General features: G+C 59.5%; 50 protein-coding genes and 1 tRNA gene. 32 read left to right on the top strand and 19 right to left on the bottom strand.

The genetic code is table 11. From position 1 onward, the window contains the following. The coding region (locus B9N72_RS21005) for a hypothetical protein (protein ID WP_143477885.1) at positions 1-235 on the bottom strand (235 nt) is incomplete at its 3' end. 236 nt (positions 236-471) lie between these two features. Between B9N72_RS21005 and B9N72_RS19170 the strand changes: the two genes are divergently transcribed. The 13 genes from B9N72_RS19170 to B9N72_RS19120 all read left to right on the top strand — a co-directional run bounded on the left by B9N72_RS19170 (position 472) and on the right by B9N72_RS19120 (position 7,797). Continuing rightward, a complete protein-coding gene (locus B9N72_RS19170; protein WP_085277802.1) occupies positions 472-675 on the top strand; it encodes a helix-turn-helix domain-containing protein in 204 nt (67 codons plus the stop codon). Positions 676-711: 36 nt separating this feature from the next. Then, positions 712-2,124 carry a hypothetical protein gene (locus B9N72_RS19165; RefSeq protein ID WP_085277801.1) on the top strand — a complete coding sequence of 471 codons (1,413 nt, stop codon included), beginning with the start codon at positions 712-714 and terminating at the stop codon, positions 2,122-2,124. 352 nt (positions 2,125-2,476) lie between these two features. Then, on the top strand, positions 2,477-2,767 hold the full coding sequence (locus B9N72_RS19160) for a hypothetical protein (protein WP_085277800.1): 291 nt from the start codon (positions 2,477-2,479) through the stop codon (positions 2,765-2,767). Between the two features lie 195 nt (positions 2,768-2,962). Continuing rightward, on the top strand, positions 2,963-3,397 hold the full coding sequence (locus B9N72_RS19155) for a hypothetical protein (RefSeq protein ID WP_085277799.1): 435 nt from the start codon (positions 2,963-2,965) through the stop codon (positions 3,395-3,397). Between the two features lie 69 nt (positions 3,398-3,466). Beyond that, the gene (locus B9N72_RS21000) at positions 3,467-3,943 is read left to right on the top strand and encodes a hypothetical protein (protein ID WP_143477884.1); all 477 of its coding nucleotides are present in this window, start codon (positions 3,467-3,469) and stop codon (positions 3,941-3,943) included. 17 nt (positions 3,944-3,960) lie between these two features. Next, the gene (locus B9N72_RS19145) at positions 3,961-4,422 is read left to right on the top strand and encodes a hypothetical protein (RefSeq protein WP_143477883.1); all 462 of its coding nucleotides are present in this window, start codon (positions 3,961-3,963) and stop codon (positions 4,420-4,422) included. Then, positions 4,419-4,670, top strand: a complete 252-nt coding sequence (locus tag B9N72_RS19140; protein WP_085277796.1) for a hypothetical protein — start codon at positions 4,419-4,421, stop codon at positions 4,668-4,670. The genes B9N72_RS19145 and B9N72_RS19140 overlap by 4 nt, the downstream gene beginning before the upstream one ends. 4 nt (positions 4,671-4,674) lie before the next feature. After that, a complete protein-coding gene (locus B9N72_RS19135; protein WP_085277795.1) occupies positions 4,675-5,580 on the top strand; it encodes a hypothetical protein in 906 nt (301 codons plus the stop codon). Positions 5,581-5,583: 3 nt separating this feature from the next. Beyond that, the gene (locus B9N72_RS19130) at positions 5,584-5,907 is read left to right on the top strand and encodes a hypothetical protein (RefSeq protein WP_085277794.1); all 324 of its coding nucleotides are present in this window, start codon (positions 5,584-5,586) and stop codon (positions 5,905-5,907) included. Continuing rightward, positions 5,904-6,374: a hypothetical protein gene (locus B9N72_RS20995; RefSeq protein ID WP_143477882.1), complete on the top strand. Its 471-nt coding sequence runs from the start codon at positions 5,904-5,906 to the stop codon at positions 6,372-6,374. Before B9N72_RS19130 ends, B9N72_RS20995 begins: the two co-directional genes overlap by 4 nt. Further along, positions 6,374-6,613, top strand: coding sequence for a hypothetical protein (locus B9N72_RS20990; protein WP_143477881.1), 240 nt, complete (start codon positions 6,374-6,376; stop codon positions 6,611-6,613). Before B9N72_RS20995 ends, B9N72_RS20990 begins: the two co-directional genes overlap by 1 nt. Further along, positions 6,606-7,166 (top strand): hypothetical protein, encoded by a 561-nt coding sequence (locus B9N72_RS19125; RefSeq protein WP_143477880.1) that lies wholly within the window; start codon positions 6,606-6,608, stop codon positions 7,164-7,166. Before B9N72_RS20990 ends, B9N72_RS19125 begins: the two co-directional genes overlap by 8 nt. Positions 7,167-7,506: 340 nt before the next feature. Further along, the gene (locus tag B9N72_RS19120) at positions 7,507-7,797 is read left to right on the top strand and encodes a hypothetical protein (protein ID WP_143477879.1); all 291 of its coding nucleotides are present in this window, start codon (positions 7,507-7,509) and stop codon (positions 7,795-7,797) included. Between the two features lie 199 nt (positions 7,798-7,996). Here the strand turns inward: B9N72_RS19120 and B9N72_RS19115 are convergent, their stop codons facing one another. The 4 genes from B9N72_RS19115 to B9N72_RS19105 form a co-directional block, all read right to left on the bottom strand. Beyond that, positions 7,997-8,299 carry a hypothetical protein gene (locus tag B9N72_RS19115; protein ID WP_085277791.1) on the bottom strand — a complete coding sequence of 101 codons (303 nt, stop codon included), beginning with the start codon at positions 8,297-8,299 and terminating at the stop codon, positions 7,997-7,999. A 131-nt stretch (positions 8,300-8,430) separates the two neighbouring features. Continuing rightward, positions 8,431-9,507: an HIRAN domain-containing protein gene (locus B9N72_RS19110; protein WP_085277790.1), complete on the bottom strand. Its 1,077-nt coding sequence runs from the start codon at positions 9,505-9,507 to the stop codon at positions 8,431-8,433. Positions 9,508-9,790: 283 nt separating this feature from the next. After that, positions 9,791-9,949 (bottom strand): hypothetical protein, encoded by a 159-nt coding sequence (locus B9N72_RS21150; RefSeq protein WP_159453056.1) that lies wholly within the window; start codon positions 9,947-9,949, stop codon positions 9,791-9,793. Between the two features lie 322 nt (positions 9,950-10,271). Next, positions 10,272-10,356 (bottom strand) — tRNA-Tyr (locus tag B9N72_RS19105). Positions 10,357-10,828: 472 nt separating this feature from the next. Between B9N72_RS19105 and B9N72_RS19100 the strand changes: the two genes are divergently transcribed. From B9N72_RS19100 to B9N72_RS19080, 5 genes are all read left to right on the top strand, one after another. Beyond that, positions 10,829-11,422: a BPSL1445 family SYLF domain-containing lipoprotein gene (locus B9N72_RS19100; RefSeq protein ID WP_085277789.1), complete on the top strand. Its 594-nt coding sequence runs from the start codon at positions 10,829-10,831 to the stop codon at positions 11,420-11,422. A 280-nt stretch (positions 11,423-11,702) separates the two neighbouring features. Continuing rightward, positions 11,703-12,335: a LemA family protein gene (locus B9N72_RS19095; protein ID WP_085277788.1), complete on the top strand. Its 633-nt coding sequence runs from the start codon at positions 11,703-11,705 to the stop codon at positions 12,333-12,335. After that, the gene (locus B9N72_RS19090; RefSeq protein WP_085277787.1) at positions 12,335-13,198 is read left to right on the top strand and encodes a TPM domain-containing protein; all 864 of its coding nucleotides are present in this window, start codon (positions 12,335-12,337) and stop codon (positions 13,196-13,198) included. The genes B9N72_RS19095 and B9N72_RS19090 overlap by 1 nt, the downstream gene beginning before the upstream one ends. A 2-nt stretch (positions 13,199-13,200) precedes the next feature. Then, positions 13,201-13,698: a TPM domain-containing protein gene (locus B9N72_RS19085; protein ID WP_085277786.1), complete on the top strand. Its 498-nt coding sequence runs from the start codon at positions 13,201-13,203 to the stop codon at positions 13,696-13,698. Between the two features lie 212 nt (positions 13,699-13,910). Then, positions 13,911-15,299: a sodium-dependent transporter gene (locus tag B9N72_RS19080; RefSeq protein ID WP_085277785.1), complete on the top strand. Its 1,389-nt coding sequence runs from the start codon at positions 13,911-13,913 to the stop codon at positions 15,297-15,299. Between the two features lie 110 nt (positions 15,300-15,409). Here the strand turns inward: B9N72_RS19080 and B9N72_RS19075 are convergent, their stop codons facing one another. Then, positions 15,410-16,408: a L,D-transpeptidase family protein gene (locus tag B9N72_RS19075; RefSeq protein ID WP_234986057.1), complete on the bottom strand. Its 999-nt coding sequence runs from the start codon at positions 16,406-16,408 to the stop codon at positions 15,410-15,412. Between the two features lie 60 nt (positions 16,409-16,468). Between B9N72_RS19075 and B9N72_RS19070 the strand changes: the two genes are divergently transcribed. Further along, entirely contained in the window at positions 16,469-17,008 is a 540-nt protein-coding gene (locus B9N72_RS19070; protein WP_234986055.1) for a L,D-transpeptidase family protein, read from the top strand. Between the two features lie 128 nt (positions 17,009-17,136). On the opposite strand, the gene B9N72_RS19065 is transcribed toward B9N72_RS19070, so the two are convergent. Both B9N72_RS19065 and B9N72_RS19060 read right to left on the bottom strand, forming a co-directional pair. Next, positions 17,137-17,454, bottom strand: a complete 318-nt coding sequence (locus tag B9N72_RS19065) for an Lpp/OprI family alanine-zipper lipoprotein (RefSeq protein ID WP_085277783.1) — start codon at positions 17,452-17,454, stop codon at positions 17,137-17,139. 422 nt (positions 17,455-17,876) lie between these two features. Further along, positions 17,877-19,544 (bottom strand): alkaline phosphatase D family protein, encoded by a 1,668-nt coding sequence (locus B9N72_RS19060; RefSeq protein ID WP_085277804.1) that lies wholly within the window; start codon positions 19,542-19,544, stop codon positions 17,877-17,879. Between the two features lie 372 nt (positions 19,545-19,916). On the opposite strand from B9N72_RS19060, the gene B9N72_RS19055 reads away from it, so the two are divergent. Further along, on the top strand, positions 19,917-21,764 hold the full coding sequence (locus tag B9N72_RS19055) for a methyl-accepting chemotaxis protein (protein ID WP_085277782.1): 1,848 nt from the start codon (positions 19,917-19,919) through the stop codon (positions 21,762-21,764). Between the two features lie 25 nt (positions 21,765-21,789). On the opposite strand, the gene polX is transcribed toward B9N72_RS19055, so the two are convergent. The 6 genes from polX to B9N72_RS19020 form a co-directional block, all read right to left on the bottom strand. Beyond that, positions 21,790-23,511, bottom strand: a complete 1,722-nt coding sequence (polX, locus tag B9N72_RS19050) for a DNA polymerase/3'-5' exonuclease PolX (RefSeq protein WP_085277781.1) — start codon at positions 23,509-23,511, stop codon at positions 21,790-21,792. A gap of 14 nt (positions 23,512-23,525) precedes the next feature. Then, positions 23,526-24,071, bottom strand: coding sequence for an HPF/RaiA family ribosome-associated protein (locus B9N72_RS19045; RefSeq protein WP_085277780.1), 546 nt, complete (start codon positions 24,069-24,071; stop codon positions 23,526-23,528). A 46-nt stretch (positions 24,072-24,117) separates the two neighbouring features. Next, complete coding sequence (locus B9N72_RS19040; RefSeq protein ID WP_085277779.1) at positions 24,118-24,657, bottom strand: hypothetical protein; 540 nt, start codon at positions 24,655-24,657, stop codon at positions 24,118-24,120. 213 nt (positions 24,658-24,870) lie between these two features. Beyond that, the gene (locus B9N72_RS19035; protein WP_085277778.1) at positions 24,871-26,010 is read right to left on the bottom strand and encodes a sensor histidine kinase; all 1,140 of its coding nucleotides are present in this window, start codon (positions 26,008-26,010) and stop codon (positions 24,871-24,873) included. After that, on the bottom strand, positions 26,000-27,157 hold the full coding sequence (gene nosP / locus B9N72_RS19030) for a nitric oxide-sensing protein NosP (RefSeq protein WP_085277777.1): 1,158 nt from the start codon (positions 27,155-27,157) through the stop codon (positions 26,000-26,002). Before nosP ends, B9N72_RS19035 begins: the two co-directional genes overlap by 11 nt. A gap of 773 nt (positions 27,158-27,930) precedes the next feature. Next, entirely contained in the window at positions 27,931-28,284 is a 354-nt protein-coding gene (locus B9N72_RS19020; protein ID WP_085277776.1) for a helix-turn-helix domain-containing protein, read from the bottom strand. Between the two features lie 110 nt (positions 28,285-28,394). On the opposite strand from B9N72_RS19020, the gene B9N72_RS19015 reads away from it, so the two are divergent. From B9N72_RS19015 to B9N72_RS18970, 10 genes are all read left to right on the top strand, one after another. Continuing rightward, positions 28,395-28,607 carry a helix-turn-helix transcriptional regulator gene (locus B9N72_RS19015; RefSeq protein ID WP_085277775.1) on the top strand — a complete coding sequence of 71 codons (213 nt, stop codon included), beginning with the start codon at positions 28,395-28,397 and terminating at the stop codon, positions 28,605-28,607. A 332-nt stretch (positions 28,608-28,939) separates the two neighbouring features. Then, a complete protein-coding gene (locus tag B9N72_RS19010; RefSeq protein ID WP_085277774.1) occupies positions 28,940-29,479 on the top strand; it encodes a fimbrial protein in 540 nt (179 codons plus the stop codon). An 86-nt stretch (positions 29,480-29,565) separates the two neighbouring features. After that, positions 29,566-30,324: a fimbria/pilus periplasmic chaperone gene (locus B9N72_RS21650; RefSeq protein WP_085277773.1), complete on the top strand. Its 759-nt coding sequence runs from the start codon at positions 29,566-29,568 to the stop codon at positions 30,322-30,324. 94 nt (positions 30,325-30,418) lie between these two features. Next, positions 30,419-32,965: a fimbria/pilus outer membrane usher protein gene (locus tag B9N72_RS19000; RefSeq protein ID WP_200811060.1), complete on the top strand. Its 2,547-nt coding sequence runs from the start codon at positions 30,419-30,421 to the stop codon at positions 32,963-32,965. After that, positions 32,962-34,068 carry a fimbrial protein gene (locus B9N72_RS21270; protein ID WP_200811058.1) on the top strand — a complete coding sequence of 369 codons (1,107 nt, stop codon included), beginning with the start codon at positions 32,962-32,964 and terminating at the stop codon, positions 34,066-34,068. Before B9N72_RS19000 ends, B9N72_RS21270 begins: the two co-directional genes overlap by 4 nt. A 215-nt stretch (positions 34,069-34,283) precedes the next feature. Next, positions 34,284-34,550 (top strand): BapA/Bap/LapF family prefix-like domain-containing protein, encoded by a 267-nt coding sequence (locus B9N72_RS18990; RefSeq protein WP_143477878.1) that lies wholly within the window; start codon positions 34,284-34,286, stop codon positions 34,548-34,550. A gap of 327 nt (positions 34,551-34,877) precedes the next feature. After that, positions 34,878-35,222, top strand: a complete 345-nt coding sequence (locus tag B9N72_RS18985; protein WP_143477877.1) for a hypothetical protein — start codon at positions 34,878-34,880, stop codon at positions 35,220-35,222. Between the two features lie 256 nt (positions 35,223-35,478). Further along, the gene (locus B9N72_RS18980) at positions 35,479-36,258 is read left to right on the top strand and encodes a DUF5602 domain-containing protein (protein WP_085277769.1); all 780 of its coding nucleotides are present in this window, start codon (positions 35,479-35,481) and stop codon (positions 36,256-36,258) included. A gap of 193 nt (positions 36,259-36,451) precedes the next feature. Continuing rightward, a complete protein-coding gene (sbcD, locus tag B9N72_RS18975; protein ID WP_085277768.1) occupies positions 36,452-37,672 on the top strand; it encodes an exonuclease subunit SbcD in 1,221 nt (406 codons plus the stop codon). Continuing rightward, positions 37,669-41,091 carry an AAA family ATPase gene (locus B9N72_RS18970; RefSeq protein ID WP_085277767.1) on the top strand — a complete coding sequence of 1,141 codons (3,423 nt, stop codon included), beginning with the start codon at positions 37,669-37,671 and terminating at the stop codon, positions 41,089-41,091. The genes sbcD and B9N72_RS18970 overlap by 4 nt, the downstream gene beginning before the upstream one ends. A 112-nt stretch (positions 41,092-41,203) precedes the next feature. Here B9N72_RS18970 and B9N72_RS18965 read toward each other — a convergent pair whose 3' ends face one another. Beyond that, on the bottom strand, positions 41,204-42,268 hold the full coding sequence (locus B9N72_RS18965; protein ID WP_085277766.1) for an RNA methyltransferase: 1,065 nt from the start codon (positions 42,266-42,268) through the stop codon (positions 41,204-41,206). Positions 42,269-42,290: 22 nt separating this feature from the next. After that, positions 42,291-42,626, bottom strand: a complete 336-nt coding sequence (locus B9N72_RS18960; RefSeq protein ID WP_085277765.1) for a hypothetical protein — start codon at positions 42,624-42,626, stop codon at positions 42,291-42,293. Between the two features lie 110 nt (positions 42,627-42,736). On the opposite strand from B9N72_RS18960, the gene B9N72_RS18955 reads away from it, so the two are divergent. Next, positions 42,737-43,378, top strand: coding sequence for a DUF2846 domain-containing protein (locus tag B9N72_RS18955; protein ID WP_234986053.1), 642 nt, complete (start codon positions 42,737-42,739; stop codon positions 43,376-43,378). A 133-nt stretch (positions 43,379-43,511) separates the two neighbouring features. Here B9N72_RS18955 and B9N72_RS18950 read toward each other — a convergent pair whose 3' ends face one another. The 3 genes from B9N72_RS18950 to B9N72_RS21815 form a co-directional block, all read right to left on the bottom strand. Next, positions 43,512-43,733 (bottom strand): RebB family R body protein, encoded by a 222-nt coding sequence (locus tag B9N72_RS18950; RefSeq protein ID WP_085277763.1) that lies wholly within the window; start codon positions 43,731-43,733, stop codon positions 43,512-43,514. A gap of 148 nt (positions 43,734-43,881) precedes the next feature. Then, positions 43,882-44,466, bottom strand: coding sequence for a primase 1D-like protein (locus B9N72_RS20985; RefSeq protein WP_143477876.1), 585 nt, complete (start codon positions 44,464-44,466; stop codon positions 43,882-43,884). Continuing rightward, positions 44,463-44,756: a hypothetical protein gene (locus tag B9N72_RS21815; RefSeq protein ID WP_407681309.1), complete on the bottom strand. Its 294-nt coding sequence runs from the start codon at positions 44,754-44,756 to the stop codon at positions 44,463-44,465. Before B9N72_RS21815 ends, B9N72_RS20985 begins: the two co-directional genes overlap by 4 nt. A 19-nt stretch (positions 44,757-44,775) precedes the next feature. Between B9N72_RS21815 and B9N72_RS20980 the strand changes: the two genes are divergently transcribed. After that, positions 44,776-45,073 (top strand): helix-turn-helix domain-containing protein (locus tag B9N72_RS20980; protein WP_159453054.1); only part of this gene is annotated, 298 nt, incomplete at its 3' end.

Below are 45,073 nucleotides of genomic sequence, written 5' to 3'. Positions count from 1 at the left end.
CCCAGTTGTGAATCCATGTTCTGATGCTCTCGCCGCTGATTCGCAACACGGCGGCAACGGTGGCAATGTCCTGACCTTGGTTGACAGCAATCAACGCCTTGCCGCGCAAGCGGAAATATTCCTTGGGGTGTGCTTTGGCTAATTGTTCAAGAGTGCAGACTTCAGCTTCATTCAAGGTCAATGTGAGTTTACGCATCGTCGAACCGGCATCAGGGAGATACGCAAACAGAAGCAAAAATCATTCCAACTTAGTTGTGCGGCACTACTTACATACCCCGTAAACCTTATCCCAATTACCTTCAAGACAATGGGCTGGTGTTTTCACCAGCCCATTTTGTTTTGTTCCGAATTTAGAAATTGGGTTTAAAAAACCGTGGCAAGCGGAATTTGCTTTGCGCCGTTTTGCGGGAGTAGCTTTAGGCCCATATCACGTGCCGGCGCATTCACCGGAATTGCTAGAGGTGTATCACCATGGCCATCGCTAAAGTAGATTCCGCATTCGAACGTCTCAGCAATCCCGAGGCAGCGCAATATCTCGGCGTGAGTGTGCACACGCTGGATAGTTGGAGGTGCATCAAAAAGCCATTTATTCCGTATCTAAAAGTCGGGGCGCGAGTGTTCTACCGGAAAGCCGACCTTGATGCGTTTCTGGCGGCGAATACCGTGGAAGGCTGAGATGGGCGGCTAATAGTACAAAGAGGGGGGCTGATTATGGAGTCTGTAAAAGGAAACGCGCCAAGGGAAGGGAGAGCCCGGCGCGCTAAGGGTACTGATGCTGAATCCGAGGATATCACATTCCGGCGCGAACTGAAAAAAGTCCGTCAGCACCTGAAGTCCACCGACGACGACCCTGCTTTGCGGTGGCTCTACTGCCACGCGCCGCCGGGCATTAAGCATTACATGAATTTTTTCATGGACAATTCACTTTGCCCGCATCCGGCCTACGCCATGATTAGCGCGCTTTTCCTCATGCAGTCGCTGTTCGGTCGCCAAGTCGTCGGCCCGCACCAGAACAGAATGAATCTGTGGCTGCTGTTTCTCGCGCCGACCGAATCGGGCAAAGGCGACATTTTCAAGCTGGCCAAATACGCGCTCAAGGAAATCGGTGCAATGCGGACCGACAATAGGGTTCCGCTTAGCCCATCCATCCCCCACGCCGAAAGGCGATTCGGTTCGGCGGAAGGTCTGTGGTGGCTGCTGGCAGAAAAAAAGCAGGTTATATGGGCCGATCCGGAATTCGGCCAGACCCTCGGCAGACTGATAGCCGCGCAGAATGGCACGCATGACTCGCATATCAAGGGGGCCATTATCGACGCCTATGACGGGGCGGAAGAGGAAACGATCCAGCCGACGCATTATTCACAGCGGAATAAGAACGCCGAGAAAATGCCGCCGCTGCATTTTCCGTTTTTTTCCATCGTCGGCACGGGGGTGCCGGAGAACCTGAAGAAAATTACTGCCGACGCTTCGGAAGAGGGTCTGTTGAACCGGTTTCTAGTTGTCGCGGTAGAGGAAGCGCCAGACGGCGACGGCGCGCTAGGCGATTACGCCCCCCTGCCAGACAGGTTTTTGAAATGGCTTCAGCGCGAGCATGTTGTAAAAGCGCTCACCCGCTTTTTTCAGGGCGAACTTGTCGGCGGGGATTTTTACCAGCCCATCACTCTGCCGTGTTACGACGGAATAAACGAAGACTGGCAGGAAAACCGGCGCTACGGTGCCGCCATGGCGAGGAAAAACCCCGGCGTCTGGGGACGCTTCGCCCAGAAGATTCTGAAGCTGGCGACGATATACGCCATGGCCGACAACGGGTGCATTACGCGGGAAGGGTTCATGTGGGCACGGAATTTCGTCCTGTGGACGATACGGGATTTCGAGCGTCAGTTTCAGGCGCAGGGCGGCGGGGCGGAAAACGAGATGGACGCGCTGGGGAGAGCTTTCCTGTCCGTGTTCGACGCACCCAGCCTGAAAGGGAGGGAACCGCTGCCCATGAAGGTTTTTTCGCAGTACAGCCGCAAATGGGCCGCGTGCAAGGACAGGTCCACCCGCTGGCGAGTGCTCGAAGCGCTGATGGATGACGGTCTCATTAAGGAAGAAAACGGCGGCTTCCGCAGGCTTCGGGATTAATAGCTGGCGGGGGATATCAAGACTCCACCCAAGGCCAGTATAGGTAGACAGGTAGACACCAAGGTAGACCTCACCGTCTACCGCTGAAATCCTTGCTGTATAAGGGTTTTAGACTTTAGGTAGACAAGTAGACAGACAGATATATAACACCATTTTTTTATTTTCCCGATGGTGAAAGTAATTTTTGATTTCGTTTTTTCATTTTCTTGATGTCTACCGTCTACCTGTCTACCTGAAAGGCTGAAAGCCTTGTAGTTATTGGCTTTAAGCTATTGGCATGTGTCTACTTGGGCGTCTACCGAAGGTGTTTGGTAGACAAGGCCGTGGGTGGCGGGTGAATTCGGAGGGCAAAATGAAAGAAATCAAGTTGGCGCACCCGTCGCACTTTCGGACGGTGATGACCACTCAGGAGGCCGAACGGTTGCTGGCTGCCGGCTGGCGACTGTGGACCGACACCCAAGCAGTAAATGCGAACGCCTTGAAGCAGCGGCGCGTGCGGCGGAAGCGGAAAGAGGCCGGCCAGAAACGTGTTACCGCCTACCTGTCAGCTGACACGTTCGCGGCCCTGATGGCGTTGAAGCAGCCGGGTGAGACTAACGCAGAACTGTTCGCCAGAATGGTCAAGATACTGCACCTATTGTGATAACAGCCTTGTATCGGGCATACAGTTTTCAAATTCCGCAGAGCGGAACAGCAGTCAGGCCGCCCAGCCGAAAATCATTGTTTTTCGGACGATTAGTCCGCACAACGACGAATCAGGAACCCTTGCTGCGTTTGGGTTTCGCGGGTGAAACATGCGCCGGGGTTACAGTCGGGGCCACACTGAGGGGTTTACGCCATGAACTTGCCCAAAATCCGCCGCCTGATCGCCAAGGTTCAAGCCGGCGACAAGAGAGCCTTGGCCACCCTGGTTGAGTGGGGCCAGGAGGCTGCTGTGGGCGTTATTCTCGCGTCGAACGACCCTGTGCCTACATGGGCACGCTGGCACCTGCTACAGGAGCACCAGTGTCGCCATACCCCGAAGCCCGGCAGGGTGACCGCTGCCATTGAGCGTAACAAGGCGGAAGGTCAGGAGTACCGCGACAAGGTAAAGGACAAGGCCTGGGTGATTCCCTTCACCAGCATCAAGCCACACAAGCGTGTTAAGGCGTTGGAAGATTTCATGATAGAAAACGGTGCCGGCTACTTCGGCCTGGTTCGGATACCCGACCGCAAAACTTTGGCCCGGATAGTTGATGAACTGGTTGTAGCCGAGCAAAAAGGACGCCAGTAACCGGCGTCCCGCAGATAACTGTACGGCCATGGTCATAGCTTCGTGAACCCTCTCATGGAGACAGCAACCATGGCAAACGCACCAGCCACCACCGAAAATGACCACTCCCTCCCCGCTAGTACCCCTGCATTGCGTCGGGACGCCTGCAAGCTGGCCGAATACTGCAACAGCACATGGCGGGTCGTAGCGCCCCGCAATACGCCAAGAAAGCGACTCACACAGCCCGATTGGCTCAGCGTGGTGGCAGACCAATTCCAGGCATATGACGTGATCCGCGTGGTCTGTGAGGATCGCTCGTTCTTCGCAGAGCTGTTGGTGCTGGAGGCGGGCAAGGGCTACTGCCAAGTCATCGAACTGGCCTTCCACCAGTTGCCGGTGCTGTTGGTTTCGGGCGATGCCCTCCCCGCAAACCATACGATTGAGCATGCTGGGCCGGAAAAACTCTATATCGTTCGTCGCCTCTCCGATGGCATTGTGTTGGGCGAAGGTTTTGCAAGTCGCGATGAAGCTGTCGAATTTCTGATCAGCCATGCCACGCTGCGGTGATGCCCATGGACCCGGAAATGCAGCTGAAAGTCTACGCGCATGTGCAGGCCGTGGCCCGGCAATTTCTGGCGTGGCGTGGCTCGCTCGAAAGCTTAATTGTTTTTATCGTCTACAGCATGGGGGAAGCCGCACCGCCACCCGACCGCCTGGATAATTTCCTCCGCCGTGAATCTACACAGACGACTCTTGCGGGTCGCTATGAAACGGCTTTATTCCGTGCCGCCGATAAAACCTTCCGATTGATTTGTCTGGCGACCACCACCGATCCGAACACCGCCCGAAAACGATTGGCCCACCTTCCCGTCAGCCGAAGTACACAGTGTGCCCATTGCCTTATTGACGAAAAAGGTTTTGCCAATATCGACCTGGTGCAGGAATTGGATGTGTATAAGCTTCCGACCGGTCGCTATCTCCATAAATGCTGCCAAAAACCCTATGCCAGAATCCGCAGCCTCGCTGAACGGGAGAATTCCGCATGAAAACTGTTTCTTTTTGGAGTGCCCTCGACTTGATCCGGCAAGCCGCTGAAAAAGGCCCATGGACGGGCGACATTGATGCACTTCTGGGGTTAATTGTCGGTAAGTCAAAAATTTCAGCTAGTTACCGCCAGTGGCTCAAAGAGGAATTGCAGACAGAAGAAACTGTGCACGCCTTGAAACGGCGCGGGGTGGATTTCCGCGCGACCGGCGGTGAAATCCGGTTTGGCTTATTTCAAAATGGGGGGTGATTAAATGAGCGACTATGATTTGGTGCCGAATGACGACTTCGGCGATATCCAGCCATATAGCCAACCCAACACACCGCTTGCGCCAATCGAAAATGAATCTTGGGCTATTCCCGCGCCGGATTTCATCGACGATCACCAAAGCTTTTCCAATACCTCGCCGCAAATTTTTGGTTCTGCTTTTCCCGGCTCCATGCAGCAGGCGGAACAAGCAGTCAGCCAAATAGCTAATGTTTTCAGGGCCGACGCCGCTAAAATGAGGCTGGATAGTGCCCTTGTGGATGCTGCAATTACATGGTTCAAGACCAACGCGCTGTTGCCGGTGGGGCATGTGGAAAAGCGCCACCGATACGATTTAACCGGCTACTCGATCCCGAGGTCTGATCGTGACGCTGTGACCAGCTTTTTAAATTTCATGGATCGGCACGGTGCGCCGCAAAGATTCGTCACCACAACTCTTTGGTGGCTTTCCGAGTTATTCAAACAATCCCAGCCACAACAACAATCCGCATCGCAAGATTCCATCACCGACGCTGAATGGGATTATATTGAAAAACGCGCCCCTGCCGATCAGGCGAATTGCGAGGCTATTCTCAGAAATCATTGGGGGAACCAATTCCCCATCAATTTACGGCTGGCCAAAAATTACTTGGCGACTTTGCCAGTCGAAGAACGGGATAAACTGACGCAAACCGTTTGCAAAGGGGGGATTCTCTCGGGAAACACGCCCGAAGTGGTGCTGGCCCTGTATAAAGCCGCGATTGGCGGTGATCGCATGCCGAAAAATGGGCCGGCCATCGCTGCTGAAATTGCCAGCATTGAAAATTTGATGAAAACGAATCGCAAGGCGTATTTAGCTGACGAAAATTTGCAAGCAAGGCTGCGTGAACTTTATACACTGAGGGGGTATTGAGTCATGTCTTACAATCCGTCTGGATTAAGGAAGATCGCCGATTTAGGCTTCGCCTCTACCGGCAGCGCCAACGTTTGGGTTTACAGTTCGAGCGATGCCCATGCCACGGTGGAAGGCGCCAATTACTTTTTTGGGTGCGCCTTCGGCTCAGCCAGTTCAAATGCTGTAGGCATGCAAATCGGCGACATTGTGATTGTGCGGAACATCAGCACAGCCGGAACCAGCGCATGCACCCTGCATGCTGTTTCCAGCATCAGCACCAGCACATCGTCGCCGCCCAGCTACCATCCGGTGCTGCACGCCACCATTTCGGCAGCATCGTCATGAGCACCCTTGCCCGGCTGGCTCGCAAGTCCAGCCTGACCGACGCCGATATCGAGCGAATAGCGGCTGCCGTCGCCGGCCATGCCCCTACTCCGTCCGAACCGCCGCCAGCGGGGCCACAATCGCCCCGGATGCGTGCCTTGATGCGGCAGATGCATTCCCCTGCGCCTGTCAGCCAACGCCCGTCAGCGCCCGCTGCGACCGCTCATCGCAACGAAGCCGCCGTCGCCCCGCGCCCGACGATGCGCCCGATTCCAGCCGGTGAAATCCCCGTCATCGTTCGTAACGATAATTTTGGGCGGATGAACGCGGTGCAAATCGGCGGCCAGGATTTTCACATTACGCGTGACAGTAATGGTTTTATTAAAGCGCTGGTGAATGCCGACGGTGCCGGCGTTCTCATAACTCGACGTGATGCAAATGGGAACATTGCCGGCTTGTTAGCGACACCACCGAGGTGGGCTTGCTAATGGACAAATTATTTTCTGGAAGCCTAAAAGAACTGGCCGATTTTCAACAATTGTTGGCCGAAGCGGCGGCCCTGCATTATTTTTTGCAAAAACCTGCGGTAGCGGAAGCGCTGGCCAACCCCTGTGAAATCGGCACGACAGAAATCGAGTTGGTCATTTTAGATAGAATATTGCTCGTTCGGCTTGAATGGCACCCGGGCGGCGTTTCAATTTCACTTAGCGAGAAAAAAGATGGCTAATTCCGTTGGAAGGCCAAAAGGACTCCCAAAGGCACTTAATTCCGGCAGGAAGAAAGGCACCCGCAATAGCAAACCGCGTACGCCCGATGAAGTGCGGGAAAGAATCCGACTCGACATTATTGCGGCCTACGAATCCGAGGGTGGGGTGGAATGGCTGAAGAAAATTATCCGGGATCACCCTTTGGCTTTTCTTTCTCAAGCCTTCAGCCGGATAGCACCCGTGGCACCGAAACCTGATGAGGCCATCCCCAGCAATACCACGGTGAATGTGAACCAGCTTAATACACTTGATCTGGCCAAATACATTGCCTTCGCGCTGAATTCGGCACTGCACGAAAACCCTGCTAGGGTAATCGATCACCAGCCGGGGCCGGCTAAGCCCTACACACCCGAAGCCGCTGCGCCTGTCCACGTATCCACGGATAGCTTGGAAGAGCAAGCCAGACAGGCGGCGGCGCGTGATCTGGTGGCAAACACGATTGAGCAAGACGTGACGACGTACCACGGTTCGAGCCGTGAACAGGGCATTGTGAAAAAGCGCAATTTGATATGAATACTTTCTCTAGCACCTCACTCTCAACATTGCCCACCGTCGCCCTCGCCGCGCTGGCGATGCACGCCGCCGCCACGCCGCCGGTCGCACCCGATTTCAGTGCGACCTCTTCGACGGCGTACCGCGTCAAAACGATTTTGGGCGGCGACAGGGAAAGATGGGGTGGCTGAGCGGCGCTATTTGATATGCCCCATGGTGGAAAAGACCAAATAAACAACAGAATCGTATAAGCGCCACTAAAAAACAGATAGGTGCAACACTTCTTTCTGGAATTTCCTTATTGCTCCATGAAAATGAAGGAAGTAGCCTGATAGCACCTCAACAACATTTGGTGGGCACCATGAAAACCGCTGATGAGCTGACTTACATTTTGAAAAAAGATGCCGAATTAACAAGGACGGCGATTGCTCTCATTAATGAAGCTGGCCTTGCAGGTCTAAACATCCCGCACGATGTCCTTCTAACTACCGAAGAAGACCCATCTATCGAGAAAAAAGCTAAGTGCTGGCGAGAAAGAGAAGACGGTGATCTGTTGGTCGTCGAGGTCGAGCCTGGAGTTCCGAGCAGCCGTTTCTACTCGCTCTTTTTGATTCATTTTGCTGATAAGAAGAAAAAATTTGCATGCCGATAGCTCTTCACAACTTCAAATTTTCCGTACTGGCGTGGAGTTGATTGAGGCACGGCAGCATGGCTTGCGGACAATTTAAGTTGTATCGGCGTCGGCTCGGGCGGTGACAGCATGCTGTGTGCAGGATGTTGTCGGCCGCCAAGTCGCCAACCCTGGCGGCCGGCCGCATACGCCCCATGCTTATTGTTATCAAAGGCCAGAATCAGCCTTGCTGTTCATGAAGTAGTTCCCCATACAGGCGCCACCCCGACAGCGTTTCTTGAAGGGCGCAATTGACACTATCGAGGGACTCGGTTGTGCGAACGCGCAGATGAACTTCCTTTTGACCTTCTTGCGGCTCAGATGCCTTGGTGTCCGCGTCCGGGTCTTGCAGACGATGCGCCAGCTCATTTCGAAATTCGCGGAGCGCGCAGATGATTTCTTTCGGGGACTTCTCGCTTGCCATCGGGTCGGAATGGCTAGGGCCATCCCATCGGTAGAAAATACGGTATTCAAATGTGTTCATGTTGGTCTCCTTATGGAGTTGTTAGACTACATCCAGCCTCGCCAATAACTCCAGCTTCTTAAGGCAGGTGCAGCCGCCGACGTGCCAAATGCAAGCGATGCTCTTATGGCACGTCTGTGTGGAGTGCAATGTTAAAGGCCCCGCATTTTATTATGTTCATTGTCGATTGCTCTCAACTTCTCATCACGCTGCTTAGTCAAATTTTGGTATTCGGCTGATTGTTTTGCCTTCCCTTGAAAATAGCCACTTACGAATGGCGAGACCACAAATGCCAATATAAATGAAAAAACAAATAACCTGCCCTCACTTATTTTTGGAATCATGATGGCCAACGCAATAAATATGCCAACAAAAGCAGCTGCAAAGTAAACCCAGAAATTAGTTTTCGGGAGCGTCGCCGTGAATTTCGGAGCGTAGTCATCAATTACCGCTTTTCTTTTTTTAGAGAAGATTTCATCAATTTCCCGTTGCTCTTCTTCAGCGCGCTGCCTCGCAAGTCGGTCTGATATAGGTTCAGTATAGCCGCGACCACTACGTCCTTTTCCCTGCCCATCGTCTGTCAGGTTGTACAAAGCAGCTCCAGAATTTAGCAATGACGAAATTCGCTGGGCCTCCGCCATAGCCAATTTTGACGGAGGAACAACCCTTTCCAGTATCTTGGCTTCGAAGTGCTCTGCTCCAAGACGAGTAAAATCGGATTGAAGAGCGTGATTTGCGTGACATCCAAGTGTCAGGTCCCTCATATGAGCACGGATACGATCTTTAATATTGGTCGATGAGCCAATATATTGCCTACCGGAGTCAATGTTCCAAATTGTGTAGACCCCAGCTTCCGCCGGCATGACTAAAGCAGATTGCCATAGCCTCGAGGCGTGCCTTTGTGCTAATTGTTCATCCGACTGCTCATACACTACTCGAATATCAATGTTTATGTATTTCCCATTTTTTTCGGCATTAGCAATGCCTGCCTCTATAATTTTATTACCATTAATTAGGGCGGCATATTTTGGAGCCAATTCCCGCGATACATGTCCAAGCATTGTGCCAGTTCTCATGATCTTCACGGCAACTGCATTCTTATCATGAAGATTGTCGGGTTGATGCTCTAAGCGAATTGCTGTACCTGTCGATAAAGCGCCTCGCTGCAACAGTTCTGCAGCCTTGTAATATTTAGTTCCTTTGACTGAAATGTTGGCTGATATTCGCATTCGGACCTCTATCTGTTACTCAGATGAAAAACTGTTGTCTTATTCGCTACCACACGGACAATAGCCTCTGTCTGCTTTCGAGCCGCTTACTCAACCTGCGCTTATTGGCAGGCAGTTGACGGTGGTCAGGCACATCGTCATCTAGAGAGACGAACTGACAACAGAGCCGCCGATGGCGCTGCTTGTGCAGCGGCTGTTCTCAGCCTACTAAACACGATATAGACGCGAAACCCCACTACCACAAAACAAAAGGCCCTACGCATTTCGCGTAGAGCCTTTTGTTTTATCCGTGGTGCCAGGCGACGTTGAGCAGGTTGTCGGCGGTGTTGGCGCTGATGGTGACTACGAGGATGGCGTGGTGCGCTGGGCTTTCTTCTTCTTGGAACAGTTCTAGTTGCTGGGGGGCGAACAGGTCGCCCTGTTCGGGGATGGCGGTATCCATGGCGGGGGTTTCCTTAGCGAAATTTTTTTCGCGCCTGCAAAGAAGAAATCAGCGCGTGGTTCAAGTATAGCCTGTGCTGTCCGTCACCCGTCACGTCAAGGCTGGCCCGGCCATGGGCTAGAAAAAGGAACTTGAACGTGTGATTCGAGTCGTAAAAGAGCAACAGTGTGTTGTTTCTGGCTCTTCGTTGTAACCCCCGTGTAGCCCCGGACCTAAAAACAAAAGGGCCTCGCATCGCTGCAAGGCCCGTCGTTATTAGCTTTCATGGCAGGAACTACACCTGCCGGCCACGGAACAAATGCCCGGGCTTTTTATCGAATACTGGTGGAGGGAGAAGGATTCGAACCTTCGAAGGCAGAGCCGTCAGATTTACAGTCTGATCCCTTTGACCGCTCGGGAATCCCTCCTGAAGAGCGGCGAATAATATCGATTCCCGCTTGTGGCGTCAATGCATGGCAACGTTTTTTTGCCGGCAAAGTTATCCACCCTGATGTACAGGGTTTTCCTGACCGGTCGGGAAGGCCGAAGCTGGCTTGCCTCCCGGTCGCCTGTGTCCTGCATCAGGGTGCTATAACCGAGGACAGGGCTCGTAGCCCCTCTACCGTGGTATGCCAAGGAGTCGTGCTATTTCAGGCCAGGGTCATGGTGCATGGCTGTGGTCGGTTCTCGGCGGGCTGACGTTGTATACGCTTGGCTACTTGCTTCATCTCATCTTTCCATCACCATCGTTGCCGTATTGCTTCAGGTCATCCGTGGGGGCTGTGCCGTTCACGGTCGCGGCAGGCGGTGCTGGGACGATTCGATCCCACGCACTTCAACTGCCTTCCACCGGGGCAATTGTGTTCCCCGGTACTACCTCGAGACCATCAGGAGGACGATATGCGAACCAGAAAGTTATGCATTGGATTAGTGGCAGCATTATCGGTGTTGGCCAGCGGCTGCACGACCACCACCAGCAAGATGAGCGAATCACCTTCGACTCGCTCGATGAGTGCGGCGAGCCAGGCACGTGAAATCGACGCCGGGTACGACGCCACGTTGGCACGCCTGTACAGTAACGCCCCAAGCTCCCGCGCCTTGGTGGCGAAAGCACACGGTGTGCTGATCTTTCCGTCGGTCATCGCGGCCGGGCTGGTCGTCGGCGGCGAGTACGGCAAGGGCGCGCTGAGGGTTGGGGGCAAGCCTTCTGGCTACTACCAGACGGCGAGCGCCTCGTTCGGCTGGCAGATCGGGGCCCAGTCGAAGGCCATCATTTTCCTGTTCATGACGCAGGACGCGCTGAACAAGTTTCTCGCCGGGTCGGGCTGGACCGTTGGCGCGGACGCCTCGGTGGCGCTGCTGAAAATGGGTGCCAATGGCGATATCGACCTGAATACGGCGCAACAGCCGGTGGTGGGTTTTGCTCTGACCAACAACGGCTTGATGGCGAACCTGACGTTTGAAGGCACCAAGGTTTCCAAGCTGAACCTGTAGCCGGCAGGCGGGGAGGGCTCTCCCCCCCCCCCATTCCTCTTGCTGTAGCACTTTCTGCAATGGCGGCAGTCGTCATGGTCACGTCGACTGCCGCTGTGGTGTGCACTGGCCTGTCTCGGCGATGAAATCCGGGCACCCCTGTTCTCCCAGCCTCTCACCTCGATGTCATTTTGTCTTTTGTTGCCGGTTAAGCTGTAATGAAATGATTCAGGGCAGCCCGATGCAGAGCCGAACGATGCCGGCTCTGAGTGCTTGGCTGCCACATCCAAAGGGGAATCGAATGCGCCAGTTATGGACCGCCTTGCTTGCCGTCATGCTGCTGAGTTTGTCCGGCTGCGGCTACAACACCTTGCAATTCAACGACGAACAGCTCAAGGCCAGTTGGTCTGAAGTATTGAACCAGTACCAGCGCCGTGCGGACTTGGTGCCGAATCTGGTCAACACCGTCAAAGGCTACGCCGCGCATGAGAAGGAGGTGCTGACGCAGGTCACCGAGGCGCGCTCGCGGGTAGGCAGCCTCCAGATCACGCCAGAACTGGCCAACGATCCGGACGCCCTGGCCAAATTCCAGTCGGCCCAGGCCCAACTCAGCGGCGCCCTGTCGCGGCTGCTGGTGGTTTCGGAAAACTACCCGCAGCTCAAGGCCGATGCCAACTTCCGCGACCTGCAAGCACAGCTCGAAGGCACGGAAAACCGCATCACCGTTGCCCGCAATCGCTACATCAAGGCGGTCGAGCAGTACAACGTCACCGTGCGTAGCTTCCCCTCCAACCTGACCGCCATGGCGTTTGGTTTCAAGGTGAAGCCCAACTTCACCGTGGAAAACGAACAGGCGCTCTCCACCGCGCCGCGCGTCGATTTCGGTAGCGCACCGGCACCGGCGCAAACACCCAAGCCGGCAGGGAGCTACTGATGTCATTGTGGCGTGCACTTCGGGGTGTACTGCTTAGTGCCGTTCTGGGCTGGGGCTTGCTTGCCGGCGCCCAGCAGGTGGCGGTGCCGCCGCTGAGTGCTCACATCGTCGATCAGACCGCCACCTTGAGTCCGGAACAGACGGCGGCGCTGGAGCAGACGCTACGGACCTTTGAGACGAACAAGGGCAGCCAGCTGGCGGTTCTGATCGTTCCGACCACGGGGGAGGAGGCCATCGAGCAATACGCGCTGCGGGTGGTCGAACAATGGAAGCTCGGCCGCAAGAACGTAGACGACGGCGCGCTGCTGCTGGTGGCCAAGAATGACCGCAACCTGCGTATCGAGGTCGGTTACGGGCTGGAAGGGGCGCTGAACGACGCCACCTGCAAGCGCATCATCAGCGAGATCATCGTGCCGCGTTTTCGGCAGGGTGACTTCTACGGCGGCATCACGGCCGGGGTGGCGCGCATCATCGGGGTCGTCAACGGCGAGCCTCTGCCGCCGCCGACAAGAACTTCGGCACAGCGTCAGGTCAGTTTTTCCTCGCTGGCGCCGCTGGTCGTGGTGGTGGCGTTCGTCGTGGGCGGATTCTTGCGTCTGCTGCTGGGCAGGCTGCCGGCGGCGATCGTGACCGGCAGTGCGGTCGCAGTGCTGGCGTGGATGGTGCTGGGGGCGATCTCGCTGGCACTGACGGCGGGTCTGATGGCTTTTTTCTTCACCTTGCTGGGCGGCATGGGCGGGCGCGGCGGCTGGCATAGCGGCGGTGGCTGGTCCGGCGGACAAGGGGGAGGAGGGTTTGGTGGCGGCGGGTTCAGCGGCGGCGGCGGTGGTTTTGGAGGCGGTGGCGCCTCGGGCAGGTGGTGAGCATGAATATCAAACGTATCGTTCGGCACCTGACCATGACGCCCTGGCAAGTCCGACGCTGCTTCACGGCCAGTACCCTGAGCGCAATCGAAGTGGCCATCAAGGACGGCGAGCGACTTCACGCTGGACAGGTGCGCTTTGCCGTCGAGGGTGCCTTGCATACATCGGCGTTGCTCCGTAGCCATACGGCCTGGGCCCAGGCCCTCGACGTATTTTCCCTGCTGCGGGTATGGGACACCGAGCACAATAACGGTGTTCTGATCTACCTGCTGCTGGCGGATCACGATGTCGAGATCGTCGCCGACCGAGGCATTCATGCCAAGGTCGACGCTCAGGAGTGGCAGCGCATTTGCCGGATCATGGAAACGTCCTTCAGCCGTGGCCACTACGAAGAAGGGGCTGTGGAAGGCATCCTCGCGGTCACCCATCTGTTGGCGGAGCATTTTCCGGCGGGCGATCAGCGCGTCAACGAACTGCCGGATCGCCCGGTGGTGCTGTGACGGGCAGGGTGGCATTGTTAGCCCGTGCTCTCGTGCCGCGCATGCCGGTTTGCTGCCGCCCTGCGCCGGATGCCGACGCTTCCTGTTTTGACTTGGCAAGTAGGCCGACCAGGCGATAGCCGGCTTGATCAAAACTTCGTACACTCTCGCCCGAGCGCCCGTCCCCGCCACAAGCGGGACGGGCTTGTCATTTGTTTCAGGCAGAGTTTTCGATGAAAAATCACACTCCACACGCGGCCACGGCGGCAGCGGGCAAAACCCGCGATGCGTTTTCTTCCAGTTTCGGCGTGCTGGCCGCCACACTCGGCTCGGCGGTTGGGCTGGGCAACATCTGGAAATTCCCTTATGTGACGGGGGCCAACGGCGGCGCCGGGTTTTTGGTGATCTACCTCTTGGCTACGCTGCTGGTCGGCTTGCCGGTAATGATTTCCGAGATCATGCTGGGCCGCAAGGCCAAGTCCGATGCAGTGACCACGCTGCGTACCCTGGCCCCGGCGGGACAGCCGTGGTGGCTGATCGGCGCCTTTGGCGTGGTGGCGGCGTTTCTGATCATGGCGTTTTACACCGAGGTGGCGGCCTGGGTGTTTGCCTACGTGTTCAAGGCGCTGCGCGGTGACATCCTCTCCAGCAGCCCGGCGGTCACGTCGGCGGCCTTCAAGGGGCTGATTTCCGACCCGGTGCAGTCGCTGCTGTGGCAGTGGGGGGTCTTGCTGCTGATCGGCGGAATCCTGCTGTTCGGCGTGGCCAAGGGCATCGAGGCCGTGACCAAGAAGCTGATGCCGCTGCTGTTCGTGTTGCTGCTGGTGATTGGCGCACGCAGCCTGACGTTGCCGGGCGCGGCGCAGGGCCTGTCCTTCCTGTTCACCCCGGACTGGTCCAAGATCAGCGGCGAAGTGGTGCTGGTCGCCATGGGGCTGGCGTTCTTCAAGCTCTCCATCGGCATGGGCACCATGATCACGTACGGCAGCTACTTTCGCGACGATCAGAACATCCCGGCCACCACGCTGCGCGTGATGAGCGCCGATCTGTTCGTGTCGATGCTGGCGGGTATCGCCATCTTCCCCGCGGTGTTCAGCTTCGGTTTCCAGCCCGGTGCCGGCCCGGCGCTGCTGTTCATCACCATCCCGGCGGTCTTTGCCAGCATGCCGTTCGGCCACGTGTTCATGGTGCTGTTCTTCGTGCTGGCCGCCGTGGCGGCCACCGGTGCCATGCTGTCGCTACTGGAAGTCCCGGTATCGGTGATGGTGGGTCGCTTCGGCATCAGCCGCGCCCGCGCCACCTTGTTGAACCTGCTGTTGCTGGGGTTGATCGGCTCCAGCTGCGCCTTGTCCAACAGTGTGCTGGCCGACGTCAAACTGTTCGGCATGACCTTCTTCGATCTGTTCGACTACCTGACTTCCAACGTCCTGCTGCCGTTGGGTGGCATCTTCATTTGTCTGTTCGTGGCCTGGGTCTGGGGCAAGCAGAAGATGATGGAGGCGCTGAGCAATCACGGGGTATTGGACAATGGCAAGATCGTGAAGGGCTTGCACGGGCTGCTGAAGCTGGTCACGCCGCTGCTGATCCTGCTGGTGATGTTCAAGGGGCTCGGGCTGATCTGAACCCTGTAGCATGAAGAGCCGCAATGCGGCTCTTTTGCATGGTGCGTCCACCTCGTTGTCGAACGCACGGTGCCGAACTCTTGCTTCTTCGGCCAACCTTTGGCGCATATTTACGGCAATTCGAGATCCTCGCTGGCGGGGAGACGAGGCAGCAGGGCATTGTTGGCATCGATGCCGTAGGGCTCGAAATTGTACGGCTCGACGGGCAACTCGGTGAGCCAGTCGTCCAGGCCTGGTTCGGAGGCCGACAGCGCGACCGGCACCGGTTGCGGGGTGGTGGCCAGTTGCGTTACCCGCTCCTGGTCGATTTCATCGGGCGGCAGGGGCACGGTCGAGAGTGTTTGCGCTACCCGCTGCTCCAGCGGAACCTTGTCCGGGTATTCGTCTACCGGCTCGAAGGTGGCCATCACCCAGCGGCTGCCATCGTTGCCGACCAGCACGGGCTCATCGATCACCCTCACCGGCGTTCCCACCTTCATTTGCGGGAAGATCTGCGCGGCGTCTTCGGGATATAGATGCAGGCAGCCGTGACTGGTGCGCAGACCCACCCCCCACGGCCGGTTGGTGGCGTGGATGAAGATGCCGGGGAAGCCGGTCTGCATCGCCAGCATGCCCATCGGGTTGTCGGGGCCGGGAGGGAAGTATTCCGGCAGTTCGACGCCGTCCTCGCGCAAATGCTCGTCGCGAATGCTCTTGGGAACGAACCAGGCCGGGTCCTTGAATTTGGCCTTGATGCGGGTGGCCCCCAGCGGGGTGGACCAGCCCTCGCGCGCTATACTGATGGGATAGGTGATGACCTGTTTCGGTGGCTGTCCCTTGGCCGTTTCCGGGAAGTAGTACAGCCGCCGCTGCGGGATGTTCAGCACCACGCCCTGCCACGGCTTGGGCGGCAGGATGAACTGGCGTGGCACCACCACGGCGCCGTGCGGCGTCCAGACCGACTGCTCGGGGTTGGCGCGAGCGATCTCCTCGTAGCCGATGTCGTAATGGCGGGCAATGTCGGGCAGCGTGTTGTTGCCGGTCGGTTCGACCACTAGCACCTGGCCCACTACGGTCGAACCGTCGGTCGGCAGCGTAAAGGTAGCTGCAGCCGCGGGGACCAAGCCCATGACGCTCAGCGTTATGGTCAGGACAAGGCGGGCAAGGGGGCGAGACACATGGCGAGGCTGATGCGGTATGCACTGACCCTGGTGTGGCTGGCACTGAGCATGCTCGCTGATGCCGGCACCGAGCGCTGGGTCGAGGTGGATACCGCCGCCCGTACCCTTACCGTGTATGAGGGCAGCCGCCCGCTGCAGCGCTTCGACAACATCTCGGTGGGGCGGGGCGGCGTCGCGCCGCTCCACTACCACGGCGATGGCAGCACCCCGTTGGGCAGCTTCCACATCATGCGCATTCGCTCCCCACACGTATTCGGCAGTTTCTACCAACTCGATTACCCCCGCCCGGAGCATGCCGAGCAAGCTTTTCACGACGGCCGCATCGATGCGGGCACCCGTGACGACATTCTGTTGGCGGCCCGCGCTGGACGGTTGCCGCCGCAATACACCGCGCTGGGGGGCGCCATCGGCATTCATGGTGTCGGGCGTGGAAGCTATCGTATTCATCGCGACTTCAACTGGACTAATGGCTGCGTCGCGCTCAGCAATGCGCAACTGCACCAATTCGCGCGCTGGGCGAAGATCGGCATGCGAGTGGTCATCCGCTGAGAACCTGCCCCGATCTTGCTGCGCGATCCCTGATCGGGGCTCATGTGCTGCTCTTCACCCCGCTGAGGGCCGCTCGCGACAGATCGTGAACAGATTCTGAGCACGAACGCCCACCCGCTCGCTTTCGTCTACTTCATCATGGTTTTCTTGAACATCCGATCCAGCCGCTGATTGGCATCGGTGGCCGTCTGGTTGGCCTGGTTGGCGGTCTGGTTGGACTGGTTCGCCACCGTCATCGCCTGGTCGGCTTTTTTGCCGGCGTTATCGGCCGAGGCCTGGGCCGCGGCTGCGGCTTTCATCGCCTGATCGGCAGTCTGCTGGGCGCGGGTGACATCGGCGCGCAGCTTGTCGACATCCCCCGAGCTGGCACAGCCGCCCAGCAACAGCAGGGATGCCCCCAGTAACGAAGTCAGTACGGAAGTGCGAACGGAACGTGATAGGGACATGGCTTTCCTCCTTCAACTTCAGACAGGATGAAGCGAGTGCTCCGTTCGCCGAAGAAAACAACCGATACTGGGCGTCAAGGCACCCGCCGGGGCGGACCCGCCCCACTAGCTGGCCGGTTCGATGGGAGCACCTTCCGGTTGCGCGGCGCTGGCAGCCGTACCGTCACGGCCAACGCATGCCGATGCATAACCGGAAATCTATCCGAACCGGCCCTACTTCACTAAGAGGGTGGCAATTCATGTTAGTTCAGGCTGACAGCATGCGTATCGCGATGAAATACGGGAATGTCGCCGCACCTCGACGCGGAGGTCATGACGCTGGGATGGCGGCCGCCTCGAAAGACGGCGATGGCCCGAGGACGAGACCGGCAATGGCCCCGAGCAGCGCGGAACATCAGGCGGGCGATCCGCGGTGGCTTGCCTTAATCGAGTACGATGCGGCGTTTGGTGATTTCACCTTCGTCGCCGCCCGCCCAGTTCAATTCGATGATGATTTCCGGATTGGGCCCGGGGCGGGCCCGCACCATCAGGAAGTTGTTGGACCCCGTCAGGGCGTACAGTCGTTCGGTAAAGACATTGTCGTTATTCTCCATGGCGCCGCCTGAACTGATGCCGATCAGGCTCAGTTTGGGTGCCGGCTTGCGGGAGATGGCGCTCGAGGTGGCATGGTAGACCTTGGCGGCGGGGAATTTGCGGTGGCGAATCCTGAAGATCGAGGCGCAGTGCACGTCCCCGCTGAGAAATACTACTTTCTTGCCGGTCTGATCGATGCTTTTGAAGAGGGTCTCCAGGAGCTGGTTGCGTTCCCATTGGTTGGTTTCGTGACCCCACTCGTCCTTGAAATCATCCTTGGCCTCGCCGAGGTCGGCGTAGTTGACCAGTCGATCGACCCAATGGACGACCGGGACCGGAGAGACGATGAACAGCGCATTGGCCTGCTTCACGTCCTCACTTCCCAGCCACTGACGGAAACGGTCGAACTGGGCCTGACCCAGCAAGATGTTCTTGTCGGGTATTTTCTTGCCCTTGTTCTTTTCGACATCGTGGTGGCCGCGCATGTCCAGCACGTAAAAGGCGGCACCGCCATGGCAGAAAGCGTAGTCCCACTGGCATTGGTCGGGGTCCGCCGGGTTGTAGGGCGTAGCGGGATTGTGGCTGTGCTCGTATTCGTAATAAGCCTGGCAGGCGGCTTTCCACATCAATTGCAGCAGCATCAGGTTGGGCTTGCTGTCTTCCTCCTCCCAGAACGAGCAGATTTGCGCCGCGCGCTCCTTCCAGGTCAATGAGCCCCAGCCGTCCATGATCTCGTGGTCGTCCCAGATCATGTACTGCGGAACCTGTTCGAATACCGAGCGCAACTCGGGCACGCTCCAGTAGACGCGGTAATACCAGCGGTAGATGTCGAGCAGGTATTGCTGGATGCCCGCCTCATCGTACTTGCCTTTGCCAAGGGCAAACTTGTCGAGCAGCGCTTTCTTGTTGTCCTTCAGCCAGGACCAGATATCCAGGAAACGATTCTTGCCGTTGGTGTCGACATAGACCTGATCGCCGCCGCCGATCGAGAAATGTGCCCGGGTGTCCCCCAACTGCTCGAGATAGTGTGGCCAGGCCCCGGCGCTACCGTTGTTGCTGATATGGTCGTGGCAGCTGTAGAAGCCGAAGACAATCTCGGACGGGGTCTCCGGCATGGTGCGGAAATGGCGTGGCGCATCGCCGCCGATTTCGGTACGGCGCGCTACCTTGTCCGCATCCAGTTCGCTGGCGATGACCGTGTAGTAGTAACGGGTATCCGGGGTGAGGCCGGGGACGTCGAAGACGTGGGTCAGGCTGTTGTCATGCGTGAAATCATGCTCGCTGAGGTAGGCCGCCGCGATTCCATTACCGGCCAGAAAGGCGGGAACCGTCTTTTCTTCCAGCCGAACCAGGTCGCCGCTCAGCGGGCTCGCCGTGACGACCAGACACCACCTGCCCGGCTGGTAGATACGGACCCAGAGCCGCGTGCTGTTGGCGGTGGTGGCACCAACAATGACGCCACTGGTGAGTTTGCTGTACTTCTGTTCGTTGGATGTCGGATCAAGCAGGGTGGCCATGGTGTCCTCGTAATCGATCGGCTGGCGCGGCACGGCGTTACAAATGCCGATGGCAACGTCAATTGCATATCATCGTTTTATGGACAAAACGGGCACTCCGCAAGGCAGCGCGGTCGCCGATGAGCGGGTGTCAACCCACGCGGAGCCGGGGTGGGGCGTACTATCCTTCACGACGCTTGCCCGGACAAAAGCCTTTGGCCGGAGTCCGCTCCGACAAGTCGGTATCAGTCGTCTTGCGCTGCCTGACGACCGTGACGCAATCCCCAGGACCGGGCACGTCGACACGCCAGTAACAGCATGACCATGCTATACAAGTAAAACAGCACGTGTGCTGCATGGGTGGGGTTTTTACCGGCGGATAGGGGGAGGGCGATGGTGCACGACGTGGCCGAGGAGAGCCGGGCATTTTTATCCACGGTGCTGCCGACGCCGCGTGAATGGCGTCTTGTCAGAACGGTGGTGCTGGTGTCCCTCGTGATATTTCTGGCCCTGGTGCCGTTTGCCAAGCTCCCGCTCCCACGCGTTTGGGCCTTTATTCCCGTTTACGAGTCGGCGCTGGTCATCAACGACCTGATCACGGCGGTGCTGCTGTTCGGGCAGTTCCGCATCTTGCGCACCCCCGGATTACTGGTGCTGGCGTGCGCTTATCTCTTTACCGCCAGCATGGCCACGGTTCATGCGCTCACTTTTCCCGATCTTTTTGCGCCGGGGGGATGGCTGGGGGCAGGCCCTCAAAGCACAGCCTGGCTGTATATGTTCTGGCACGCAGGGTTTCCACTGTTCGTGATTGCCTACGCCTGGCTGAAAGATCAACCGCGTAGCCGTTTCAGTGGCCGGACACGCTTTACGCCCCTGGCTGTGGCCGGGGTGTTGGGCTTGGTCGGTGCGTTCACCTTGGCCGCCACGGTCGGCCAGGATGCGCTCCCGAAAATCATGCGCGGCAACCATTACACCCCGGCCATGATTTACGTCATCGTCTCGGTCTGGGTCTTCAGCCTGCTCGCCTTGGTGCGGCTATGGCGCTGCCGGGCGCGTTCGGTGCTTGACCTGTGGGTGATGGTGGTGGTCTGCGCGTGGCTGTTCGATATCGCCCTGTCCGCCATGCTCAACGCCGGCCGTTTCGACCTGGGCTTCTACGCCGGGCGCATCTATGGCTTGCTGGCCGCCAGTTTCGTGCTGCTGATGTTGTTGTTCGAGAACGGGATGCTCTACGCGCGTCTCGCCCAGATGCATCAGAGCGAACTGCAAAAGAACGCCACGCTGATGGCGCTGGCCCAGCGCATTGCGGAGGGCGACCTGACCGTACGTGTCGACCCGCAGCCGTACATGGGCAGTGTGGGGCAGGCGTTGGAAGAGATGGTGGATAGCCTGCGCGAGATGACTCATGAAATAAGCGGCGGCGTGGCGGTGCTGGCGAGTTCGGCCTCCACCATTGTGAGCGGCGCCAGTCAGGTCGCCTCCGGTGCCGCCGATACTGCCAGCGCGGTGACCCAGGCGGTCATTACCATGGCCGAGACCAAGCAGACCGCGCTGGTCGCCAGTGAAAAGGCCCAGCATGTGTCGGAAGCGGCGCAGCGTGCCGCCCAGGTATCACAACTGGGCCAGGAGTCGGTGGATGATGCCGTCGTCCGGATGCTGCATATCCGCGAACACATGGGGCAGGTTGCCGCCAGCACGATCAAGCTGACGGAGCATGCCATGATGATCGGCGAAATCATCGCCACCGTGAACGACCTGGCCGATCAATCCAATTTGCTGGCGGTCAACGCGTCGATCGAAGCGGCCAAGGCCGGCGAACAGGGTCTGGGCTTCGGGGTCGTGGCGCAAGAGGTGAGGAGCTTGGCCCAGCAGTCCAAGCAAGCCACGGTGCAGGTACGGTCCATCCTCAACGACATCGGCAAGGCGATCAACGGCGCCGTGCAGACGGCGGAGCAGGGGGCGCAGGCGGTGGAATCGGGCGTGCAGCAATCCAAAGCGGCCGGCGAGTCGATCCGGCAGTTGGCCCAGAGCATTGCCGAGAGTGCGCAGGCAGCGGCCCAGATTGCCGTCTCGGCGCAGCAGCAGCTGGCCGGCATCGACCAGCTTGCGCAGGCCATGGACGATATCAGCGCTTCGGCTACCCGTAACGCCGAGAGCACGCGCGACACCGAAGCGGCGGCGCAATCGCTGCATGAACTGGGGCAGACACTGGAAAGACTGATGCAGCGCTACAAGGCGTGAGGAGGGCGGACCACCCTGCCACCGCTCAGCGCCGCTTGAGGAAGGCCTTCAGTTGTGCCAGCGTTCGGGAGTTGAGCACGTCCTGCCGTTCCAGCCAGCCGCGCCGCGCCTGTTCCACCCCGTAGCGCAGATTGCGCAGATCCGCCGCGCTGTGGGCGTCGGAGTTGATGCTGATCAGCACCCCGGCCTCCTTGGCTTCGCGGCAGTGCAGATCGTCCAGGTCCAGCCGCAGTGGCTGGGCATCGAGCTCCAGCGCACAGCCGACCTCGCGGGCGCGGTGCAGCACCAGGGCGAAATCGACCGCGATCGGCGCGCGCCGCCCGATCAGCCGTCCGGTGGGGTGGGCCAGGATGTGGACGCGTTGGTCGAGCGCGCGCAACAGTCGGCTGGTCTGCCTAGCACGAGAGAGACTGAAGTGGTCGTGCATCGCGGCGACCACGATGTCGAGCCTGTCCAGCAGCGCGGCGGAAAGATCGAGCCGGCCATCTTCCAGAATGTCGACCTCCATTCCCTTGAGCAAGGTGACCCCCAGGCCACCGGCGCTTTGCAGCCGGTCGATCTCGTCCAGCTGCGCCAGCAGCCGCTCCTCGTTCAGCCCGCGGGCAAGGCGTTGCTGCGGCGAATGATCGGTAATGGCGAGATACTCCAGCCCCAGCGCATGCGCGGCGAGCGCCATGTCCTTGATGCTACTCTGCCCGTCGCTGGCAGCGGTGTGGGTGTGCAGGTCCCCGCGCAGATCCTGCCAGGTCAGCAAAGTGGGCAGGCTGCCGTGGCGCGCCGCCTCGATCTCGCCGCGCATTTCGCGCAGTTCAGGGGGGATCACGGGCATTTGCAGCAGGGCGTAGACCGAGGACTCGCTGTCGCCGGCGATGCGTTGCCCGTCACGATACACCCCGTATTCGTTGATCTTGAGGCCGCGCTCTCGCGCCATCAGCCGGAGTGCGATGTTGTGCGCCTTGCTGCCGGTGAAATAGAGCAGTGCCGCGCCAAAACTCTCCGGGCGTACCACGCGCAAATCCACCTGCAGGCCATTCCGCAGCCTCACGCTGGCCTTGGTCGTGCCCTGCGCCAGCACCTCGTCGACGTCTTCATGGGCGGTAAAGGCAAACGGCACGTCGTAGCCTGGCGCGGCGGCCACCAGGATGTCGATGTCGCCGACCGTGTCGCGGCGGCGCCGGTAGCTGCCGGCCACCTCGACCTGCCGCACCCCCGGCACGCGGAGCAGGTAGTCGAGCAGCTTCTCCACGGACGGTCGTACGCTGGCTCGCGGCAGCCGGGCTTGGGTGTCGAGGTGCTTGGCCAGTGCCTGCAACAGCTGCTGTTCCAGTTTGGGACCAAAGCCCGGCAGTCGGCGCACCAGGCCCTGTTCCGCCGCGTGCTGGAGGTGGGACGGCGAGGTGATCGCCAGCTCGTGATAGAGGGTGCGGACCCGCTTGGGACCCAGGCCGGGTAGCGACAGCAAATAGGCGACTGCCGGCGGCACCTCGCCGCGCAGTCGATCAAGCAGCGCACAGCTGCCTGTTTGGGCGATCTCGACGATCTTGGTGCCCAGATCCGCGCCGATGCCGGGCAGCTTGGGCAAAGGCTGCCCTTGTGCCACCAATGCAGCCAGCTCCTGGTGGTATTCACTCAGGGTACGGGCCGCATTGCGGTAGGCGCGGATACGGAACGGGTTCGCTTCTTCAATGTCGAGAAGATCGGCAATTTCCTCGAATACCTGGCTGATCCTGACGTTGTACAAGGGCATGGCGGGTCAATCGGTCAGCCCGGATGGTTGCGCTGCTTGCCGGTGCTGATGCGCTTGGCTTGCCAGCCCTCTTGCGCCGCCTCGGGAAGAAACTTCACCGCCATGCCTTCGCTGAGCTTGTCGAATGCTTGATCGACCAGGTTCTCTGCCGAGAAATAGTAGTCATTGCCGTCCTCGCCCTCGATGAAGCCGAAGCCATCGAGTAGGCGTGCCACGGTGCCGTGGGTGGGCTCCGTATGCTGTTTGGTCTCGCCACGCCGGATGCGGGCATGGTCTTCCAGCATGCGCCGTGCGGCGTCGAAGGCGTCGCGCAAGGCCACATAGACATCTTCGTGGTTTTGCCGGTTGCTGACGACTTCGGTACCGGGCGCTGTCATGTCGATCTGCACGAAGTAGTGTTCGCCCTGGTTGGAGTGGCGGTGCGGTAAGCCGACGGTGACGTTGCAGCCGATCAGACGCGGGAAAAACTGTTCCAGCTTTTCCAGCTTCTGCTGGATATGGCTTGAGAGGGCTTCGGATTCGGGAAGGTTTTCGTAGTTGATTTGCAGCAGACAGGCCATGCTTGCTCTCCTCTGTGTTGTGGCGTGTAACGCAGGGCAAAAGGGTTCAAGGCAGCCGGTAATCCAGCGGCCAGTATTCCTGGATGTAGTCGAGGATGTTCATGTCGGCATTGGGGGAAATGTGCTCCCAGGGGTGGCCGCCGTGATCCAGCCGCACCAGGCGTTTGTGGCGGATGTTGACTTCGTGCAGCGGCAGTCCTTCGGCCCGGTAGCGAGCAAGGTCTTCCTCGTAGCCGGGCGTGTCGAGGTAGAAGAGCCATTCGGTGGCGAAATCGGCTTGCAAGGCTTCCAGCGTGCGGCCGATGTCGTCGTCGATGGGAATCGGCTCCTGCAGTCTGGGGTGGCCACGGCTGTAGTCGTACACCCAGCCGCCGTAGAGGTCGCTGTCCTTGGTGGTGAGAAAACGCTGGGGTTCGTCGGTGAAGAAATCTTCGAGCAGGAAAAAGGCTCGGTGGAAATGCGTGCCCTTGGCTCCGGTAAACCAGCCCATGACGTGGCGCTCGGTGGTGGTGTAGAGCATGGCGCACAACAAGCCGCGTTCCCTGGGGGAAAAGGCGAGATACGTTTCAGCTTCGTGGCGTTTCATCCCGTGTGGCCTTTCACTGTCGCCGTATCGAGGTCGTCCCGACGCCCCACCCGCCGGCGCAGTATTTTCTTGTGAGCCTTGACTGTATTTTCAGTTTAGCTTTCAGATGGGCAGTGTGCGTCAGATCGGGTGCATGACATGAAGCCCCTGGCATCGGGGCCCGTTCGAGTAGAAGCGGGTGCCTATCCGAATCAGGAGCCAGCCCGTTGGACTTCAACGTTCGCTCGAGGAGGGCGCCACGGGTGCGGTAAGTGGCAGCACCAGTTCGAAGCGCGCCCCCTGTCCCGGCGCACTCGACACGCTGATGCTGCCGCCCAGCACGGCGGTCGCCAGATTGTAGACGATGTACAAGCCGAGGCCGCTGCCGCCTTTGCCCAGTTTGGTGGTGAAAAAAGGATCAAAAGCATGCTTGGCCGTGGCCTCGTTCATGCCGATGCCGTCGTCCGAATAACAGAGCGTGACGTGATCCTGCTCGGGCTTGGCCGTGATCCGGATCGTGCCTGAGTCGATGCCTTCGAAGCCGTGCAGCAAGGTGTTGGTGACGAGGTTGGAAACGATCTGCTCGATCGGCCCCGGGTAGCTGTCGAGCGTGATGCCGGTGGCCACCGTGATGTCCAGTCGATGTGCGGTGTGTTTCAACTTGGGCCGCAGCGTCATCAGCACTTCGTCGATGGCCTGGCGCAGGTCGAAGCTGCGCCGCCGCATGCTGGTTTGATCGACGGCCACCTCCTTGAAGGTGCCGATCAGGTTGGTGGCGCGCTGCAGGTTGTTTTCCAGCAATACCACCGCTTCGCCACTGCGGGCGAGAAAATCGAGCAGCGCCTGCTTGCGCAGGGTGCCGGCATCGACTTGCGCCAACAGGGCGTCGAGCATCGCCTTGAGCGATGACGAAACGGTCACCCCGATGCCCAGCGGCGTATTCAGTTCATGGGCGACACCGGCCACCAAGCTGCCGAGCGAGGCCAGCTTTTCGGCCTGAACCAGTTGGTGCATCGCCTGTTTCAATTGGGCGATGAGCAACTTCTGCTCTTCTTTTTCACGTTCCAGCGCCTCGTTGGCTTCTTTGCGTTGTTCGATCTCGCGCTCCATCTGTTCTTGGGCGCGATGCAGGGCGCGGTTGATTTTTTCATTTTCGTGCAGGGCCGCTTCCAACTCCTTGGTGCGCTCGTGCACCTGGTCTTCCAGCATCACCGCGGTCTGGAACAGGCCAAAATCGGAACCCTGGGCGCTCATTCCCCGTTCGGCGCGGTTCATCAGGGCCGTGACGACCTTGTTGAGGCGGGTGATTTCCGCCTGGAGCGCGTCTTCGCCGCGGATGTCGCGGGAGTCCCGGGGCGTTTTGTCAGGGGGCATGGGCTTCTCGCGGGTAACCCAGGGCAATGCCGGTCAGCGTCTGGTTGACGTGCACGCCGTGATATTGCTCGCCGTAGGTGCTGAAGCCGACGACATGGTTTTTGCGCAGCAGGTCCGCCACGGCTTCTTTCGCCCCGCTTTGGGTCATCTCCAGGTTGCGCAGGATGCAATCGCAGGCCAGGACCAGCTGGAACGGGCCGATGTCGGCGCGGATCGTGCCGAAGGTACGCTCGATATTGCCCAGCAGGTCGACGCCGCGCACGACACGCAACACCAAGCCTTCGTCGATGGCGCAGAAAAAGGTCAGGCTGCCATCCGGGTTGGCGCGCTGGATCGAGCGGACATAGTCGGTGCCGTCGATGGTCACCACCACCGGCGAGGCGGCAAACCGCAACGGGTTGAGGTCCCCCACGGCTACGCCGACGACCCGGGCGTATTCCTCGGCGGCGGGCAGGCCATTGATTTCCCTGACGATGCGCTGGCTGGCGTCCGCCTCGGTCACGACCAGCCGTTCTTCCTCGCTGACGAAGTGCTGGGTCTTGAATATCTTGAAGGGCAGGCGGGTGCTGACCAGCAGCAGGACGGCGCTGTCGGGATGAAAGGCCCCGTCGTGGAATACCCAGGTGCGGGTCAGCTTGAGGTTGTCACCAGCCGACCCTCCGAAAAGCGTTATCGTCCCGAGCGCATCCTGCAGTGCACGCGCCACCGGTTCTTCCCGGCGCGACAGACCGTCGATGAGCAGGAACGAGAAACAGTTCGCGGGGTCGACTGCCGATGCAGCGGCCTCCAGTTGCTGCAGCAGGGGTTGCACAAAGGCGGCGCCTTCGCCGATCTGGAAGTGCTGCAAGTCACCGATGCGGCCCGACACCGCGGTGCATGACGCCGCGGGAAAACTGGCGCCAGTCAGCCCTAGATCGTGGTAGCCGACGGGCCCGATCTCTCCGGCGGCGGTACAGCCAACCACCGTGACACCCTGAAACAGCTTCGTCATTTCGTCCGCCAGCGCGTCGAGGTCGTAATCGCTGGAACAGAAAAACACGACCAGTGCCATCCCGGGCTGGCAGACCCCGGCATAGAACTCCCGCACGGCCGCCCGAGCGTCACCGGCGCGCGATTGTGCAGTGCGGATGGTGTTTGGAGTAGTCACGATGACGGGCCCTTTGTAAGTCGCGTTGGCTCCCGCCCGCCTCGAGATGACAGGGGCAGCGGAGAGGCAGCGCTTCGCGATCGTGGGCGTCCAATCCGCCGCTGAACATGAGCGGGGCGATCACCTCACATGAGGGCGCACTCCCGATGGAGGCGTCTCTCTTCTTTATACGTGCAACGTGCGCCACCTGTGCCGTGTTTCTGACATGCGTAGCCAAACGTGCTGGGCTCAGGGCGATGGATCGAGATGGTCGTTTTCTTGCTGGTGGTCGAGCTGGCCCGATGCCCTGATCTTGCCCATTCCATCGTTGTTGGTGCGAATCAGTGGCCGTGCTCTCTGGTTGCTTTTGCCAATGCCTAGACATCAGCAACGATTCCAGCCGATACCCGACCGAGGACACTATCTGCCCTGTTAGTTCCACCAGGACGCCGCCGGTAATCGCGCTGTCTTGGGTGCAGATGTACGGGCACCAATTGTCCGAAGCGAGCCTGATAGTCGGCGCCGACACGGCCGCCAGCGGTAGGGCGGGCAAGCACAACAACGCCATCAAGGCGCGGAGCAGATGTTCATGTGGTCTGACGAGTCAGGGCAGGCTGGTGGCGTTGGTCGCGGGTACTTCAGCTTAGCTCAGGGAGACAGTGCCGCTGTCGTCTTGAACGGTGAGCCTGCCAGCCGGTGTCACGAATGCAGCCACCGGATGGCATGAGGCGTGTGGCCTACACAGAAAATGGCGAAACGTTTTTGAGAGTGTTCCGCTTTACCCCGAGAGCGAATCAGCCCCAGCGCTTGAGAAAGTCGAGCAAGGCTTCCTTCCGTGCCGGCGAGAGCTTGCGGTAAATCGCCTGCAAGGTTTGTTCGTCTTCGGGGAGGGCGGGTTGGACCCGGTATTCCATCGGCTGTTCTTGCGCCAGGCCTTGGTATTCCCTCAGGCCGCGCCCGGTGGCGAGCCACTCGAACCAGACCCCCAGTTCCACCGCCAGTGTCCGCATATTATCGACCGAGGGCTCGGTCTTGCCGTTTTCCCAGTCGGAGATCGCCGGCTGTGAGACGCCCACACGCCGAGCCAGTTCCCCCTGGCTGAGGCGCTTGCCATCCCGCGATTCCCTGATTCTGTGGCCGATTTTCATGCGGCCACACGATATAGGTAAAACCTATATTTTGAAAATAAGAATAAGTTATTGACAAGTGAATAGCCTGAAATTATATTTGTCATATCTGAAACGCATAGGTCATCGTCATGACGCCGCTTCGGATAGCGAGAAAGCAGAAGAACCTCACACAGAAGGCACTTGCCCAGGTGGTCGGGGTATCGCAGGCGCACATTTCCATGGTGGAAAGCGGCAGTGAACGCGCGTCGGCGCAGCTGGCTGAAAAACTGGTGGAGGTCATCGGGCGGAAGCTGATCACGGAGGAGCAGGTTCTTTACCCTGAGCGTTATCAGAACGACTAGGGGGAAGCGCTTGGCAGGAGCGGGGCGATACGTCTTTTCTCGATCCGGGGAAGCGCGCGAACTTTGCGTTCGAAGCACAGCGCATTCCTCTGCCGGGCACGGATTGTCGCACCATGTTTTGAGCGTGAACGGCAGTGTCGAAGCGGTGTATTCGCTTGCCGGGCTTTTTGAAACCGAGCCGTTGGCAACCTATTCTTTTTTTGGTCAAAAAAATGACATAGTCATTAATTGGTCAGCTAGTGGGGTATCTCCGGGTGTTCCTCAGAAAGCACACGGACGAAATTACGCGAGGCGTCGTCAGACGACATTTTTTAACCTAAGGAGCTTTACACATGAAAAAGACACTGTTGTCCGCCATGATCGCCGCTGGCGTCATCGCGATCTCTCAAAATGCCATGGCAGCCGACGGCACCATTACCTTCAACGGTAATATCACTGCGCAGACCTGCACCATCAACGGTAATGGCAGCGGCTCGAAGGATTTCACCATTACCCTGCCGACCGTCTCGTCCTCTACTTTGGCTAGCGCAGGGCAGACGGCCGGCCGCACGCCGTTCAATATCGCGCTGACAAACTGCACGCCGAACACGGGCAATGTGCACGCTTTCTTCGAGGCAGGCCCGACTACCGACGCCACCACCGGCAGGCTGATCCTGAATGCCGGCGGCGCCACCAATGTTCAGCTCGGTCTGCTGAACTCGGACTTCACAGAGATCAAGGCTGGCTTTGCCGACGCCTCGCAGAACTCGAAGTCGGTCGCCATCACCAGCGGCTCGGCCACCCTGCCGTATTACGTGCAGTACGTCGCCACGGGAACCGCCTCCGCCGGTGCAGCCAACTCCAGCGTGCTCTACACCATCGCCTACCAGTAAGTCCACAGGCCTTGGTCTGCTGAAGTGCGGAGCGGCCATGCGGCCGCTCCATTTCGGGTGTTCCTCCAGCTTCCGTTTGCGCAGTCATGAATCCATCGCTCAAGAAATTACTGGCCACAAGCGTCGGCGTGTTGACCTTTCTCTTTGCGCATCCTGCCTTGGCGTCGGTCGTCATTGCCGGAACGCGGATCATCTATGACGCAAAGGAATCAGAAGCCGTTGTCAAACTCAGCAATGAGGGCAAGGCACCGGCACTGGTGCAGGCTTGGATCGACGATGGCAATCCGAAGGCCGCACCTGCCGACATGGCCGTGCCGTTTACCGTAACCCCGCCGGTGGCCCGCATCGACCCGGGCAAGGGGCAGACGCTGCGCATCCTTTATACGGGCGAGCCGCTGCCTCGGGAGCGGGAGTCGGTGTTCTGGCTCAATGTCGTGGAAATACCGCCCAAGCCAGCTGGCGACGAGGCTGAAGTCAACCGGCTGCAATTCGCGTTTCGCTCGCGCATCAAGCTGTTCTTTCGGCCAGTGGGCCTCAAGGGCAACGCAGACGAGGCTCCTGCGCAGATGACCTGGCACCTGATCAAGGCCGGCAACCGGCCTGCTCTCGAAGCGCGCAACCCCAGCGTCTATCACGTCTCCTTCGCCTCGCTGCATGTAACAGGGGATGGCAAGACAGCCCGCTTTGATGAAGGCGGGATGATCGGCCCAGGCGAGACGAAGCTCTTTCCCCTCGCGGGTGAGGTCAGCACAAACGCTCTACATCGGGTGCATTACCAGGCCATCAACGATTACGGTGGCTCGACGGAGGGCGAGGTCGATCTGGGAACTCCGTCCGCTCAGTGAACGAGTGGCGGACCAACCCGAATCACGCCCTCATCCAGGTCCTCATGCCCGACGCTCGATTTGAGTCAGGACGATGCAATTAAAGTCATCACACTTGCCTACCTTCCGCTTAAGCCCGATCAGTGCCGCGCTCGTCTGCCTGTTTGCTGGTATCAGTGCGACAGCCGCCAGCGCTGGCCTGCCGGCTTCCTTCAAGGTGGTGGAAGTCGAGTTCAACGACCAGTTTCTGCGCCAAACCGATGGCGGCCGTGTCGATGTAAGCCGCTTCAACAAAGGTAACGCCGCGTTGCCGGGAACCTATCGTGCTGATCTCTACGTCAATCAGAACTGGCTCGGACGTGCCGAAGTGTCTTTGCGGCAAATTGGCAGTCACCCCCGCGACGTGCAGCCCTGCTTCGACCGTGCCCTGCTCGAACGTATCGGTGTGGATTTGAGCAAGCTCCAGCCCGAGGCCTCCAGCCGTCTGGCCGAGGGGGCTTGTGCACCGCTGCCGGAGTGGGTGAGTGCGGCGGCAGCCGAATTCGACAATGGGGAACAACGGCTCGACATCAGCCTGCCTCAGGTCGCTCTCAAGCGCACCGCCCGGGGCTATGTCGACCCGCAGTACTGGGACGACGGGGTCACGGCCGCTCGGCTTCAATACAATGCCAATGCTTACCGAACCTCCAGCGAGGGACAGTCCACATCGCTGGCTTATCTTGGTCTCAACGCCGGCTTCAATGCGGGCGCCTGGCGCTTCCGGCATCTCGGCAACCTGAACCATGACGACCGGAACGGCACCCATTATCAGGGCGTGCAGACGAACTTGCAGCGTGGTATCCCTGCCATCCGCAGCCAGCTTACCCTCGGCGATGCGTTCACCGACGGCACCGTTTTCGACAGTGTCGGCTTTCGGGGGGCACAACTAGCCAGCGACGACCGGATGTATCCGGAGTCGCAGCGTGGCTATGCCCCCACTATTCATGGTATCGCCAACACCAACGCCCGCGTGCAGGTCCGCCAGAACGGCAACATCATCTACGAAACCACGGTGGCGGCCGGCGCCTTCGTCATCGACGACCTGTATCCCACCGGCTACGGCGGGGACCTGGAAGTGGTCGTGACGGAGGCCGATGGCAGCGTGCGCATCTCGAAGGTGCCCTATGCCGCCGCAGTCAATTCGCTGCGTCCCGGCCTCACGCGCTACCAGATCACGGCCGGGCAGTATCGAAACGCCATTATCGGCAGCGCGCCGGCTATGCTGCAGGCCACGGTGCAGCGCGGCTTCACCAACACGCTGACGGGTTACGGCGGCTTGCTGGCGGCACAGGATTACTCCGCCGCCGCGCTGGGCACGGCTCTCAATACGCCACTTGGCGCGGTCGGTATGGATGTTACCCAGTCCTGGACGCGGTTGCAGAAACAGCCGGATCGCAATGGATACAGCTTACGGCTTGCCTACAGCAAGCTGCTCGAGTCCATCGGCACCAACGTCACCCTGGCCGCCTATCGCTATTCCAGCCGCGGCTACCTGAACCTGGCGGACGCCGTGATGCTGCGCGACGCGGAGAAAGAAGCGCGCGGGCTGGACCTGACCGGCATCCAGCGCAACCGCTTGCAGTTGACGGTGAACCAGGCCCTGCCAGCCGGATACGGTTCCTTCTACCTGTCGGGCTCCACGCAGAACTACTGGAATCGGCCGGGTTCTGATACCCAGTTTCAGGTCGGCTACAACAACAGCTACCGACGGATCACGTATGGCATTTCGGCTTCGCGTCAGTACGACCTGAGCACCAGCCGCTGGGACAACCGCATCATGCTCAACATCGGGATTCCATTGGGCGATGGCCGGCATGCGCCGTATTCCATGACCAGCCTGCAGCGGGACAGCGGAGGCGCCCAAAGCGTCCAGCAAGCCGTGACCGGAGCGCTGGGCGTCGACAACGCTTTCACCTATGGCCTGAGCGCAAGTCATAACGGTGGCGGCGACACACGCGACATCACCAGTGTGGGGGGCAATGCGTCCTATGCGTCGCCCGCGGCCACTTTCACCGCCAATGCGAGCCGGAGCAGCGTCTATCGGCAGGTGGGGGGCGGTATCTCGGGCGGGATCGTCGCCTATTCGGGCGGTGTGGTCTTGACACCGAACATGGGCGACACCCTGGCCATCGTCGAGGCAAAAGACGCCGTCGGAGCACGTGTCGCCAATGCCAGCGGCCTGCGTATCGATCCTTGGGGCCATGCGGTGGTCCCCAGCCTGACCCCGTTCGCCAGCAATGCCATCGAGATCGACCCGAAGGGCTTGCCGATGAATGTGGAACTCAAATCCACCGAACAGCACGTAGCGCCTACTGCAGGCGCCGTTGTGAAGATGCGCTTCGAAACCGAAAACACAGGGCGCACGGCCATCCTCCAGGCCCGTACGGCAGACGGCAAGCCGTTGCCTTTCGGCGCTGAGGTCTTCGATGTGCAGGGGCAAAGCATCGGCACCGTGGCCCAGGCCAGCCGCATCATCGCGCGCAGATTGCATGCAAACGCTGGCGACCTGATCGTCAAATGGGGTAGTGCCACCTCGGAACAGTGCAGGGCGGCATACAGCCTGCCCGACATGGCCGCCAGCAGTGTGCCCCCTTATTCAGCTACAGGATTGGTCTGTAAATGACGTACGCAATGACGGCTGCCTTGCCAGTTTGGCAGCAGGGCAATTCCAGTCGGAACCATCGGCAATTTCTCATGTGGCTAAAGGCTGCCGTTATGCTGTGGCTCGTCACACTGAGCAGCCAGGCTTTTGCCTCTTTGTTTTGCCTCCCCCCAAGCCTTGGGGCGTTCAACTTTAGCCTGCCGACCGGAACCTATGCGATTCCGCGCGATACGCCGGTAGGCACAAGAATCACGCCATTCACCCGCTTTCAGACCAACACCCCGAATGTTTGGACCTGCAGCGAAACGACGAGCGTCTACGTCGGCCCGGTGTACCAGTCGCGACGTGCCTCTGCAGGCATGACGTACTCGGAGGCTGGAAAAATCTACCAAGTGTTCAATACCAACCTCGCTGGTGTCGGCTTGATTATGCAGGCCGGGTCCTCTATCCCAAATGGCGTCTGGTATGGGCAATGGGGGCTCGAGAGCGCCAATTGGGAAAGCGATGGGGCCTTCAGCCAGACCTTCGGTTTTTATAACTACACTTTCGGCGCCGGCATGGCGTTCGCTTTCGTGAAAACCGGGCCTATCACGCCGGGTACGGTATCCCTGTCAGGGGCTATCGCTCAGATTGGCATGTCCGAACGTCCGATCGCCAACGTCAGCAATATCATTCCCGTAATGGTTACGGGCAATCCGGTATTCACCGTGCTGGCGTGCCGCACCCCCAATGTCACGGTCAATATGGGTACGCATCGAGCCTCCGAATTCCGCGGCCCCAATTCCTTCACATCCTCGGTCAACTTCAATCTTGCATTGAACAATTGCCCGGCGGGCATGAACACCATCAAGTACCAGGTTGATGCCGTCACGCCGGCCCTCAATGCGACGAATTCGGTGGTGGCACTGGATGGTTCGTCTACCGCGACCGGGGTGGGATTGCAGTTGCTGAACGGCTCCGGAACCCCCTTTCCGCTGGGCAGCGCCCAGAACTTCAGTGGCTACAACGGCGGCACCGGGGGCAGCTATACCATCCCCTTCAGGGCTCGCTACTACCAGACGGGAACAGCAGTGGAGCCTGGCAAGACCAATAGCGTGATGACCTTCACCATGACCTATCTCTAGGCTGATGCAGCATTTGGCCGGGAGAAGCGCCCATGACTGAGCGAATCTCTTGGTGCAAATGTCCGAATTGCCCAGCGATAGAGTCGCACGCGATGAGCCGAGGCCGGGTTGGTGGCTTACGCATCGACTCATCCCGGACTCGGTCTTCAGTCCTGTTCCAGGCTACGCAAACAAGGCGATGTGCTCATGATTTCAAGGTGGCGAAGGGGGAGTACATGATCGTGATCGTGGACAAGCAAACTCAAAAAGAGTCGACGCTGTTTTGCGCCACCGTGACCGTGGAGTCCCCCTCCATCATTAAGGTGGATATCACGCTGGCGCAAATAAGGTTGTTGAGACGGGATGACAATACCTTGTTTATCGAGAGTGACGGCAGGAGCGTGATGACTATTCATGGCTTCTTTACCGAAGTTGACGGCATCAAAAGTGAGCTTGTTCTTGGTCGGGGAGGGGACGAGGCAAGGGGAGCCGCTGAGTACTGAAAGCCGCCAGGTTTTCATGGGTATCGAAAGGCTGAGCCATGTCTAAGAACCTGTTCACGATCTGTCGCGAGCGGTCCTCAGCGGGGTGAAGAGCAGCGTAGAAACCGGAATGTACAAGTAGTACATGAGGATTTCGAGCAGCACATGAGCCCCGATCAGGAACGCGCAGCAAGATCGTGCACAGGTTCTAACGACACTACGCGGTTCACAGCGATATTCCGCATCAAGCGTCTACCCGGCCCCTCGTTTCGGGCACGAATGAAGGTGGGATTTTGACGTCATTACGGTACGAAACTGTTTTTTTGAGATGTGAACATGAGGCCTCTTATGAACCGCTCCAACCTGATCATCGAGCATTTGAAAATGCTCCCTCAGTTCATGCCAGCCGGGCCGCAGGCCTGTATCGATACGAGAACGGGGGCTCGCATTATTGCTCCCGTCGACAAAGAGCGCGCGGCCGATGGCTATCTGGCGCTGGAATTTCCCGGAGGCAAGATGATTGAAGTAATTGGCGACCAGTATTTCAGGGTGCAACTCGTTAGTGCAGTGGAAATCTGGATCGCCCATGGGCAAGTGACGGGCGATTTGGAAAGCAATGTACGTACGCAGATGAAGCATTTCCACTTCAAGATGGGGCGGCTTACGGGACAGGCGGTGCCTTTGAAGCCCTAACTCAACGTATTTCTGAGCAAATATCAGCCGAGAAACAGGCATTCCAATCCAGATCGTTACTCCCAGAACGGGCTAGTGGAGTGCTCAGAGCATGAAAGATCAAAAACGGACGGCCGAGAGAAGGCTGGTGTCTGGAGGGAGGTCGAGGTCTGAATCCCCCTGAAAAAGGCGGCATGCTTCACTAAGATGCAAGCACACCAGTCGTTGGTCTCCGAGCGGACGGCAATCCGTTTATCCACTTCAGGGAGTGAGAAGAATGATGGGAATGCATGCACTCAGCAAGTCACCGCCCTTGACCCTTGCGATGGTCGCCATCATGGCAATGGCCTCCGGATGGGCACAGGCCAAGGAGACCGTATACGAAGGGAAACCGGTGCGCATCGGCCAGGGCCAGGCCCACACCGTGGTACGCACTGACGCCAGCGGCAAACCGATCTCGATCAGTCTGGTCTTCACCGAAACCGCGCTGAAAGGGCTGCCCGCCGCGGCGGGCGGACGCTCCGATTTTACCTATCAGCTCGGCATGCCACGAAAAGGCCCCAGGACGGTGGTGGACCACGTGGTCATCGACTGGGAATCAGCCGGCCATCCGCCCCCCAAGGTGTACGACGTGCCGCATTTCGACTTTCACTTCTACCTGGTCAAACCTTCCGAGCGGATGAAGGTGGCGTTCAAGAACGAGGGCGAATCCGGCGATCCGTCCCAGCAGCCGTCGGCCGAACTGTTGCCTGCCGGTTATATCGTGCCCCCTGGTACCGCCGTGCCCGGGATGGGCGTCCATGCGGTCAACCCGCACGCGCCCGAGTTCCAGGGGCAGCCGTTCACGGCTACCTTCATTTACGGCTACCACGACAAGAAGCTGACCTTCCTCGAGCCCATGGCCACACTCTCGTTCCTGGAGTCGCAACCCACTTTCTCGGCGCCCATCCCGAGGCCGGCAAGCTACAGCAAGCCAGGCAGCTATCCTTCCAGCTATAGCGTCAAATACGACCAGGCCAGCAAGAGCTACGAAGTGACGCTGGCAGACCTGCAATAAACCGTTGCAGCGAGGGCGTGCCAGCCACGCCCTCGCTGGCTTCTCTTCCCTCCACATCCATGTTCCAGCACCGGGCCGCAGGCGGATTGCCGTCGCCGGCAAACAGGTCACGATTCACCTCGATCCGGGAGCGCATGCTCTTGGCACACCCGACTTGCTACAATCCACCGCATTGCAACGTCTCCGCTTCCCAATGCGCATCCTCCATACCTCTGACTGGCATCTGGGCCAGCACTTCATGGGCAAGACCCGTCAGGCAGAGCACCACGCTTTCATCGACTGGCTGATCCAGCAAGTTCGCGACCACGCCGTCGACGCCGTCATCATCGCCGGCGACATCTTCGATACCGGCGCCCCGCCCAGCTATGCGCGCGAGCTCTACAACCAGCTGGTGGTCGCGCTGCACAACGCTGGCACCGCCTTGCTGGTGCTGGGCGGTAACCATGATTCGGTGGCTACCCTGGGTGAGAGCCGCCCCTTGCTGGCCTACCTCAGCACCACCGTCATCCCCGCCGTGGAAGACCCGCTCGATCAACAGGTGCGGGTGCTCAAGCAGCGTGATGGCTGTCCCGGTGCCATCGTCTGCGCCATTCCGTTCATCCGTCCGCGCGACGTGATGCAGAGCCAGGCCGGGCAGAGCGCGGAGGAGAAACAGCTGTCGCTGCAGGAAGCCATCCATCGCCACTATCAGGCCGTGTATCAGCTCGCCTGTGCCAAACGCGACGAACTGCGCCTGCCTTTGCCGATTATCGCCACCGGCCATCTCACCACCGTGGGGGCCAGCGCCAGCGAATCGGTGCGGGAGATCTACGTCGGCGCGCTGGAAGCCTTCCCGACCACCGCTTTTCCGCCTGCCGATTACATCGCGCTGGGCCATATCCACCGGCCGCAGAAGGTGGGCGGGCTGGAGCACATCCGCTACAGCGGTTCGCCCATCCCCTTGAGCTTTGACGAAGCCAGCCAGCAAAAGGAAGTGCTGCTGGTGGACGTCGATGATCTCGGCCTGATGGGCATCACGCCGCTGTCGGTGCCACGCTTCCAGCAACTGGTTTCGCTCAAGGGAGATTTGAAGACGCTGGAAAGCCAGATCCAGGAGGCCGCCCAACTGGGCAGCGCCGAGCAGCCGGTGTGGCTGGAAGTGCTGGTGAAGGGGGACGACTACCTGTCGGATCTGCAAGCCCGCATCCAGGCTATGACCGAAGGCCTGCCGGTGGACGTGCTGCGTTTGCGCCGGGATCGGGGCAATGCCGCCGCCGCCCTGCAAGCCGCGGCCAAAGAAACGCTGGACGAACTGACGCCGTTCGACGTGTTCGGCAAGCGGCTGGAGCAGGAAGTGCTGGACGAGGCGCTACGGGCAAAGCTGGAGGCACGCTACCGCCGTATCGTGACCAGCCTGCAGGAGGGCGAGGCATGAAAATCCTGACCCTGCGCCTGAAAAACCTCAACTCGCTCAAGGGCGAGTGGAAAATCGACTTCACCCAGCCGCCGTTCAAGGACAACGGCCTGTTCGCCATTACCGGTCCCACCGGCGCCGGCAAGTCCACGTTGCTGGACGCCATCTGTCTGGCGCTGTACCACGAAACCCCTCGCCTCAAGACCATCTCCGCCTCCTCCAACGAGATCATGACGCGCCACACGGCGGATTGCCTGGCCGAGGTGGAGTTCGAGGTGAAGGGGCAGGTCTACCGCGCGTTCTGGAGCCAGCGCCGCGCCCGCGACAAGGCCGATGGCCAATTGCAGGCCCCGAAGGTGGAGCTGGCCGATGGCGCCGGCAACATCCTGACCTCCCAGATCAATGACAAGCTCAGGCGCATCGAGGCGATCACCGGGCTGGACTTTGCCCGTTTCACCAAGTCGATGATGCTGGCGCAAGGCGGCTTTGCTGCCTTCCTTAACGCCAGCGCCAACGAACGTGCCGAGCTGCTGGAAGAGCTGACCGGCACCGACATCTACGGCCAGATTTCGCAGCGCGTGTTCGAGCAGGCGCGCGATGCCAAGCAGGCGCTGGATCAGCTCAAGGCCAAGGCAGACGGGGTCGAGCTGTTGCCCGAAGAACGCCGGCAGGCGATGCAACAGCAAATCGGCGACTTCGCGGAGCAGTTGGTGGCATTGCAGGCCGAACAGGAGCAAACCCAGCACCTGCGCCAGTGGCGCTATGAAGTGGGCCAGGCTGAGCAGGCCGAACGGCAAGCCCGGGATGCCGAACAGGCCGCCCAGGACGCACTCCGTCAGGCCGGGCCGGAACTGCAACGGCTGCAACAGAGCGAGCCGGCCGAGGCGATCCGCCCCGTCTACCTGGCGTGGCAGGACGCGACGGCCCGGCAAGGCCAGACCCGAAGCGCCCTGGGACGTGTGCTGGAACAGCTCGCCGCCAGCCGGCAACAGTCGGTGTCGGCCCACTGGCAGGCCAAAACCCTCGCCGAGGGCGTGGCGATACGTGAGCAGCAACGCTGCCAGACCGTGCAAGACGAGTTGCAGGCACGCCAGGCGTGGCTGACACAGCACGCCCATTTTGCCGGGCTGGGCGAGAAGCTCAGCGGCTGGCAGAGCGAGTACGGCCAGCTCCAGCAAGTGCAGCAGGCCGTGCAGCAGTGGCAAATCCAACTGCAGGCGCAGCAGGGCGAACTGGCCGATATCGAAACCCGCCTGACCCGACAAGAACAGGTCTTGCAGCAAGCCACTGCTCGCCACGAACACAGTCGGCAAGCCACGCAAGAGGCCGAGCGCCAGGCGGCCATGCTGCTGCAAGGCCAGACGCTGGCGGGCCTGCGCGACAGCTGGCAGCGCACCCAGGAACAGGTGCAGGCGTGGCGGCAGCTTACCCAGCAGTCAACGCAGCTGCGCCAGCTCGCCGCCCAGCGCGGGCAACAGCAAACCGGCATTGCCGATACCCACCAACAGTTGGCCAAACAGCAAGCCGTACTCGACGCACTGCGTCGCGACTATTGGCAGCTGAAAGAGCAGGTGGACGACAAGCGCAAGCTGCTGCAGCAAGAGCAGCGCATCCAGAGCCTGGAGGCGCACCGCGCCGCGTTGCAGCCGGGCGAGGCCTGCCCCTTGTGCGGCTCGCACGAGCACCCCGGCATCCAGTCCTATCAGCAACTGGACAGCTCCGCCACCGAACGCGCCCTGCAGGAAAAGGAAGCCGCGCTGCAGCGGCTCGAAGAAAGTGGCAACAGCACCAAGAGCCAACTCGCCAGCCTGACCGGCCGGCAGGAGCAGCAGCAACAGTCCCTCGCGGCGCTCGTGCAGTCTCTCCAGCTCGCCCAGACCGAGTGGAACGCCAAGGCCGCTGAGCTCGGCGTGGACGATAGCGGGTGGCAGCAAGAATCCGCCTTGCAGCAAGGGCTGGTCACGGCGGAGCAGCAGGAAGCCGCCCTCAAAACCACGCTGCAGCAGGCCGAGACGGCTCAGCAAAGGTTGGCCGAAGCCCAGCAGCAAGAGGGGCAGGACGCCGCACAACGGCAGGAAGCCGGCCAGCAGCATGAACTGCTGCTGCAAAGCCAAGCCCATGCGGCCAAGCGCCTGGCCGAGCTGCAAGAACAGCGGGACGTCGCCTCGCACGCTGCACAGCAAGCCGGCGAGTGCCTGCTGGCCTCCATTGCCGCCGCCGGATTCTCGGTCGATGGCGACATGGCCCTCTGGCTGGCCGGGCGCCAGCAAGACTGGCAGGCGTGGCAGGCCAAACAGCGCGAGCAGCAACAGTACGAAGCCGAACTGCTCAAGCTGCAAGCCCGCAGCGAACACGCCGCCAGCCAGGCTCTGGCCTGGCAGGCGCGCTGGAGCAAGCTGGGGGTCGCTGCGCCCGAACAGAGTGCCGATCCAGTGCTGGACGAGGCGGCGCTCACCCACTGCGCCGAGCGGGTAGAAGCGCTGTCCGCACAGATCGCCAGCCTGCAAGGCCAACAAGCCCAACTGGCGGCAGACCTGCAGACGCAGCAACGGCAAGGCGTCGAAGCCGAAACCGCCTGGCTGGCGGCGCTGGCGATCAGCCCGTTTGCCGATGGCGACGCCTTCCTGCAAGCGCTGCTGCCCGCGGAAGAACGCCAGCGGCTGCAAGCCCTGCGTCAGCAACGACAGCAAACACTGGAGCGGAGCCAGGCCGTGCGCCACACCGCCGCCGCGACCTTGCTCGCCCTGCAACAGCAGGCGCGCACGCCGCTCACCCTCGCGGAACTGGATGCCGCACTGGCTGCGCTCGACGCGCAACGACAGGCCCTCTCCAGCCAGCAAGGCGCCTTGTTGGCGCTGCTCAACGACGACGCCCAGCGCCGGGCAAGCCAGCAGGCATTGTTCCAGCAGATCGAGCACCAAGCGGCCGACGTGGATATCTGGCAGCGGCTCAACAGCCTCATCGGCTCGAAAGAGGGCGACAAATACCGTAAGTTTGCCCAGGGGCTGACGCTGGACCACCTGATGCACCTGGCCAACCGCCACCTCGAACGGCTGCACGGCCGCTATCTGCTGCAGCGCAAGCCGACCGGCGAGCTGGAGCTGGAAATTGTCGACACTTGGCAGGCGGACGTCACGCGAGACACCCGCACGCTGTCGGGCGGCGAGAGTTTCCTGGTCAGCCTGGCCCTCGCCCTGGCGCTGTCCGACCTGGTCAGCCACAAGACCTCCATCGACTCGCTGTTCCTCGACGAAGGCTTCGGCACGCTGGATGGCGAAACGCTGGAGGTGGCCCTGGATGCGCTGGACGCCATCAACTCGAACGGCAAGTCCATCGGCGTCATCAGCCACGTGGCCGGTATGCAGGAGCGCATCGCGGTGCAGATCGTCATCCGCAAGGCCAGCGGGCTGGGCGCTTCCCGCATCGACATCACCGCCTGATGGTCGCCCCAGCCGCCGGTCCCCGAGCGGCGGACGGCGTCAGGCGAACAAAAAGCCCGGTCACTGGACCGGGCTTATCTCTGCCTTGTGGCAAGGGCGCGAGCGGTAACGCTCACGCCTGCGGAGTGGTCTTTACCGCGTTTGCCCGCCGCAGCAAGCGGCTGTGGTCGATCACCTCCGCCGCCCGCGCCCGCAGTTGCCCGCAGCCGCCGTCGATATCCTGCCCGGCCGAATCGCGCACCTTGGTCAGCACACCGTGGTCGTGCAGATAGCGCTTCATCTGCTCGATGCGCTCGGCGGACGGGCGCTGGAAGTGGTCACCCTCCACGCTGTTGTACGGAATGATGTTCAGCACGCCGTATTTGCCCTTCAGCAACCGCACCGCGGCGTCCATTTCTTCCTGCGTGTCGTTGACGCCGGCCAGCAGCGTCCACTGGTACTGGATCGGGTAGCCGACACGGCGGGCATAGTCCTCGCCCAGCGCCACCAGCTCCGCCGGGTCGTAGCGCGGCGCACGTGGCAGCAACTGGGCGCGCAGCTCGGCGCGGGTAGTGTGCAGCGACAGCGCCAGCGCTGGCTTGATGCGCTGCTGCGGCAGCCGCTCGAACACGCGCGGGTCGCCCACCGTGGACAGCACCAGGTTCTTGTGGCCGATATTGCCGTCGCTGCCCAGCAGGTCGATGGCGTCCAGCACATTGTCCAGATTGTGCGCCGGCTCGCCCATGCCCATGAACACCACCTTCTTCACCGGCCGGATGCGCCGCGCCAGCGCCACCTGCGCCGCGATCTCGGCGCTGCCGAGCTGGCGCAGCAGGCCGCTCTTGCCGGTCATGCAGAAGGTACAGCCCACCGCGCAACCCACCTGGCTCGACACGCACAGCCCGTCGCGCGGCAGCAGCACGCTCTCCACCATCTGGCCGTCGTTGAGTGCCACCAACAGCCGCAGCGAGCCATCCGCCGCCGGGTGCTGCGACTGAATGCGCGCCAGCCCCTCCACCTGCGCCGCAATCGGCCGCAAGCCATTGCGCACCGACAGCGGAAAATAATCCTCGCTCTTCTGGCGACGGGTGCCGGCATCCAGCGGCTGCCCTTTGAGCCAGGCGCGATGGATACGCCCGATGTGACAGGGAAGGGCGCCGATGGAGGCGAGGGCGTGCTGGAGGTCCTGGATACGCATGGGAGCTTCTGAAACGTTGTGCTTACGGCGCGGCCTTGCCGCCCTCGCTCTGGCAGGCCAGCCCCTTGCCGGCAAACCCGCCGTACAGCATTAGCTGCCTCGGGTCCTTGCGCGACAGCGCAAATGTATCCGGCAGGCTGCGGTCACCCTCGTTCTTCGGCCACACGAGCTGCCGCTTCTCGTCCATGAAACCCTGGTAGCGAGCGCCGGCCCGGCTCAGCTCCACCGTCTGCGTCTGGCGGTTGTAGCTAAAGGCATTCTGGTCGGGACAACGAAAACGGCCGTGCAGCGGCTCCCGTTGGCAAGCGCACAACAGCGCCGGCAGCAGCCAACAGGCTAGGCGGGGGAGAGCGTTCATCGGGCAAATCGTGGGTGACGGAGGTGGGGCGACACTATAGCACGACACAGGCCAGCCCGGTTTGGCTCCCCGGCCGATGCGATGCCCGAGGGGGCTCAGGGACTGAAGGAATGGAGGCTTGGAAATTGGCGAGGCGGGAAGGGGAGCCGGATGTTTCTGACCGTCGCTATCCGACCAGAAATGCCAATGGTGTTATGTCCATTACCGGCATATTCAAATACAATCTCGCTGCCACCCATCATGACATTGGCAATGCCGCGTGCCAATCCAGCCGCAGCTGGAAAAAACGGGCCCTACACAAGAGAAACCTCATGAAGAAAAGCTTGCTTGCCGGCCTGCTGGCCGCTTCCGTACTGTTTACCGGGTGCGCTTCGGTACCGATGGGCGATCCGAAAGCCGATGCCCAGCTCAAGACCTTTGCGGCACCGCCTGCCGACAAGTCCGGCATCTACATCTATCGCAACAGCTTTGTTGGCCAAGCGCTGAAGAAAGACGTGTACCTCAACGGTGAGCGCCTCGGCGAAACCGCCAACAAAGTCTATTTCTACCGTCAGGTCGCTCCGGGCAAGCAGACCGTTAGCACCGAATCCGAGTTCAGCAACAACGACCTCGACCTGATTACCAATGGCGGCCAGAACTACTTCATTGAGCAATACATCCGCATGGGGGTGTTTGTTGGCGGCGCTAACGTGAAGCTGGTGAGCGACGAGGAAGGCAAGAAGAACGTACTGGAAACCAAGCTGGCCAAATAAGGCTGGTAACAGAGATGAACAAGCCCGGCAATGCCGGGCTTTTTTCTTTCGAAATGCCTATCGTGCAACATGGTGGGAGGGGCTGAAGTGGCGAAGCCCAGCGCACCGTGCATGATTTCTGCCGCCTAGGACGTTATTCCCCACTATCCGCGGATTCGCTCTCTCTATCCATCAGCGCCGTTTCATCTTGTGGCTGCTGGTTTTGCTGTGCGTTTTCCATGGACAAATCAAGTGATTGAGAAACGGTCTCTTCGAGTGTTCCAAGTGCTTCTGCTGGTGCCTCGCCCAGCACTTTGACGTTGGTTTGGGTGGCCGCGTCGGTAATCTGTCCATTAACGAGGGTGGGGTCTGCCATGGGATTTTCCTATCCGGATGGTGAGCAAGGTGGGCTGGACTGATTCCGTTAAGCCCTGTAGTAATCACGAGTGTAATGCGTGTTATTCGTCAAGATAAAGCTCAATATTGGTATTTATTTTATTGGCCTGATTTGCCATTTTGATAATTTATTCAATATTATTAAATGGACTTATTTCTTCAGGTAAGGAAAGATAATAATTTCCGTTCTTGCTCCATCGCAAAGTTGAATACCCGGCAAGCAGTCTGTGGCCAATCCACCTGGGGTCAACAGTTGGGGTCATGTTCTTCTGGTTGCTTAGCAGTAACCTCCCCATTAATTTGACCCATTCGTCAGTTGTGATTAATCTTCTCCCATATCCATGAAATGACCTGCCGCTTTTATACCAGCGTAACTCGCTGTATAACCTTTCTTCTAGATAGTTTTTTAATTTTTCTAGATGGGCTTTTGAAGCGGTATTCATGTCTACCATTGGGATGTGTAGTTTTTTTCCATTTAAGGTTTTTACATCTGAATGAAGAGAGATGTTTTGCTCGCCGCTTAAATTATTGATTATTTTTAATATGTGCTGCTCGTCCAGAAAATCGGATCTTGGTATGTGAAAAATTTCCCTATTGTCATTAATGGAGTTTGGCGTATATTCATATATGCTAATTGAGAGATGGGATATCTCTTGGTGATTCTGAATCAAGCTAACAATATGCCAATATGGATGGTGTAATGGAATAGTCATAAAGTCTTAATGCCTGACAAAGTTCTGTAAAGTTCAATACTATAATCGTCGGTCATTCCGGCTAGAAAATCAACCACAAGATGCGCTCGCGCAAGCCACTCGTTTTGTGTTTCCGTTAAATCTGATAAATGTTTATTATTGGCGGCGTGGTGATAGGCTTTGATGTGTTTTTCAGGAAATAAAACCAATAATTTCTTTTCAAGAATTATTGGATTCCCTTCTGAGTCACTTTTGTTTGAATTTAATGAACATTGAAATCTGTCCTTTGAGCATTCTAAGTAGTGCCGCACAACTAAGTTGGAATGATTTTTGCTTCTGTTTGCGTATCTCCCTGATGCCGGTTCGACGATGCGTAAACTCACATTGACCTTGAATGAAGCTGAAGTCTGCACTCTTGAACAATTAGCCAAAGCACACCCCAAGGAATATTTCCGCTTGCGCGGCAAGGCGTTGATTGCTGTCAACCAAGGTCAGGACATTGCCACCGTTGCCGCCGTGTTGCGAATCAGCGGCGAGAGCATCAGAACATGGATTCACAACTGGGAACGCCACGGTCTAGTCGGCATCCTGAATGCTCGTGCCGGTGGACGGCCAGCCAAACTGACCG

The sequence above is a fragment of the Pseudogulbenkiania subflava DSM 22618 genome, from assembly GCF_900177275.1.
In the GTDB taxonomy this organism is placed as follows: Bacteria; Pseudomonadota; Gammaproteobacteria; order Burkholderiales; family Chromobacteriaceae; genus Pseudogulbenkiania; species Pseudogulbenkiania subflava.
The sequence above is the reverse complement of the archived record's forward strand: the minus strand, read 5'-3'. Positions and strand labels throughout refer to the sequence as shown.

What these genes read in the sequence shown, in the direction of transcription:
- B9N72_RS19125 (WP_143477880.1), top strand. Translation starts at nt 6,606, where the DNA reads ATGGCTAATTCCGTTGGAAGGCCAAAAGGACTCCCAAAGGCACTTAAT.
- B9N72_RS19015 (WP_085277775.1), top strand. Translation starts at nt 28,395, where the DNA reads ATGACGCCGCTTCGGATAGCGAGAAAGCAGAAGAACCTCACACAGAAG.
- B9N72_RS19095 (WP_085277788.1), top strand. Translation starts at nt 11,703, where the DNA reads ATGCGCCAGTTATGGACCGCCTTGCTTGCCGTCATGCTGCTGAGTTTG.
- B9N72_RS18950 (WP_085277763.1), bottom strand. Translation starts at nt 43,733, where the DNA reads ATGGCAGACCCCACCCTCGTTAATGGACAGATTACCGACGCGGCCACC.
- B9N72_RS18970 (WP_085277767.1), top strand. Translation starts at nt 37,669, where the DNA reads ATGAAAATCCTGACCCTGCGCCTGAAAAACCTCAACTCGCTCAAGGGC.
- polX (WP_085277781.1), bottom strand. Translation starts at nt 23,511, where the DNA reads ATGCCCTTGTACAACGTCAGGATCAGCCAGGTATTCGAGGAAATTGCC.
- B9N72_RS21650 (WP_085277773.1), top strand. Translation starts at nt 29,566, where the DNA reads ATGAATCCATCGCTCAAGAAATTACTGGCCACAAGCGTCGGCGTGTTG.
- B9N72_RS19070 (WP_234986055.1), top strand. Translation starts at nt 16,469, where the DNA reads ATGCGGTATGCACTGACCCTGGTGTGGCTGGCACTGAGCATGCTCGCT.
- B9N72_RS19110 (WP_085277790.1), bottom strand. Translation starts at nt 9,507, where the DNA reads ATGCGAATATCAGCCAACATTTCAGTCAAAGGAACTAAATATTACAAG.
- B9N72_RS19165 (WP_085277801.1), top strand. Translation starts at nt 712, where the DNA reads ATGGAGTCTGTAAAAGGAAACGCGCCAAGGGAAGGGAGAGCCCGGCGC.
- B9N72_RS19040 (WP_085277779.1), bottom strand. Translation starts at nt 24,657, where the DNA reads ATGAAACGCCACGAAGCTGAAACGTATCTCGCCTTTTCCCCCAGGGAA.
- B9N72_RS21150 (WP_159453056.1), bottom strand. Translation starts at nt 9,949, where the DNA reads ATGGATACCGCCATCCCCGAACAGGGCGACCTGTTCGCCCCCCAGCAA.
- B9N72_RS21000 (WP_143477884.1), top strand. Translation starts at nt 3,467, where the DNA reads ATGGCAAACGCACCAGCCACCACCGAAAATGACCACTCCCTCCCCGCT.
- B9N72_RS19100 (WP_085277789.1), top strand. Translation starts at nt 10,829, where the DNA reads ATGCGAACCAGAAAGTTATGCATTGGATTAGTGGCAGCATTATCGGTG.
- B9N72_RS21270 (WP_200811058.1), top strand. Translation starts at nt 32,962, where the DNA reads ATGACGTACGCAATGACGGCTGCCTTGCCAGTTTGGCAGCAGGGCAAT.
- B9N72_RS19145 (WP_143477883.1), top strand. Translation starts at nt 3,961, where the DNA reads ATGCAGCTGAAAGTCTACGCGCATGTGCAGGCCGTGGCCCGGCAATTT.
- B9N72_RS19090 (WP_085277787.1), top strand. Translation starts at nt 12,335, where the DNA reads ATGTCATTGTGGCGTGCACTTCGGGGTGTACTGCTTAGTGCCGTTCTG.
- B9N72_RS19080 (WP_085277785.1), top strand. Translation starts at nt 13,911, where the DNA reads ATGAAAAATCACACTCCACACGCGGCCACGGCGGCAGCGGGCAAAACC.
- B9N72_RS18985 (WP_143477877.1), top strand. Translation starts at nt 34,878, where the DNA reads ATGAACCGCTCCAACCTGATCATCGAGCATTTGAAAATGCTCCCTCAG.
- B9N72_RS19170 (WP_085277802.1), top strand. Translation starts at nt 472, where the DNA reads ATGGCCATCGCTAAAGTAGATTCCGCATTCGAACGTCTCAGCAATCCC.
- B9N72_RS19155 (WP_085277799.1), top strand. Translation starts at nt 2,963, where the DNA reads ATGAACTTGCCCAAAATCCGCCGCCTGATCGCCAAGGTTCAAGCCGGC.
- sbcD (WP_085277768.1), top strand. Translation starts at nt 36,452, where the DNA reads ATGCGCATCCTCCATACCTCTGACTGGCATCTGGGCCAGCACTTCATG.
- B9N72_RS19035 (WP_085277778.1), bottom strand. Translation starts at nt 26,010, where the DNA reads ATGCCCCCTGACAAAACGCCCCGGGACTCCCGCGACATCCGCGGCGAA.
- B9N72_RS18990 (WP_143477878.1), top strand. Translation starts at nt 34,284, where the DNA reads ATGATCGTGATCGTGGACAAGCAAACTCAAAAAGAGTCGACGCTGTTT.
- B9N72_RS20985 (WP_143477876.1), bottom strand. Translation starts at nt 44,466, where the DNA reads ATGACTATTCCATTACACCATCCATATTGGCATATTGTTAGCTTGATT.
- B9N72_RS19115 (WP_085277791.1), bottom strand. Translation starts at nt 8,299, where the DNA reads ATGAACACATTTGAATACCGTATTTTCTACCGATGGGATGGCCCTAGC.
- B9N72_RS19140 (WP_085277796.1), top strand. Translation starts at nt 4,419, where the DNA reads ATGAAAACTGTTTCTTTTTGGAGTGCCCTCGACTTGATCCGGCAAGCC.
- B9N72_RS19085 (WP_085277786.1), top strand. Translation starts at nt 13,201, where the DNA reads ATGAATATCAAACGTATCGTTCGGCACCTGACCATGACGCCCTGGCAA.
- B9N72_RS19135 (WP_085277795.1), top strand. Translation starts at nt 4,675, where the DNA reads ATGAGCGACTATGATTTGGTGCCGAATGACGACTTCGGCGATATCCAG.
- B9N72_RS19130 (WP_085277794.1), top strand. Translation starts at nt 5,584, where the DNA reads ATGTCTTACAATCCGTCTGGATTAAGGAAGATCGCCGATTTAGGCTTC.
- B9N72_RS19065 (WP_085277783.1), bottom strand. Translation starts at nt 17,454, where the DNA reads ATGTCCCTATCACGTTCCGTTCGCACTTCCGTACTGACTTCGTTACTG.
- B9N72_RS20990 (WP_143477881.1), top strand. Translation starts at nt 6,374, where the DNA reads ATGGACAAATTATTTTCTGGAAGCCTAAAAGAACTGGCCGATTTTCAA.
- B9N72_RS19010 (WP_085277774.1), top strand. Translation starts at nt 28,940, where the DNA reads ATGAAAAAGACACTGTTGTCCGCCATGATCGCCGCTGGCGTCATCGCG.
- B9N72_RS18965 (WP_085277766.1), bottom strand. Translation starts at nt 42,268, where the DNA reads ATGCGTATCCAGGACCTCCAGCACGCCCTCGCCTCCATCGGCGCCCTT.
- B9N72_RS20995 (WP_143477882.1), top strand. Translation starts at nt 5,904, where the DNA reads ATGAGCACCCTTGCCCGGCTGGCTCGCAAGTCCAGCCTGACCGACGCC.
- B9N72_RS19120 (WP_143477879.1), top strand. Translation starts at nt 7,507, where the DNA reads ATGAAAACCGCTGATGAGCTGACTTACATTTTGAAAAAAGATGCCGAA.
- B9N72_RS19060 (WP_085277804.1), bottom strand. Translation starts at nt 19,544, where the DNA reads ATGGCCACCCTGCTTGATCCGACATCCAACGAACAGAAGTACAGCAAA.
- B9N72_RS19020 (WP_085277776.1), bottom strand. Translation starts at nt 28,284, where the DNA reads ATGAAAATCGGCCACAGAATCAGGGAATCGCGGGATGGCAAGCGCCTC.
- B9N72_RS19075 (WP_234986057.1), bottom strand. Translation starts at nt 16,408, where the DNA reads ATGGGCTTGGTCCCCGCGGCTGCAGCTACCTTTACGCTGCCGACCGAC.
- B9N72_RS19045 (WP_085277780.1), bottom strand. Translation starts at nt 24,071, where the DNA reads ATGGCCTGTCTGCTGCAAATCAACTACGAAAACCTTCCCGAATCCGAA.
- B9N72_RS18980 (WP_085277769.1), top strand. Translation starts at nt 35,479, where the DNA reads ATGATGGGAATGCATGCACTCAGCAAGTCACCGCCCTTGACCCTTGCG.
- B9N72_RS19160 (WP_085277800.1), top strand. Translation starts at nt 2,477, where the DNA reads ATGAAAGAAATCAAGTTGGCGCACCCGTCGCACTTTCGGACGGTGATG.
- B9N72_RS18960 (WP_085277765.1), bottom strand. Translation starts at nt 42,626, where the DNA reads ATGAACGCTCTCCCCCGCCTAGCCTGTTGGCTGCTGCCGGCGCTGTTG.
- B9N72_RS18955 (WP_234986053.1), top strand. Translation starts at nt 42,737, where the DNA reads ATGGAGGCTTGGAAATTGGCGAGGCGGGAAGGGGAGCCGGATGTTTCT.
- B9N72_RS19055 (WP_085277782.1), top strand. Translation starts at nt 19,917, where the DNA reads ATGGTGCACGACGTGGCCGAGGAGAGCCGGGCATTTTTATCCACGGTG.